The following is a 56,822-nucleotide window of genomic DNA, read 5'->3' as shown; positions in this document are numbered from 1 at the left end:
TCAAGCCCGGGGTGACGGTTAGAGTGGTTCCCTACCGCACCAGCGCGCGTTTCTCCGCCAGGTCGTTGCGCATCGTCGTGGCGGCGACGCCGGCGGCACCCATGGCATGGCTGATCTGGTCGAGGCCGATGACCACGTCGCCCGCGGCATAGAGGCCCGGCACGGTCGTGCGCTGGTGATCGTCGACATGCATGCAGCCGTCGTCGCCGGCGTCCGCGCCGAGATCGACCGCCAGGCGCGAGCGGATGTCCGAGCCGAGTGCAGGGTAGACGCTGTCGAAGGCGAGACCACCCTGCGGGGTGGGGACGATGAGGCTGTCCCCTTCGATCCGCAGCCGGTCGCAGGGGCCGGCCACGCGGACGACGCCGAGTGCGTCGAGCCGTGCGATCTCATCGTCGCCGAGGCAATGTTCGGCGTCGGGGGAGATCAGGGTGACATCGCGCGTGTAGCTGCGCAGGAAGACGGCTTCCTTCATGCCATGCGACCCGGTGCCGATGATGCCGACCTTGCGATCGGTAACCTCATAGCCGTCGCAGACCGGGCAGTAGCGCAGCAGGCCGCGTTCGAGCGCCTCGTAATGAACGGTGTCGTCGATCGGCGGGCGCTTGTTGACGACGCCGGTGGCCAGCAGGACGCTGTGGGCGAACAGCGTTTCGCCACCGTCGAGTTCGACGAAGAACCGGCCGTCGGCGTGGCGGTCGAGCTTCGTCACCGCGCCGGGGGTGACGGGTGCACCATATTCCGCGGCCTGCGTGCGCATGTCGGCGAGCAGATCGGTCCCCCGTACACCCTGCGGATAGCCGGCATGGTTGTGGCTGAGCGGAATCAGCGCCGTGCGACTCTTGCCCGCGTCGACCACCAATGTGTCGAGGTGGAAGCGGGCGAGGTAGATCGCGGCGGTCAACCCGGCCGGGCCGCCACCGATTACCAATGCGTCGTAGGTCCTGTCCGTCATGGTCCAAGCAAATCGTCAGTGTGGGGATCGTTCCCTGCTTGCCAATCCATGTCAGTGAGAAGATGGACCGCGGCATGACATGGGCCGCGACCATCCTGACCTTGTACCCCGAGATGTTTCCGGGGCCGCTGGGCGCGAGCATGGCGGGGCGGGCGCTGGCGGACGGGCGCTGGTCGTGCGAACCCTTGCAGATCCGCGATCACGCGACCGACCGGCACAAGTCGGTGGACGACACGCCGGCCGGCGGCGGAGCGGGGATGGTGATGCGGGCCGACGTGCTGGCCCGCGCGGTGGATGCGGCGGTCGAACGGCGGCCGGACGTGCCGTTGCTGGCCATGACGCCGCGCGGGCGGCCGTTGACGCAGGACCGGGTCCGGGCGCTGGCGGCGGGGCTGGGGGTGACCATATTGTGCGGGCGGTTCGAGGGGATCGACGAGCGGTTGTTCGAGGCGCGCGCGATCGAGCCGGTGTCGATCGGCGACTATATATTGTCGGGGGGCGAGATGGCGGCGCTGACCCTGCTGGATGCTTGCGTCCGGCTGCTTCCCGGCGTAATGGGTGCCGCTTCCAGCGGGGATGACGAGAGCTTCGAAACGGGGCTGCTCGAATATCCGCATTATACCCGCCCGGTGGAATGGGAAGGGCGCATGATCCCGCAGGTGCTGCGATCGGGGGATCATGCGAAGATCGATGCATGGCGCAAGGCGCAGGCGGAGATCGACACACGGTCACGGCGGCCGGATCTTTGGGAGCGTCATGAGGACGCTCGGGTCCAGTCGCCCTCTGGCGCGCGGCAACGACGTAAAGGACCGATGGGATGAACCTCATCCAGACGCTCGAAGCAGAGCAGATCGAAAAGTACACCGCGGCACGCGCCATCCCCCAGTTCCGCCCCGGCGACACCGTCAAGGTCGGCGTGAAGGTGGTCGAAGGCGAGCGGACCCGCGTCCAATATTATGAAGGCGTCTGCATCGCCCGCGCACAGCGTGGCATGGGTTCGTCCTTCACCGTCCGCAAGATCAGCTTCGGCGAAGGCGTGGAGCGCGTGTTCCCGCTCTACTCGCCGAACATCGATTCGATCGATGTCGTGCGTCGCGGCGTCGTGCGGCGTGCGAAGCTCTATTATCTGCGCGGTCGTACCGGCAAGTCGGCGCGTATCGCCGAGCGCCGCGACCCGCGTCCGGCCAAGGGCACGGTCGAGGCCTGAGCCTTTCGGCTTCGGCCTGATGAAGGCGCGGGGGGTGACCTCCGTGCCTTTTTCTTTGTGCGTCGGGGTTGCGAGCAGACCCGCTCGTTCTCGTCACCCCGGACCTCATCCGCGATCTAGAGACGCAGGCGTTATGCACGCGGCCCTGGACCCCGGATCGGGTCCGGGGTGATGGTGTTCGGGAACTGCAATGAGCCATGCCCCAGCCATCTTCCGCTTGGGTTTGGCGGCGCGCCCTACTATCTCAAGCGCAGCAGACCGTACCCCGGAGTTACCATGGCCGCCGTTCATTCCACCCGCATGCTCATCCTGGGATCCGGCCCTGCCGGGCTGTCCGCGGCCATCTATGGCGCACGCGCGGGGCTGGCGCCGATCGTGGTTCAGGGGATCCAGCCGGGCGGGCAGTTGATGACGACGACGGACGTCGAGAATTATCCCGGGTTCAAGGACGTGATCCAGGGGCCGTGGCTGATGGACCAGATGCAGGCGCAGGCCGAGCATGTCGGCGCGACGATGATGTGGGACCAGATCGTGTCGGTCGACCTGTCGCAGCGGCCGTTCCGGCTGGTGGGTGACGACGGCACCATCTACTCCGGCGATACGCTGGTGATCGCGACGGGCGCGCAGGCGCGCTGGCTGGGGCTGGAGAGCGAGACGGCCCTGCGCGGCAAGGGCGTGTCGGCCTGCGCGACGTGCGATGGCTTCTTCTACCGCGGCAAGAAGGTGGCGGTGATCGGTGGCGGCAATACCGCGGTCGAGGAGGCGCTGTACCTGACCAACCACAGCCATCATGTGACGCTGATCCACCGTCGCGACACGTTGCGGGCGGAGAAGATTTTGCAGGAGCGGCTGTTCGCGCACCCCAACGTCAACGTGCTGTGGAACCGGGAGGTCGCGGAGTTCGTGGACGGCGGCGGGACCGAGGGTCTTGTCGCGCTCGACCTGCGCGATACGGTGACGGGCGAGATCGAACGGCTGCCGGTCGATGGCGGGTTCGTGGCAATCGGCCATCATCCGTCGACCGAGCTGTTCAAGGGGCATCTGGATACCGACGACGACGGATATCTGGAGGTACAGCCGGGCACGACGCGGACCAACATCGAGGGCGTGTTTGCCTGCGGCGACGTGATGGACAAGCATTATCGGCAGGCGATCACCGCGGCGGGGACGGGGTGCATGGCGGCGCTGGATGCGGAGCGGTTTCTGGCCGAGGCGGATTTCGTACCGGCACAGGTCGCAGTGGCGGCTGAGTGATCGCTTGTCCGTAACTTTGCGGGAGGGGTCGGGGCCGACCTTTTGCTCATCGCGGCGTTGCGGTTGAAGTGCTGTTGCCCCCACCCCGATCGCTCCCCTGAAGGGCAAGGCTGCCTGTTGCCCGTATGGTGTTGTCTCGACTTACGTAGCCCCGGCTAGCGGACGGGAAAGTTTCTGCTTTCTGGCCGCCATCCCGGATCAAGTCCGGGATGGCGGGAGTGAGGTTCCGCATGGCCCCCTTACGTTGCGACGCGATCGCTTGAACACGCCCGCCGGTTTCACTCAGCCGGTAATTAGCGCGTGCTTCTTCTTGCCGAGCGACAGGCGGCCCGCCGTCAGGCCATGGGTTGGGTCCGTGACGGTAACCCCGTCGAATTTGACTGCGCCCTCGCCGATCTTGCGACGGGCCTCGCCGTTGGACGCGGCGAACCCCAGCGCGACCAGTGCTTCGACCACACCGATCGGGCCGGCGATTGTCGGGAGGGACGCGCCGGCCGAGCCTTCCTCGAACGTGCGGCGGGCCGTCTCTGCTGCTTCGGCTGCGGCATCCGCCCCGCGACACAGCGTCGTCGCGGCATCCGCCAGCACCTTCTTTGCCGCGTTGATCTCTGCACCTTCCAACGCTTCCAGCCGGGCGATCTCGTCGAGCGGCAGATCGGTGAACAGGCGGAGGAAGCGGCCGACGTCGCGGTCGTCGGTGTTGCGCCAGAACTGCCAGTAGTCGTAGTGCGGCAGCTGGTCCTCGTGCAGCCAGACCGCGCCGGAGACCGTCTTGCCCATCTTGCCGCCGTCCGCGGTGGTGAGGAGCGGGGTGGTGATGCCGAACACCTCCGCCCCATCGACGCGGCGGGCGAGTTCGATGCCGTTGACGATGTTGCCCCACTGGTCCGACCCGCCCATCTGCAGGCGGCAACCGGCGCGGCGCGACAGTTCGAGGAAGTCGTAGGCCTGCAGGATCATGTAGTTGAATTCGAGGAAGCTGAGCGACTGTTCGCGGTCGAGCCGGAGCTTCACCGAATCGAAGCTGAGCATCCGGTTGATCGAGAAATGCTGGCCGATGTCGCGCAGGAACGGGATGTACTGGAGCGCGTCGAGCCATTCGGCGTTGTCGAGCATGATCGCGTCGGTCGGCCCGTCACCGAAGGTCAGGAAGCGTTCGAAGATGCGGCGGATCGAGGCGACATTGTGATCGAGCGTATCGCCGGTCAGCAGCTTGCGCGCCTCGTCCTTGAAACTGGGGTCGCCGATCTTGCCGGTGCCGCCGCCCATCAGAACGATCGGCTTGTGCCCCGCCTGTTGCAGGCGACGCAGCAGCATGATCTGCACCAGGCTGCCGACGTGGAGCGAGGGGGCGGTCGGGTCGAACCCGATGTAGCCGGGCACGACGCCGGTGCAGGCCAGCGCATCGAGTGCCGCGGCGTCGGTCGCCTGGTGGATGTAGCCGCGGCTATCGAGTAGGCGCAGCAGCTCGGATTTATGATCGGTCATGACGCGCGGGCGTCTAGCATGGGGAACGGGTCCATGGGTAGCATGCTGGCGATCGGACTGATGTCCGGCACGTCGCTCGACGGAATCGATGCGGCACTGGTGGAGACGGACGGGGTGGGGCATGTCCGCCCGATCGCGTTCCGCAGCGACCCCTATTCGGAGGCCATGCGCGACCAGTTGCGCGATGCCGCCACGCTGGCGTTGCAGTTCGACCGGCCGCGCGCCAGTCCGTCGGTGATGGCGGCGGCCGACATGGTGACGCGCCGCCACGCGCTGGCGGTGCGGCAGTTGCTGGCCGATGCGGGCGTCGCGCCGCAGGACGTCGGAGTCGTCGGGTTCCACGGCCAGACGGTGGCGCACCGGCCGGACCGCGGCTGGACCTGGCAGATCGGCGACGGCGCGGCGCTGGCGGAGATGCTGGGCATTGCGGTGGTGGCGGATTTCCGGAGCGCGGACGTGGCGGCGGGCGGGCAGGGGGCACCGCTGATCCCGGTCTATCATGCGGCGCTGTGCGTGCACCTGCCGCGGCCGGTGGCGGTGCTGAACCTGGGCGGGGTGGGGAACCTGACCTGGATCGGGTCGGATGGTGCGTTGGTGGCGTTCGATACCGGGCCGGCGAACGCGCTGATCGACGACTGGATGCTGGCGGAGGCGGGGTTGCCGCAGGACGCGGACGGTGCGCTGGCGGCGACGGGGCGGGTGGACGACAGCGTGTTGACCAATATGCTCGACACGCCGTGGTTCGACCTGCCGGCGCCAAAATCACTCGACCGTGCCGATTTCTCGATGCAGCCGGCGCGCGGGTTGTCGGCGGCGGACGGGGCGGCGACGCTGACCGCGTTCACGGCGGAGACGGTGGCGCTGGCGTTGCGGCTGGTGCCGGCGCGGCCGGACCGGCTGTTCGTGGCGGGCGGCGGGCGGCACAATGCCACGCTGATGCGCATGATCGGCGCGCGGGCGGCGATCCGGGTCGAGCCGATCGAGGCGATGGGCTGGGACGGCGACGCGACCGAGGCGGAAGGCTTCGCCTATATGGCGGTGCGGACGCTGGCGGGTCTGCCGATCAGCTTTCCGGGGACGACGGGCGTACCGGCGCCGATGGCGGGCGGGGTAGTGCATCGCCCCGGCTGATTCGTGCCGAGGCGCGGCGTACGGCGTGCAGGGCGGGGCGTTCGATGCCATGGGTAACGGCAGTGGCGAGCAGGACCGCGACGCCGATCGCGGCGGCGACGGCGAGGTCGGGCGCGACGCCGCGGGCTTCCAGCGCAGCGATCAGGGCATGGCCGATATTCTGGTGGAGCAGATAGAGGCTGTAGGAGATGCCGCCGAGCCGGACCAGCGGCGGCCAGCGCAGCAGCGCCGTGCCGCGCAGCGCGACGAGCAGCATCGCCAGCGTGACCGGCAGCGCGACGAACAGCGCGAACGACCCTTCGCACCCCGCGATCGTGACGAGTGCGGCGGCGATGACCCAGGTGGCGCGGCCCGCGGCACCGACATGCAGCCGGTAGGCGGCGATGCCGATCGCGAACCAGGGGATCTGCGCCTGGATCAGCAGCAGGCCGAGCAGCCAGGAGGGGGTGTGGCCGGTCAGTGCCGGTGCATAGGCCCATATCCAGGGCAGCAGCAGCCAGCCGAACAGGACGACATCGATCCGGCGGAACAGGTCGCAGCGCCACAGCAGCGCCATGACGGCGTAGAAGGCGAGTTCGATCGACAGCGTCCAATAGGCCGCATCGATGGGCGCGACCCGCACGAAGCCTTGCAGCATCGTGAGGTTCACGGCGATCTCGGTCGGCGAGCGGAGCAGGTCCCCGCGGCCGGCGAGCAGCATGACCGCGGAGGTGAGCAGGATCGCGGTCCAGTAGGCCGGGAACAGGCGCGACGCGCGCGAGACCGCGAAATCGGCCAGCGTGCGGCTGCGTTCCAGCGTGACGAAGATCACGAAGCCGCTGATTGCGAAGAAGAGTTCGACGCCGTGATGGCCCCACGGAACCGACCAGCGGGTCGGCGGGGCGGCAGGGTACAGCTCCGCGTAGCGCGTGGTGAAGTGGAACAGCATGACGGCCAGCGCGGCAAGGCCGCGAAGCGCGTCCAGCTCGACCAGTCGGGACCGGGGGGGAGGGGGCGGAGTGGTCATGGTGCGGTATTTTAGAGGGAATGGGTTAGCGGAGGGTGTTCGGGTGGGTTTTTTGGACGTCACAGGGTCGGTAGCTGATCGCGAAGCCGTCATCCCGACGGACGTCAGGATCCATTGTCGTTACGCCGTCGGTCAGATGCGACCGTCGTGATAATGGATCCCAGCGTCCGCTGGGATGACGGGGGATGGGTTGGTTAGTGACCGCTTCGACCTGCGCTGGCTTCTCGGTTGCCCTGCAGCGCAGCCGTCATCCCGGACTTGCTCCGGGATCCAGAGTTCTGGGAGCTGCGCTTGCGTCCCCGGAGCAAGTCCGGGAGGACGACGGTCTCGGGTAACTCACGCCTTGCGCGTCAGCGTGCGCATCGCGTCGTCCAGGCCTGCAAGCGTCAGCGGGTACATGCGGTCGCTCATCAGGTCGCGCAGGATGCTGGTGGACTGGGAATAATCCCAGTGCTGCCGCGGGGCGGGGTTGAGCCAGACGGCGCTGGGGTAGACGCGGGTCAGCCGTTCGATCCAGACCGCGCCCGGCTCCTCGTTCATATGTTCGACCGAGCCGCCGGGCACCTGGATTTCATACGGGCTCATCGCCGCGTCCCCGACCAGCACGAGCTTATAGTCATGGCCGTAGCGGTGCAGCACGTCCCAGGTGGGCGTGCGTTCGGTGAAGCGGCGGGCATTGTCGCGCCAGACGCCTTCGTAGATGCAGTTGTGGAAATAGAAGAATTCAAGATGCTTGAACTCGGCCGTGGCGGCGGAGAAGAGCTCCTCGCACAGCTTCACATGCGCATCCATCGAGCCGCCGATGTCGAGGAACAGCAGCAGCTTGATCGCATTGCGGCGTTCCGGGCGCATCCGCACGTCGAGCCAGCCCTGCTTGGCGGTGCCATCGATCGTCGCGTCGAGATCGAGTTCGTCCGCCGCACCGGTGCGCGCGAACCGGCGGAGGCGGCGGAGCGCGACCTTGATGTTGCGGGTGCCGAGTTCGCGGCTGTTGTCCAGATTGCGAAACTCGCGGCGGTCCCACACCTTCACCGCGCGGCCGTGCCGCCCCTCTCCACCGATCCGGACGCCTTCCGGGTTGTAGCCGCCATGGCCGAACGGGGAGGTGCCGCCGGTGCCGACCCATTTGGAGCCGCCCTCATGGCGTTCCTGCTGTTCGGCCAGCCGTTCCTGAAGCGTCTTCATCAGCAGGTCCCAGTCGCCCAGCGCCTGGATCTTCGCCATTTCGTCCGGCGACAGATAGCGTTCGGCAACCTGGCGCAGCCAGTCCTCCGGGATGGTGGGTTGCGCCGGATTCGCTTCGCCGACGACACCGCGGAAGACGCGCGCGAACACCTGGTCGAACCGGTCGAACAGGCCCTCGTCCTTCACGAAGATGGCGCGCGACAGATAGTAGAAATCCTCCGGCCGGCGTTCGATCACGTCGGCGTCGAGCGCCTCGAGCAGGAGCAGATGTTCCTTGATGCCGACGGGCAGGCCCGCGGTGCGCAGCGCGTCGAGGAAGTTCAGGAACATGGGGCGTCGTTCAGGCGGGCAGGCCGGCGGTGATGCGCGCGTGGAGATAATCGTAGCAGGCATTGATGCAGCGCCGGCCGAGAATCTCGTACAGCGCGCCCGTGCCACCGCCGAGTGCCAGCGGGACGACCCAGGCGCGACGCAGCACGGCGCGTGCCGCGGCCCCGCCGAACCCGGCGTGGCGCGTGACGCGGCCACCGATCCGCGTGGCAGTGCGTGCCGCAATGCCGCCCGCGGCCTTGCGCGCCAGCGACGACCCGCGCAGCGTGGCCATGACCGTCGCCAGCGAGCCGGCCTGGATCGTGGCGGGCGCATAATGGCTGATCAAATCGCCGAGGCCGTGGAGCAGGTCCGGTTCGATCGCGGCCTTCTGCTCGGGGGTCAGCTGGAAGATATCCTCGATATCGGCGATCAGGTCGGTGACCGTCTCGCCCCAGATCGAGGTCGCGAGGCCGAGTGGTTCGGCGGCCTTCACGCCGGCCTTCAGCGCACGCTTGTGGACTTCGGACCGGGCGGCGTCACGGGCCGCATCGAGTGCGGCGACGGTGACGATGCTCATGCGCCCTGGCGCCGGGCGAGGAAGGCGAGTCGTTCGAAGAGCATGACGTCCTGTTCGTTCTTGAGGAGTGCGCCGTGCAGCGGCGGAATCGCGCTGCGCGTGTCGCGGGATTGGAGGACGTCCAGCGGCATGTCCTCGGCCAGCAGCAATTTCAGCCAGTCGAGCAGTTCGCTGGTCGATGGCTTCTTCTTCAGGCCGGGGACGTCGCGGATCTCGTAGAAGATATCCATCGCGCGGGTGACGAGCATCGTCTGGATGCCGGGGAAATGGACGTCGATGATCGCCTGCATCGTGCCGCGGTCGGGGAATTTTATATAGTGGAAGAAGCAGCGACGCAGGAACGCGTCGGGCAGTTCCTTTTCGTTGTTCGACGTGATGATGACGATCGGCCGTTCGCGTGCCGCGACCGTCTGGCCGGTTTCGTAGACGTCGAATGCCATCCGGTCGAGTTCCTGCAACAGGTCGTTGGGGAATTCGATGTCGGCCTTGTCGATCTCGTCGATCAGCAGGACGGGCAGGACGGGGCTTTCGAACGCATCCCACAGCTTGCCGCGCCGGATATAGTTGGCGATGTCGTGGACACGGGCGTCGCCGAGCTGGCCGTCGCGCAGGCGGGCGACCGCGTCATATTCGTACAGGCCCTGTTGCGCCTTGGTGGTGGATTTGATGTGCCACTGGATCAGCGGCGCGCCGGCCGCCAGTGCGATCTCGTGCGCAAGCACGGTCTTGCCGGTGCCGGGTTCGCCCTTCACCAGCAATGGGCGGCGGAGCGTGACGGCGGCGTTGACCGCGACCTTCAGATCGTCGGTCGCGACATAATCGGCTGTGCCTTCGAAGCGCATCGGTCGCCGGTCCTTTCCGCAAACGTCAATGCGACGGCGATAGGCGCAGGCGGGGCGGGCCGCAAGCGATCAGGCGTCAGGCGTCGGGCCTTGAACTTCAGGCGTCGCGGCGGGCGTGGGCGCGGGCCTCCAGCAGATCCCACAGGCCGCGATGCTGGAGCAGGAGCTGGCGTGCGCCGAAGCCGACCGCGCGTGCGAAGCCCGGCCCTTCGTCCACCGTATCGATCGTGGTGGCAAGGGCGGCGAGGTCGGGCAGGCCGGCGTGGTCGGGCGTAAGGCCGAAGCGGACCGCGGCGGCATCCAGCACCGGCCGCACCGCCGACCAGTCCATCAGCAATGCGGTGACCGCCCCGTCGGCACAGCCGGCACGATCCGACCGGGCCAGCGTTTCGAGCGCGTGGCGTTGCCCGATCAGGGCAGCCTGGCTGAGCGTCTGGCCGGGCGTCGGCGGCAGCGGGCCGACCGCGACGACGAGCCGCGCGAGATAGCGCCGTTCCGCAGAAAAACCGTCGACGACGGCAACGCCGAACGGTTGCAGCAGCCCGCCGCCACCGGTCAGGTCGACCAGCCCCGGACGACGTGCATGCACCGCGGCAATATGATGGACGACGTCGGCCAGGTTGCACGGGGCGTCGGGACCGGTGAGCAGGGCGTCATCCTGCCGCCAGACATGGCCGATGCTGCCGTCCCGCCGGACGAGCGCCAGCAGATCGGCCCCGAGCCCCGGCAATGTTCCGACCATAGTAGGCTGCGAGGCCATTGCTATACTTCCAGTCCCACGGGAAACGCCCGACCCCAACGCCATGTGGGCAGCTCTACGCCGGTGTCCGTAAAGAGAGGGTATACGAGGTGTTGAGGATTTTTCGGCTGAGGTGAGAGTTGCTCTCTCTGCCAATCGACAACCACGGCGTTGCGGTAGCCGGCGCAGGGCGGGGCCAGATGAGGCTGTAGCGTCCAGGTTCCGGCCTCCGCCGGGGGGGCGACGTGTTCGCGGTCGGTGGGATATCTTCGCGGACGCCGGGGGGCAGTTGGCTGACGAGTGCGGCGGGGCTTTGCAAATCTGGTTGGCCGGCGAAGTACGGCATCATAGCATCCCGGCGCAGGCCGGGGACTAGCTTGGGCGGTAGCGTCTGCGCCCCGGCCCTCGCCGGGGCACACATACGGTCGGTCTTACGGTTGGTTTGTCATTCGGGTGGTGCGCGTTCCGAATCCTACTGGTCGAGGAAGCTGCGCATCTTGCGGCTGCGGCTGGGGTGCTTCAGCTTGCGCAGCGCCTTTGCCTCGATCTGACGGATGCGCTCGCGGGTCACGCTGAACTGCTGGCCGACTTCCTCCAGCGTGTGATCGGTGTTCATGCCGATGCCGAAGCGCATGCGGAGTACGCGTTCCTCGCGCGGGGTGAGCGAGGCGAGGACACGGGTGACCGTTTCCTTGAGGTTCGCCTGGATCGCCGCATCGACCGGGATGACCGCGTTCTTGTCCTCGATGAAGTCGCCGAGGTGGCTGTCCTCCTCGTCGCCGATCGGCGTTTCGAGGCTGATCGGCTCTTTGGCGATCTTCATCACCTTGCGGACCTTGTCGAGCGGCATCGACAGCCGCTCGGCAAGCTCCTCGGGCGTCGGTTCGCGGCCGATCTCGTGCAGAATCTGGCGGCTGGTGCGGACCAGCTTGTTGATCGTCTCGATCATGTGAACCGGGATGCGGATCGTGCGCGCCTGATCCGCAATCGAGCGGGTGATTGCCTGACGGATCCACCAGGTCGCGTAGGTGCTGAACTTGTAGCCGCGGCGGTATTCGAATTTATCGACAGCTTTCATCAGGCCGATATTACCCTCCTGGATCAAATCCAGGAACTGCAGCCCGCGGTTAGTGTATTTCTTGGCGATCGAGATCACGAGTCGGAGATTGGCCTCGACCATCTCCTTCTTGGCGATGCGCGCCTCGCGCTCCGCCTTCTGCACCATGTTGACGATGCGGCGGAATTCGGTGAGCGCCATGCCGGTCGCCTGGCTGATCTCGCCGATCTCGGCACGGACGCGCTCGACCGCGTCGCCCTCGGCCGCCGCGAACGCCGCCCACTTCTTGTCGGTCTTGCCGTGCTTCTCGAGCCAGCCGTCCTCAAGCTCATGATCGACATAGGCGTCGAGAAACGCCTTGCGCGGCACCTTGTGGCGCTCGGCCAGACGCAACATCTGGCCGCCGAGCGCGGTGAGCCGCCGGTTGAAGCTGTAAAGCTGGTCGACGAGATATTCGATCTTCGCGCCGTGGAACTGGACGCTTTCGACCTGCTCGGTCAACTCCTCGCGCAGGCGCTGGTAGGTGCGTTCCTGCGACGCGGGAAAATCGTCGCCGATCCCGAACGCGACGAGGCGGGCCTGCTGGATCTTGCCGAACTTCTTGTAAAGCGCGGTGATCGTCGCGAACTTTTCGAGCGCGAGCGGCTTCAGCGTCTCTTCCATCTGGGCAAGGCTGAGGGTGTTGTCTTCCTCCTCGTCGTCGGATGCGCGTGCAGGGCGGCCTTCGCTGCCCTCCTCGTCATCGACGGCAGGCTCCTCCGGCTCGGGCTCGTCCTTGAACGACGGGCCTGCGGTCTTCTCGGAAATCTCGTCGCCTTCTTCGGCCTGCTCGACCTGTTCCGGCGTCGGCCCCTTGGACAGCATGGCGTCCAGGTCGAGAATTTCGCGGAGCTGGATTGTGCCTTCGTTGAGCGCGGTCGACCAGTCGATGATCGCGTTGAACGTGATCGGGCTTTCGCACAGACCCAGAATCATCGTGTCGCGGCCGGCCTCGATCCGCTTGGCGATGGCGATCTCGCCCTCGCGGCTGAGCAGTTCGACGGCACCCATTTCGCGCAGGTACATGCGGACCGGATCGTCGGTGCGATCGACGGTTTCCTTCTTGGCGGTTGCCTGAAGAACCTGCGCGGGGCCGTCGTCCTGAGTCTCCTCGGCGTCGTCCTGCGCGTCCTCCTGCGCCTGCTCCTCCTCGCCGCCTTCTTCGTTCTCGACGACGTTGACGCCCATCTCGTTCAGCGCGGACATGACGTCCTCGATCTGTTCGGAGGACATCTGGTCCTGCGGCAGGGCCGCATTCAATTGGTCATAGGTGATGTAGCCGCGCTTCTTCGCCCGCGCGATCAGCTTCTTCAGCGTCGCGTCGTTCAGGTCGATCAGCGGCGCATCACCGGCGTCCGGTTTGTCCTGCGTGTCCGCCGTGTTCGTTTTCGCCATGCCGTCCGATACCCTATCTCAATTACCGAGGCCGTCCTGGTCCGCCACCAGGGTAGCCAGCGTTTCGGCGGCGGCGTTGCGTGCCGCGCCCAAACGCAACTGTTCGGCAAACGCTGCCTCGTCGTCCGGGTTCGCCTTGAATCGATCGGTTGCCCGGTCGAGCGCGGCTTCCAGCTCCGCTCGTTCCACCACCGCGTCGATCACAGCCCCCAGATCGCGCATCGCACGATCCGGGTCGGCATTGCCGCGGAGAAAGGAAAAGGCAAGACCGTTCGTCCGGATCAGCTCTCCCGATACGGCCTCGTGGCCACCATCCTGTAATATGAGGGCGAGTCCGCCGCTTTCAAGCGCCGCCGGATCGAACGCCGCGTCCACCATCGCATCGCGGATCGCGCGCAGCCGGTGGTCGTGGATGGGAAGCGCGGCCAGCGCTTCGGCGTGGCCGTGCAGCACGGACGGATGACGCAGGATGCCCGTCAGGATGGCGGACACGACCCGCTGCGTCACGCCGTCGCTGCCGATCGAGCGGGCGGTGTCCGTGAGCGGCCGAGACGGGGGGACGAAACCGCGACCGGGTTTCCAGGTGCCGCGCTGGGATGGTCGGCCGGGCGTGAATCCGTTCGTAAACCCGTTCTGGCGCGGGGCGCGCTGGAACAGTGCATCGAACCGCTCGCGAAAGTCCGCCTGATATTGTTCGCGCACGTCGCGGTCGGCGATCGTCGCGGCGTGATCGGCCAGCCGGCGACGCAGGCCGGCGCGCGCCTCCGGCGTATCGAGCGGGGCGGCGGCGACCTCGAGCGCCCACAGCCGGGCGGACAGCGGCTCCGCTGTGTCCAGCACCGCATCCAGCGCACTGCGCCCGCCGCTGGCCAGCAGGTCGTCCGGATCCTGGCCGGCCGGCAGCGTCGCGAACCGCAGCGTGCGGCCGGGCTGGATCAGCGGCAGCGCGCGGACGGCCGCGCGGGCCGCCGCCTTCTGCCCCGCCGAATCGCCGTCGAAACAGAGGATCGGCACGTCCGCCATCTTCCACAGCCGTTCCATCTGGCTTTCGGTCAGCGCGGTGCCGAGCGGGGCGACGCCTTCGCCGATCCCGGCGCGGTCGAGCGCCACGACATCCATATACCCCTCGACCACCACGACGCGGCCGGCCTTGCGCGCGGCGGCGGCGGCGCGGTCGATGTTGAACAGCGTGCGGCCCTTGTCGAACAGCGGCGTTTCGGGCGAGTTCAGATATTTGGGTTCGCCATCGCCCAGAATGCGGCCGCCGAACGCCATCGGTCGGCCGCGCTGGTCGCGGATCGGGATCATCAGCCGGCCGCGGAACCGATCGTACGGATCCTTGTCCTCGACCTGGATCAGCAGCCCGGCCTCGACCAGCATCGGCACGCCGAAGCTGGCGAGCGCGGCCTTCAGCCGGTTGCGACCATCGGGCGCGAAGCCGAAACCGAACGCCTTGCCCTGATGCTCCGTGACGCCGCGCTTGGCGAGATAGGCGCGGGCGTGCGCGGCCTCCGGCGTGGCGAGCTGTTCCGTGAACCAGGCGGCGGCGGCGGCCATGACGTCGTGCAGGCCGACGGCGCGCGCCTGGCGCTCCGCGGCGCGCGGATCATTGGCGGGGACTTCCATGCCCGCGGTGGCGGCCAGTTCCTTGACCGCGTCCATGAACGGCAGGCCCTGCGCCTCGGTCAGATACTTGATCGCATCGCCATGCGCGGAACAGCCGAAGCAGTGGTAGAAGCCCTTCTCGTCGTTGACGTAGAAGCTGGGCGATTTCTCCTGATGGAACGGGCAGCAGGCGCGATATTCGCGGCCGGCCTTCTGCAGCTTCACCGTGCGGCCGATCAGCGTGCTCAGCGTCGTGCGGGCGCGCAGTTCGTCCAGCCATTGCGGGGTCAGACTCATCGCGCGCCCGGGCCTTCCTATCGGCCGCCGATCACCCGGCGAGCCGCGCCTTCACCAGTCCGCTCGCGCGCGCCATGTCCATCTTGCCGGTATGTGCGGTCTTCACCGCGGCCATGACGCGGCCCATGTCCTTTACCGATGTCGCGCCGAGTTCGGTCGCGATCGCGTCGATCGCGGCGGCGGCTTCGTCCTCGGTCATCTGGGTCGGCAGGAAGCGTTCGATCACGACGACCTCGGCCGCCTCGTTCGCGGCGAGTTCCGGGCGGCCGCCCTTCTGGAACATGTCGATCGATTCGCGGCGCTGCTTGATCATCTTGCCCAGCACTTCGGTGACCATCAGGTCGTCGTCGGGCATGGTCGCGGCGGTGCGCAGTTCGATGTCGCGGTTCTTGATGGCGGCCTGGATCAGGCGGGTCGCGTCCACCGTGCCCTTGTCGCGGGCCTTCATCGCGGCAATCTGGGCCGCTGCGATATCGTCTCGAATCATGGAGCCTCGGCTTTTCCGGGAAAGCGGGAGGGTTAGCGCAACCGTCCGAAATTTGATAGGCGTTGACCCCCCGGCCTGCGGTCCGTAGTGCGACGCCGCCTTACCCGCCGTTACCAACAAAGGAGCCCGCCTGTGGCCGAGACCGAACCCGCGCGCCCCGATGGTGCGACCGGCGTCCTCGTCCTTGCCGACGGCAAGACCATCTGGGGCAGGGGTTTCGGCGCCGAGGGTGCCGCCGTCGGCGAAGTCTGCTTCAACACCGCGATGACCGGATATCAGGAGGTGATGACCGATCCCTCCTATGCCGGGCAGATCGTGACGTTCACGTTCCCGCACATTGGCAATGTCGGCGCGAACATGGAGGATGTGGAGGCGATCAACCCGCATGCGCTTGGCTGCATCGTGCGCGAGGACGTGACCGATCCGAGCAATTTCCGATCGACGCAGCGGTTCGACGCCTGGCTGCGCGGGCAGGGGCGGATCGGGCTGTCGGGCATCGACACGCGCGCGCTGACCCGCGCGATCCGCATCCACGGCGCGCCGAACGCGGTGATCGCGCATGCCGCGGACGGGATGTTCGACCTCGATGCGCTGCACGCGCAGGCGCAGGCCTGGCCGGGGCTGGAGGGGATGGACCTCGCGCGCGACGTGTCGGCGACGCAGAGCTACCGCTGGGACGACGGGCTGTGGACGCTCGGGCAGGGCTATGCCGCGCACGCCGCCAATCCGGACGGGCCGCATGTCGTGGCGATCGACTACGGGCTGAAGCGCAACATCCTGCGCAACCTGGTTGCGGCCGGTGCGCGCGTGACGGTGGTGCCGGCGACGGCCAGCTATGACGAGGTCATGGCGCACCGGCCGGACGGGGTGTTCCTGTCCAACGGGCCGGGCGATCCGGCGGCGACGGGCCTCTATGCGGTGCCGGTGATCCGCGAGCTGCTGGCGATTGGCAAGCCGATCTTCGGCATTTGCCTGGGCCATCAGCTGCTCGGGCTGGCGGTGGGCGCCACGACGTCGAAGATGCATCAGGGGCACCGCGGCGCGAACCATCCGGTGCGGCGCACGTCGGACGGCAAGGTGGAGATCACCAGCATGAACCACGGTTTCGCGGTGGATGCCGACACGTTGCCCGCCAATGCCGAGGCGACGCATGTCTCGCTGTTCGACGGTTCGCTCGCCGGACTGCGGCTGACCGACCGGCCGGCTTTCTCGGTGCAGTATCACCCGGAGGCGAGCCCCGGCCCGCAGGACAGTCATTATCTGTTCGAACAGTTCGTGGCGCAGTTGAAGACCGCAGCCTAAGCCCTTCCTCCGACTGGAGAAACATGATGACCGACGAACAACTGGCCGAGCATCACGCCGAGGACGACACGCTGCTGGAGCATCTGGCGGGCGATGGCGACCGGCACGAAATTCCGCGCGACGTGGATGTCGGATTCGTGGGCGATCCGGAGAAGCTGGAGGCGCTGGCCGACGCGCTGGAAGCGCAGGGCTGGGACGCGGACGAGGTGTATGAGGGCGACGACGGCGAGCATGTCCTGGAGGTCGTGCGCGAACAGGCGATCACGCGCGAGCTGATCCACGCGCTGACCGCGGGCATGATCGAGATCGCCGAGAAGTTCGGCGTCACCTACGATGGCTGGGGCTGCCATCTGGAAGCCGGGACGGACCACTAGGATCATGCCCAAGCGCACCGACATTTCCAGCATCCTCATCATCGGCGCCGGCCCGATCGTGATAGGGCAGGCCTGCGAGTTCGATTATTCGGGAACTCAGGCCGTCAAGGCTTTGAAAGAGGAGGGGTATCGGATCGTCCTGGTCAATTCCAACCCCGCCACGATCATGACCGATCCGGACATGGCCGACGCGACCTATGTCGAGCCGATCACGCCCGAGATCGTCGCCAAGATCATCGCCAAGGAGCGGCCCGACGCCGTCCTGCCGACGATGGGCGGGCAGACCGCGCTCAACACCGCGCTGGCCCTGGCGCGCGACGGGACGCTGGAAAAATATGGCTGCGTGATGATCGGCGCGGACGCCGAGGCGATCGACAAGGCCGAGGACCGGCTGAAGTTCCGGCAGGCGATGGACAGGATCGGGCTGGAAAGCCCGCGGTCGGACGTGGCCCACACGATCGACGAGGCGCTGGCGCTGATCGACACGGTGGGCTTGCCCGCGATCATCCGGCCGTCCTTCACGATGGGCGGCACCGGCGGCGGCATCGCCTATAATCGTGAGGAGTTCATCGCGATTGTGACCGGCGGGCTCGACGCATCGCCCACCACCGAAGTGCTGATCGAGGAATCGGTGCTGGGGTGGAAGGAGTATGAGATGGAGGTCGTGCGGGATCGCAACGACAACTGCATCATCATCTGTTCGATCGAAAATCTGGATCCGATGGGCGTCCATACCGGCGATTCGATCACGGTCGCCCCGGCGCTGACGCTGACCGACAAGGAATATCAGATCATGCGCAATGCATCGATCGCGGTATTGCGCGAAATCGGCGTCGAAACAGGTGGTTCCAACGTGCAATTCGCAGTCGATCCGAAGTCGGGCCGGCTGGTGGTGATCGAGATGAACCCGCGCGTGTCGCGGTCCTCGGCGCTTGCATCGAAGGCCACCGGCTTTCCGATCGCGAAGGTCGCGGCCAAGCTGGCGGTCGGCTACACGCTGGACGAGATCGACAACGACATCACCGGCGCGACGCCCGCGGCGTTCGAGCCGACGATCGACTATGTCGTGACGAAGATCCCGCGGTTCGCGTTCGAGAAGTTCAAGGGTGCCGACGACACGCTGTCGACGGCGATGAAGAGCGTCGGCGAAGTCATGGCAATCGGGCGCAATTTTCAGGAAAGCCTGCAAAAGGCGTTGCGCGGGCTGGAGACCGGCCTGTCGGGACTGAACTTCGTCGAGCAACTGCAGGGCGCGCGGCGCGACGTGATCGAGGCGGCGCTGTCGCGGCCGACGCCGGACCGGCTGCTGGTGGCGGCGCAGGCGCTGCGCGAAGGCTTCACGGTGGACGATGTGTGCCGCGTCGCGCGCTACGACCCGTGGTTCATGGAACAGCTGGCGGCGATCATCCGGGCCGAACAGCAGGTCGCGCAGGACGGATTGCCGCGCGATGCGGCGGGTCTGCGCCGGTTGAAGGCGATGGGCTTCTCCGACAAGCGGCTGGCGTTCCTGGCGCTGCAATCCGCCAACCTGCGCGGCATGGACCGGGCGCAGGCGCGCGGATCGGGCCTGATCCACGACGTGATGAAGGCGATGACCGGCGGCGTGACCGAGCAGGAGGTCCGTGCGCTGCGCCACAAGCTGGGCGTGCGGCCGGTGTTCAAGCGGATCGACACCTGCGCGGCCGAATTCGAGGCCAAGACGCCGTACATGTATTCGACCTACGAGGCGCCGACCTACGGCACCGCGGAGGACGAGGCGGTGCCGTCCGACCGGCGCAAGATCGTGATCCTGGGCGGCGGGCCGAACCGGATCGGGCAGGGGATCGAGTTCGACTATTGCTGCTGCCATGCCTGCTTCGCGCTGGGTGATGCCGGCTATGAGACGATCATGGTGAACTGCAACCCGGAGACGGTGTCGACCGACTATGACACGTCGGACCGGCTGTATTTCGAACCGCTGACCGCGGAGGATGTGCTGGAGATCCTGCACGTCGAACAGTCCAACGGGACGCTCGTGGGCGTGATCGTCCAGTTCGGCGGGCAGACCCCGCTGAAGCTGGCCGCCGAGCTGGAGGCTGCCGGCATCCCGATCCTCGGCACCAGCCCGGACGCGATCGACCTGGCGGAGGACCGCGAGCGGTTCGCCGACCTGATCGGCTCGCTCGGCCTGCTGCAACCGGCCAACGGCATCGCCCGCAGCCGGGACGAGGCGGTCGCGGTCGCGGACCGGATCGGCTACCCGGTGCTGATGCGCCCAAGCTATGTGCTGGGCGGGCGGGCGATGGAGATCGTCGACGGGCCGGCGCAGCTGGAAACCTATATCGCGACCGCGGTGCAGGTGTCGGGCGACTCCCCCGTGCTGATCGACCAGTATCTGCGCGACGCGATCGAGGTCGATGTCGACGCGCTGTGCGACGGGACGGACGTCGTGGTGGCGGGCGTGATGCAGCATATCGAGGAGGCGGGCGTCCATTCGGGCGACAGTGCCTGCTCGCTGCCGCCGTACAGCCTGACCGACGCGGTCATCGCCGAGATAGAGCGCCAGACGGTGGTGCTGGCGCATGCGCTGAAGGTCCGCGGGCTGATGAACATCCAGTTCGCGGTGCGCGACGGCGCGGTCTACCTGATCGAGGTGAACCCGCGGGCCAGCCGGACGGTACCGTTCGTGGCGAAGGCGATCGGCGTGCCGGTGGCCAAGATCGCGGCGCGGGTGATGGCCGGCGAGATGCTGGCCGACCTGCCGAAGATCGACCGCCGCATTGCGCATGTCGCGGTGAAGGAGGCGGTGTTCCCGTTCAACCGGTTCGCCGGGGTCGATCCGGTCCTGTCGCCGGAAATGAAGAGCACGGGCGAAGTCATGGGAATCGATCGCGATTTCCCAACGGCGTTCGCAAAGGCACAGCTGGGTGCCGGGGTCATGCTGCCGCTGACCGGCACCGTGTTCGTATCGGTGAAGGACGGTGACAAGCCGATCATCCTGCCGGCGGTCCGAGACCTCGTCTCGCTGGGGTTCCGGCTGGTCGCGACCGACGGCACCGCCGCCTATCTGAAGGCACAGAACGTGCCGGTCGAGGTGGTCAACAAGGTGGCGCAGGGCCGGCCGCATATCGTGGACCGGATCATCGACGGGGGTATCGCGCTGGTGTTCAACACCACCGAAGGATGGCAGTCGTTGCAGGACAGCGCGTCGATCCGCCGTGCCGCGCTGAAGCATCGGGTTCCGTCCTACACGACGGCGGCGGCGGGCGTGGCCACGGTGCGGGCGATCGCGGCGTTGCGGGACCGCAAGCTTGAAGTGCGGCCCTTGCAGGCATATTATCCAACATCGAACGTCTGACCACCACCATATCCGGGCAGGTGCGGGTGTCGTCCAAGGGGACGGCGCCCGCCGGACGATTTGTTACGAAGGGGTTTAGTTCATGGCGACGGTCGACAAGATGCCGATGCTGGCGGAAGGGCAGAAGATGCTCAGCGACCAGCTCGCGCTCCTGAAAGCCGAGCGGCCGGGCGTGATCGATTCGATCGAGGAAGCCCGCGCGCATGGCGACCTTTCCGAAAATGCGGAATATCATGCCGCCAAGGAACGGCAGGGCCAGATCGAGGCGATGATCGGCGATATCGAGGACAAGCTGTCCCGCGCGCAGGTGATCGACCCGACGACGCTGTCCGGCGACAAGGTGGTGTTCGGCGCGACCGTCCACCTGATCGACGAGGACGAGAAGCCGGTGAAGTATCAGCTGGTCGGCCAGACCGAGGCGGACGCCAAGCTGGGTCGGATCTCCTACAACTCGCCGCTGGGGCGTGCGCTGATCGGCCGGACGATTGATGACGAGATCGAGGTGACGGTGCCGTCGGGCGACCGTTATTACGTCGTGTCGAAGATCGAGTTCATTTGATCCCGTTCGACCGCGCGGGCTGACCGGCATGCGATTACCGCCCGCCCGCGCCACCGCCGTCCTGGTCGGCGCGACCTGCCTTGCGTGGGCCGTGGCCTCTCTGGGGCCGTGGAGCGACACGATCGGCGTCGTCGCAGGATTCATTCCGGCGCGGGTCGGTGGGCTCGCGCTGAACGGGGCGGTGCCGGTGTGGCTGACGCCGCTGAGTGCGACGCTGGTACATGCCGGTATCGTGCATCTGGCTTTCAACATGCTGATGCTCGGCTTTTGCGGGCGCTATGTCGAACCGTCGATCGGCTGGATCGGCGTGGTGACGCTGTATGTCGGTGGCGCCTATGCGGCGGCGGCGGCGCAATATGCGGTGGATCCGTCCGGCATGGTTGCGATGGTCGGGGCAAGCGGCGCGGTCTCGGCATTGTTTGCCGCCTATGCGCTGCTTTACGGGGAGCGCCGCGGGCGGTTCCGTGAAGGGCGGTTGGGGGCGGCGTTGCAGATCCTGTGGCTGGCGGCCGCGTGGATCGGGTTGCAGATTCTGGTGGGGTTCGCGACCGTGCAGGGCGGTCGGATCGCAACCGCGGCCCATGTCGGCGGGTTTCTGTTCGGGCTGCTGATGGCCAAGCCGCTGCTCCGGTTGCACTGGCGCAAGGCCTGACCGGGCCGGCGGGCCAGCGTTTCTCATCGCCCGGATTTCTCCTTTATGAGTCGTCATCCCGGACTTGATCCGGGATCCAGGGACGCAGACGCAGCGCCTGGAATTCTGGATCCCGGATCAAGTCCGGCATGACGGTGGGTTTGGGGGGTGGCTCAACCCCCCATCCTGCTGCTGCGACCGCCGGCTTCTCAAGCGATCAAACGGGTGCCTTGTTCGAAAGCGATTGGATCGATCCTCGACCGCCCAACCCCTGCCTCCTCATGGCCGATCGTAGCCCGGACCGGAATTTGTCCAGCGTTGTCAGGGTTGTCCTAGACGGGTCCGGGTCGCCAAGTGCGCGCAGTAAGTCGATTGCTTGAAGGAATGCCCATGGCCTCCGCACCCACCGCCGCCGTACCGCGTTATGTCTACCGCTTTGGCGGCGGAGTTTCCGATGGCGGCAAGGGCGACAAGAATCTGCTGGGCGGCAAGGGCGCGAACCTGGCGGAGATGGCGTCGATCGGGCTGCCGGTGCCGCCGGGGTTCACCATTTCGACCGAGATGTGCGTGCGTTACTATGACGAGGGCGAGCAGTTTCCGCAGTCGTTGCGCGACGAGGTGGCCGCGGGGCTGAAGCATATTGAGGGGATCACCGGCAAGGTGTTCGGCGATGCGGCCGACCCGTTGCTGGTGTCTGTCCGGTCCGGCGCGCGTGCGTCGATGCCGGGGATGATGGACACCGTGCTGAACCTGGGCCTGAACGACGAGACGGTCGCCGGGCTGGCGGCGGTGTCGGAGGATCCGCGTTTCGCCTGGGACAGCTACCGCCGCTTCATCCAGATGTATTCGGACGTCGTGCTGGAACTGGACCATGGCGCGTTCGAGGAAGCGCTGGAAATCGCCAAGGAAGACCGCGGCTATACGCTCGATACGCAGTTGAGCGCGGAGGACTGGCAGGCGCTGGTCACCGAATACAAGGCGATCGTGCTGGACCAGTGGAAGAAGCCGTTCCCGCAGGATGTGCATGAACAGTTGTGGGGTGCGGTCGGCGCGGTGTTCGGATCGTGGCAGTCCGAGCGCGCCAAGGTCTATCGCCGGCTGAACGATATTCCGGCCGCCTGGGGCACCGCGGTCAACGTGCAGGCGATGGTGTTCGGCAATATGGGCGATACGTCGGCGACCGGCGTGGCGTTCACGCGCGATCCGTCGAAGGGCGATCGGGCCTATTATGGCGAGTTCCTGATCAACGCGCAGGGCGAGGACGTCGTCGCCGGCATCCGCACGCCGCAATATCTGACGCTGGCGGCGCGTGAGGCGGCCGGCGCGCGCGCGGCGTCGATGGAAGAGGCCATGCCGGAGGTGTATGGCGAGCTGGCCAAGGTGTTCGACCTGCTGGAGACGCATTACCGCGACATGCAGGATATCGAATTCACCGTGGAACGCGGGCATCTGTGGATGTTGCAGACCCGCGCGGGCAAGCGGACCGCGAAGGCGGCGCTGAAGATCGCGGTAGACATGGCGGCCGAGGGGCTGATTTCGGAGGAGGAGGCGGTCGACCGTGTCGATCCGGCGGCGCTCGACCAGTTGCTGCATCCGACGCTGGACCCCAAGGCACCGCGCGACGTGATCGCCAAGGGGCTGCCCGCATCGCCGGGTGCGGCCTCCGGCACGGTCGTGTTCGATGCCGACACGGCGGAAAAGCGGTCCGAACAGGGCGTGTCGGTGATTCTGGTGCGGGTGGAGACGAGCCCCGAGGATATTCACGGGATGCACGCGGCGAAGGGCATCCTGACCGCGCGGGGCGGGATGACGAGCCACGCGGCGGTGGTGGCGCGGGGCATGGGGCGGCCCTGCGTGTCCGGCGTGGGCACGCTGAGCATCGATGCCAAGGCGAAGGTGATGAAGGTCGACGGGCGCGAGGTGCGCGAGGGCGACGTGCTGACCATCGACGGTTCGACCGGCGAGGTGATGCTGGGCGAGGTGCCAACGGTGCAGCCCGAGCTGTCGGGTGATTTCGCGGCGCTGATGGTGTGGGCCGACAAGGTCCGCCGGCTGAAGGTGCGGACCAATGCCGAGACGCCGAACGACTGCCGCACCGCGCGCGAGTTCGGCGCGGAGGGCATCGGGCTGTGCCGGACGGAGCATATGTTCTTCGACGCCGCGCGGATTACCGCGGTGCGGCAGATGATCCTGGCGGAGAATGAGGCGGGGCGGCGGAAAGCGCTGGCGCTGCTGCTACCCGAGCAGCGGTCCGATTTCGCCGAGATCTTCGAGATTATGGCGGGGCTGCCGGTGACCATCCGTTTGCTCGATCCCCCGCTGCACGAATTCCTGCCGCATGCGGAGGAGGAGTTCGTCGAGGTCGCGCGCGCGACCGGGCTGGGGCTGGAGGCGCTGAAGCGGCGTGCGGCGGAACTGCACGAGTTCAACCCGATGCTGGGCCATCGCGGGTGCCGGCTGGGCGTGACCTATCCCGAAATCTACGAGATGCAGGCCCGCGCGATCTTCGAGGCGGCGGTCGATGTGGCGGAGCGGACGGGTGCTGCGCCGATCCCCGAGGTGATGGTGCCGCTGGTCGGCACCGCGCGCGAGCTGGAGCTGATGAAGGCGGTGATCGACAAGGCGGCGGCGGCGGTGTTCGCCGACAAGGGCCGGACGATCGAATATCTGGTCGGCACGATGATCGAGGTGCCGCGCGCCGCGATCAAGGCAGGCGAGATCGCGGAGTTCGGAGAGTTTTTCAGCTTCGGCACGAACGACCTGACGCAGATGACGCTGGGTGTCAGCCGCGACGATGCCAGCCGGTTCCTGTCAGTCTATGTCGATCAGGGGATCTACGCGAAGGACCCGTTCGTCAGCCTGGACGTGGAGGGTGTCGGCGAGCTGATCGCACTGGCGGCGGAGCGCGGGCGTGCGGCGCGACCGGACATCAAGCTGGGTATCTGCGGCGAGCATGGCGGCGATCCGGCGAGCATCGCATTCTGCGAGAAGACCGGGCTGGATTATGTCTCGGCATCGCCATACCGGGTGCCGATCGCGAGGTTGGCGGCGGCGCAGGCGGCATTGCGGGCGCGGTGAACTCCTGCTTCCTCCCCCCATCGGGAGGGAGGGCTGGGGTAGGCTTTTCTGGGTAAAGCGCTGGTTGGGTAAGGTTCCCCAGACCAAGCTCCCCACCCAATCCTCCTCCGGTGGGGGGAGGGCTTTCAGGTCAAGAGAACAGGTGGCGGTGGTCGTCATGGCGGCCGGCGGCGAGCATGTCGGCCTGTTCGCGCCAGCGTTCGCGGGCGATGTGACCGGGCTGGACGCCCATCCGGCTTTCCAGTGCGGCTTCGTCGGCGGCGCTCATCCGGCTGATGTCGCGGTAGTCGTGGACGCCATGGTCGTTGAGCCGGGCGGCACCGCTCAGCCCGACGCCGCGGATCAGCGACAGGTCGTCGCACTGGCCGGTGCGGCCGTTGCCAAGCCCGCCGCCGATGCCGGCACCGAGACCGCCGGCGACCGGGGCGGCGCGTTCCAGTTCGGCGATGCGTGCGTTCGCGGCCGCAAGGCGCGTGTCATGTTCCGCCCGGAGCGCGGCATGATCCGCCTGTTCGGCCCGATAGGCGCGCCGCCATTTGGACGCGCCCGACCGCGACATGAGGCCGAGCAACCAGCCGAGCACGAGGACGAGCAAGAGCACCGCCCACTGATTGGTATCGAATCCCGGCATCGCGAACCTCCCTATATCTGCCATCCTCAACGGCGGGACGCGGGAAGTCGTTCCGCAGCGGTTATGACCCGACGGTCGGGGACAAATTCAACTGATGATGCTGTCCGAGATGGAGCAGGCCGCCGGGCCGAGGATGACGATGAACAGAACCGGGAGGATGAAAAGGATCAGCGGGACGGTCATGATCGCGGGCAGGCGCGCCGCCTTTTCTTCCGCCCGCATCATGCGTTCGTTGCGGAATTCGGCGGACAGCACGCGCAGCGCGGAGGCGAGTGGCGTGCCGTATTTTTCGGTCTGGATCATGGTGGTGACCACGCCGCGCACGGCATCGAGCGCGACCCGTTGCGCCAGGTTTTCGAATGCGGAACGGCGATCGGTCAGGAAGCCGAGTTCGATCGCCGTCAGCCCGAATTCGTCGCCGAGTTCGGGATAGGCCTTGCCCAGTTCCCTAGCCACGCGCGTGAAGGCGGCGTCCACGGTCAGCCCGGCTTCCGCGCAGATGACGAGCAGGTCGAGCGCGTCGGGCAGCCCTTTCTGGATTTCCTTCGAACGCTTCGAAATCTTGTTCTGCACGATGATGTCGGGCAGCTTGTAGCTGAAGATGAGTGTGCCGGCGGCCAGCCCGAACTGCTTCAGCGGGCTCCAGTCCGGAAACGCATCCATCCCGTAGATGTAGAAGGCCATGCCGCCGCCGAGTATGATCGGCAGAACGAGCCGCCCGAAGATCACCGCGATCGCGGCGTCCTTCGAACGGATGCCGGCCTGGATCAGTTTGTGCTGGGCGGCCTTCAGCTGCGAATCCTGCAACACCTTGAGCGACCCGAGCAGCGTGCGCATCCGGTCGGTCGCCTGGCTGGTGGTGTTCAGCTTCGTTCGGCGGCGGGAGGTGGACGCGGTGATACCGGCCTTCAGCTGTTCGCGCCGTTCGTTGAGCGCCTTCACCCGTTTCGCCATCGGATCGCGCACGCTGAGCGCGGTGTAGATCGCGAAGACGAGACACAGGGTCGCGAAGAAGGCCAGGATCGTCGCGACCCAGAGGACGTCGATGCCCAGCAGGGTGGGACCGGTGGATTCCATGATCGTCTGTCCCCGGTCAGATTTCGAAGCTGATCATCTGGGCCATGATGTAGGCACCGATCGACATCCAGACGATGCCGCCGCCGCCCGCGATCATCAGCCGCGGATCAGAGAAGAATTTGAGCATATATTCCGAGTTCACCATGTAGATCATGACGAACACGATGAACGGCAGCGCACCGAGGATGTAGGCCGAGGCGCGCGATTCCGACGCCATCGCCCTGACCTTGAGCTTCATCTGGCCACGCTTGCGCAGCACGTCCGCCAGATTGCCGAGCGTTTCGGCCAGGTTGCCGCCTGTTTCGCGCTGGATCGACAGGGTGATGACGAAGAACTGGAATTCCGGGGTCTCCAGCCGGTCCGCGGTTTCCTGCAACGCGGCCTCCATGGTGCGGCCGATCTTCATCTTGTCGGCGACGCCGCGAAACTCCACCCCGACCGGGCCGGGCACTTCGGACCCGACGACTCCCAGTGTCTCGGAGATCGGCAGGCCCGAGCGCAGCCCGCGGACCAGCAGTTCGATCGCGTCGGGGAATTTGGCGGTGAACGCCGCGATCCGCCGCGCGGTAACCAGGCCGACGAACTTGTACGGCAGCCCGATGCCCATGAACAACCCGACGAACAGGGCCAGCAGGACCGGCGCGCCCTTGACGAGCAGCAGGATCATCACGCCGAACCCGATCCCGATGGACACCAGCGCATATTTGCCGATCGTCCAGTCCTTGCCCGTCGCCTCCAGCTTGCGCGCGATCGTTTCGGGGTTGGGCAGCAGGCGGGTGAAATAGCTGTCGAGCCGCGTTTCGCGCTGTTGCAGGACGCGGCGCATCTGCGCTTCGACGACATTGGTGGTGCCGTGGCGCAGCTTGACCGCATCGATCCGCCGGTTCTGCGCCTTCGCCGCGGACGGCCCGGCGAAGGCCGCGACCAGCATGACGCCGGCCGAGAGCATCGCCGCGACCAGGATCAGGATGGGCATCATCGTCATCGACGGCATCCGCTGGATGGACGGGAGGGCAGGCGGCCGGCGATCGCCATCAGGCCTTCGCTTCCTTCGGCTTGCGCGCCGGCAGCATGGCCTTCAGGTCGCCGAACTTGCCCATCAGCGAACGCCCCCCCGCTCCGCCGGTCAGGACGGCGAGCGGCATGTCGGACGACGTGGTCAGCATGGCGGCCATGTCGAGCAATTGCTGGCCGAGTTTCGTGCCCTTGGCGACTTCGGCCAGCGGCTTGCCCAGCTTGGCGGCCTGCGCCGCCAGTTTCGGATCGAACGGCAGCAGTACATCGACCTTGCGTTCGATCGAGGATTCGAAATCCTTGCGGCTCACCTCGCTCTGGCCGGTGGGGGGCACGCGGTTGGCGACCACCACAATGCGTGATTGCGGCGCGGTCGTCTTCAGCCAAGACAGGATGCGGATCGTATCGCGGGTGGAGGCCAGCGTCAGATCCGCCACGACCAGCGTGACATGCGCATCCTGCATCAGCAGCGGATGCTGGACGAGCAGGTGGCGCGGCAGATCGATGACGGTGCATTCGAAAGCACCCTTCATCTCGTTCTGCAACTGGAAGAAGGCGGCGCCGTCGTTGGCGAGCGGCGCGGTGATCGGCGCCTCCGCCGACAGCACGGACAACCGCTGATTGGCCTTCACCATGGCGCGTTCGAGGAAAAGCCCGTCGATCCGGCCGGGATTTTCGATCGCGTCGGTCAGCCCGCGCCCGGGTTCCAGATCGAGCGCCAGCGCGCCGGTGCCGAAATGCACATCCAGATCGAGCAGCGCGGTGGTGCGGCCATGCTTCTCGCCGAACAGCCAGGCGCAGGAGGTGGCCAGCGTCGATGCGCCCACGCCGCCGCGCACGCCGACGACGGCACACATCAGATGCGGGCGGTCCACCGACGGTTCGGCGATGCGCGGCCCGGACAGCACCATCTGCGCATGGCCGAACGTATCGCGGACCTGATCGACCGAAAAGGGTTTCACGAGATAGTCGTGGATGCCCGACGCGACGAGATCACGGTACAGCCGCACGTCGTTGACCATGCCGGCCGCGATCACGATCGTGCCCGGCTCGCACACCTCTGCCAGGCCGTTGATGTCGTTCAGCGGATCGCCGCTTTCGGACATGTCGACGAACAGGATATTGGGGCTGGCCGCGACGGACAGCGACTGCACCGCGGCGCGCAGCCCGCCGAGATGGATCTTGCCCGCCGGCCAGCCGAGTTCGGTCACGACCGGGGCGAGGACATCGGCGGTCGCGCTGTCGCAGACATAGGCCGCGAACGGTTCCTTCAGCGCGCTGCTGCGGATCTGGAAGGGCGCGTTCATCACTTCCCTCCCGTGGCTTCGGATTTCACGGCGCCGGCGACGCCGGTGGGGATCAGTTCGTTGTACGCCTTGAGCGCGCGGGTCGCGGCCCGCGTGCTGAGGCTGGCCGACCCGTGTCGTCCGGTGATGAGGTCCTGCGGATCGGCGATCATCGCCGCCAGATTGCTGTTGGTGGCGCAGCCGTAGTTCCGGTCGGTCGACCCGTCGTTATAGGGTTGCGACGCGCTGGACCAGTTCGGGCAATTCGGCACGGAGGCGGTGCTGCGGCTGACGATGACACGCACCGTGCCGTCGGCGATCTGGCCCTCGGTCACGGGCGGCGTTTCGCCGATGAGCAGGCCGTAGCGCGCGGCCACGCGGGCGATGGCGTCCTGCATCGACCGGCTGCCATTGGCGCCGTCGTCCACGGTGACGCGGTCGCCATAGCCGACCTTCAGCGAGTCGAACCAGCCGGTCAGGCGGCGATCCTCGCCATCGGCCAGGCCGTCATAGGCGGCGCGCACGTCGAGCGCATAATCCTGTCGAGACACGAGCGGCTGGTTGATCGATTCCAGCCCGCGGTTGTCGGAATGGGTGGCGGAACTGCAGCCGGTGACCGCAAGGGCGGTGCCAGCGAGGGCGGAGAGGACGAGGGCACGCATCGGGCGACTTCCTTTTCGTCGGCAGTCAGAAGGAGAAGCCGGGGGCGGCGACGGGGGCGGCCGGCGATGAACCCGGCAGCGGCGGACGCCCCCGGCCGGACGGCACCCCCGCCATCGGCCGCACCGGCGCCGATTGCACCGCGCGGGGCACGGGCCGGCGCGCGTTGGTTCCCTCCGCCAACTGTCCGCCCAGAATCCGGGCGGCGTCGTTCGGCGAACGATAGCCGTCCGTCGGCAGCACGATCCGGTTCGCATCGACCGGCTTGACCAGATAGGGGGTCACCACGATCACCAGTTCGGTTTCCTTGCGCTGGAAACTGTTCGACCGGAACAGCGCGCCGATGACCGGCAGGTCGCCCAGGAACGGCGCCTTGGTGATGGCATTGTTCTGGTTGTTCGACAGCAGGCCGCCGATCACCATCGATTCGCCGGAACCCAGTTCCAGCGTCGTTTCCGTCCGGCTTGTGGTGATGCCCGGAATGGTGAAGCCGCTGAGCGTCACCGATCCCGCACTGGTCAGCTGCGACACTTCGGGGCGGACGCGCATGGAAATGCGGCCATCGGACAGCACGAACGGAGTGAAGGACAGGCTGACGCCATATTGCTTATATTCGACCGACACCGCGCCGAGCCCCTGGCTGACGGGGATCGGAATTTCACCACCGGCCAGGAAACTGGCGGTTTCACCCGACAGCGCGGTCAGATTCGGATTGGCCAGCGTGGTGACGAAGCCATTCTGTTCGGCAAGGTCGAGCGCCGAGATGATGTCTAGGCCGAACAGCTTGCCGCTGAAGCGCAAAGTCGATCCGATATCACCGCGCAGGACCTTCAACGTGTCGACATCGATGCTGCTGCCCTGTGCGATGCCGAAGCCGAAGCCGCCCGTGCTGTCGCTGGTAAGCAGGTTGACGCCGACATTTTTCAGGAACGAGCGGCTGACTTCCGCGATGCGGACCTGGAGGTTGACCTGGAGCGGGGTGGCGGTCTTCAGCCGGCTGACGACCTGCGTCGCCTCCCCCGAGAACGCCTGGACCAAGCGGGTGGCCTCCCCCACGTCGTCCGGCGTCGCCACGGTGCCGGTCAGCAGGACCATGCCGTTGATCGGGGTCGCGGTGATCGCCGCATCGGGCATCGCCAGATCGAGCATCTGATCGAGATTGGTGATGTTCTGACCGACGCGGACGGTAGCGGACCAGACGACCGCGCCCGATTTGTCGGTGGCCGACATCGTGGTTTCGCCCGCGGCCTTGCCGAAGACGTAGAGCTGGGTGCCGGACCGGACCTGGACGTCGGCGACTTTTTCATCGGCGACGAACAGGTCGGACATGGCGCGCGGCAGGCGGACCATTTCGCCGCGCCCGACGGAAATCTGCATCACGTGGCCACCGGCATCGGCCGAACGCGGGGCCATGCGCGGCGCGGCGAGGGCAGGGCCGGGCACGCCGACTGCGAGTCCGGCCGCGATGCCCGCCGTGATCAGCGCGCCGATCGCGCCGGCATGGGGCGCGGCGATCTTCAAGCGCATCTCACTTCCCTCCAGTGGGGACGACGGTGACGGCGTTGCCGCGCGCGATGCGCACGACCGGGCCGGTTACGACCGCGGGGGCGCCGGACGCTGTCGCCACGGCGGCCGGCACGGCCATGGACATGCCCGACCCGCCGGATGGCGCGGACGGGGCGGGGCGGGGCACGGTGGAACGCTGGAACCGTGACACGTCGGCACCGGTCGAATAGCTCGAGTCGCCTTCCTGGGGCCGGCTCGCGACCTCCAGCAGCATGCGGCGTTCGGCGCGCGGATCGGCCGAGTCCGGGACCGAAACCTCACCCGCGGCGATGGCGCGTTCCAGTTCGGCGGTGTTGTCCGCGATCGATCGCAGCGATAGCGACATCGACCCGACGGTCTGCGCCACGGCCAGCTTCTCGGCGATCTTGGGCGTCGCTTCGACCGTGACGCTGGAGAAGGTGGAGACCACCGACTTGCCTTCCTCGTTCACGGTATTGTCGGTGCGCTGGTCGGTGGCGAGCACGCGGACGTTGCGCAGGATGGTCTCGGCGGCCTTCAACGGTTCCCCCTCGCCGCCGCCGACCGACTGGGTCAGCACCACATCGACACGATCCCCGGGGAAGACGAAGCCGGCAACGCCCGCCTGGCTGCTGACCGCCAGCGTGACGGCGCGCATGCCGGGGCCGAGCGCGGCGGCCAGGAAGCCGCGGTCGCCGGGCTTCACCAGCGACCCTTGCGTCACGGGCTGGCCGGCGGTGATCTCCTGCCGGACGACGGTGCCCTGCAGGGCGGCGACATCGCTTTCGCCCTTCAGATAATAGGCTTTCTCGATCAGGTCCTTGGGCCAGGCGGTGTAGCGGAAGCTTTCCGGCCCGATGATCGTGCCGACCGGCAGTGCGCGGGTGGCGACCAGCACTTCCGGCCCGACCGGAACGGCCTCCGGGGTCGTGGCCAGCGCGCTCGGCGCGCCGCTGCCGGATACCATCGACCGCACGGCGAAGGCGGATATGCCTGCCATCAGCAATGCTCCGGCGAGCAGGCCAAGCTTCTTACCATCCATGTCGTCGACAGCCTCCAGATCGGTTCTGCGAACCCTGCCCTGCTATGGTAGCGGCACGGTTAAGATATCGTTCGCGATGATCCACAGGGTGGCCGCGACGATGGCGACCCCATAGGGGATCTCGGGCTGTCCGGGCTTGCGGGCGATGCGGTGCGCGAGCAGCACGACCAGCGTCAGGACGCCGCCCACCAGCGCCATCGCGGTCAGCATCGGCAGGACCGTGACGGGCGGCAGCCAGAGCGCCACGGCGGCGATCAGCTTTACATCGCCGCCGCCCATCGCACCCAGCGCGAAGAAGCCGGCGAAGACGACGAACAGCGCGACCGCGATGCCCAGGTGCAGCGCCATGCCCGGCCACGGATCGACACCGGACGCCCACCACCAGAGCGGCGCCGCCAGCGCGATGCCGGCGTTGAGTGCGTTCGGGATCTCCCTGGTCCGGATATCGCCCCAGGCGGCCATGAGAAGTGCCGCGCAGAACAGCGCCAGCAGCAGGATCGGGGGCCATAACATGGCGTTCGGCACTAGACGGACTTGCTTAGCAAACCGTAACGGGGGGTATGCCGCCCATGCCCTTCGATCGCCGCGCCATACCGCGCGGGCTGCTGTTCGACTGCTGGACCGCGCCGGACGGCCGGGCGATGCGCCGGTTCCACTGGGCGCAGCCGGACGGGCGGCCGCCCCGGGGGCGTTTGCTGTTCCAGACGGGCCGCGCGGATTTCGCCGAGAAATATCTGGAGACCATCGCGCACTGGCATGCCGCGGGGTGGGACGTGACGGGGTTCGACTGGCGCGGGCAGGGCGGGTCGCGGGGCGACGGTGACGGGGACGGAACCGGCACGTCGGCCCGCGGGATCGAGGCGATGCTGGACGACCTGCGCGGCTTCGTCCGCGACTGGCGGCGAACGGACGGGGTGCGCCATGTCGCGGTGGGTCATTCGATGGGCGGGCACCTGCTGCTGCGCCTGCTGGCCGAGCGGGACGTGGGTATCGACCGCGCCGTGCTGGTCGCGCCGATGCTGGGACTGAACAGCCGGCCGTTGCCGCCCATGCTGGCCGCCGGGATCGCGCGGGCGGCGCAGCGGATGGGGCAGGGCGACCGCCCGCTGGCGCACCGTAGGACGGCGGCGATCGGGCGACAGGGCCGGCTGACCGGCGATGCGGATCGCTATGCCGACGAAACGCATTGGGTGGGGCTGCACCCGGCCTACCGCGTGGTGCCACCGCGCTGGGGCTGGGTAGCGGGCGCCTATCGATCGATCGCGCGGTTGCAGGCGCCGGGCGTGCTGGAGGGGATCGCAGTGCCGACGCTGCTGGTGGGGACGGAGCGCGACCGGCTGATCGATCCGCGCGCCATTCGGGCGGCGGCGGCGCGGATGCCGGCCGCGACGCTGGTAATGCGGACGGACGGCGCGCACGAACTGCTGCGCGAGGTGGACGCCGTCCGCGATGCCGTGCTGGCGCGGATCGATGCGTTCCTGACCGAGGAGGACGGCGGGTGATCCACGACATCGCCATCATCGGCGCGGGCATGGCGGGGGCGAGCCTGGCGAGCGGGCTGGGCGGCGCGGGGCGCGTGCTGCTGATCGAGGCCGAGTCGCAGCCCGGATATCATGCGACGGGCCGGTCGGCGGCGTTCTGGACCGAAAGCTATGGCGGGCCGGCGGTGCAGCCGCTGACGACGGCGTCGCACGGCTGGCTGGCCGACGGCGGGTTCCTGGCGCCGCGCGGGGCCGTCCATCTGGCGGGGCCGGGGGATGCGGGGCTGCTGGATGCGATGCTGGCGACGTTCGGGGACCGGATCCGGCTGGAACGGCTGGACCGGGCGGCGCTGGAGGCGATGATCCCCGGTCTGCGGCCGGGCCATGCGCATGCGCTGCTGGAGCCGAGTTGTCGCGATATCGACGTCGCGGCGCTGCACGCCGACTATCTGGCGCGCGGCCGGCGGGCGGGGGTTGATCTGTTGCGCGATGCGCGGGTGGCCGGGATGGCACGGCGGGACGGGGTCTGGGACCTGGCGCTGGCGGACGGGCGACGGGTGGCGGCTCGTATTGTCGTCAACGCCGCGGGGGCGTGGGCCGGGGCGGTGGCGGCGATGGCGGGCGCGAGGCCGATCCCGATCGCGCCGCTGCGCCGGACCATGGTGCAGCTGGCGGTGTCGCCCGCGCCGTCGCCCGCGCTGCCGCTCGTCATCGATATTGCCGGGACCTATTATATGAAACCCGATGCCGGGGGGCGGCTATGGCTGTCGCCGCATGACGAGACACCCGCGCCGCCGGGCGACGCGGCGCCGGACGAGCTGGACGTCGCGGTGGCGATCGACCGGCTGCAACGCACGGTGGACTGGACGGTGCTGGCGCGCGAACGGGCGTGGGCGGGGCTGCGCAGCTTCGCGCCGGACAGGGCGCCGATCTATGGGTTCGACACGCAGGCGGCCGGTTTCTTCTGGTTCGCGGGGCAGGGCGGGTTCGGTATCCAGACCGCGCCCGCCGCCGCGATGATCGGCGCGGCGCTGCTGACCGGGGGTGATCTGCCGGACGTGGTGGCGGCGGTGGATGTGGAGCGTTACGGGCCGGGGCGGTTCGGGCAGGCGGCTAAGCTAACGGCGCTCAGGACGTGATGATCATAAGGTAATCTGCGCCAGACCCCGTTTGGCCCGAGCCCGGAGTTCTCGACAAGCTCGAATTAAACGGGGGCCGCAGGAACGGATAAGCCCGAGGACGGCCTGCGTCGGTCAGAGCCCCAGCGCGGCGTAGGCGCTGGCCAGCGTGGGGGCGGCGAGCGTGCGGGCGCGGGCGGCACCGTCGGCAAGCAGCCGGTCGAGTTCGGCGGGATCGGCACGGAAGGTTTCGAGCCGCGCGCGGATCGGCGACAGCGTTTCGACCGCGAGCTCGGCGAGTGCAGGCTTGAACGCGCCGAAGCCCTTGCCCGCGTGGGTTGCCAGCACCTGATCGGGCGTCACGCCCGCCAGCGCGGCATAGATGCCGACGAGGTTGCGCGCCTCCGGCCGGTCGGCGAGTTCGGCCACGGTGGCGGGAAGCGCGTCGGCGTCCGACTTGGCCTTGCGGATCTTCGCAGCGATCGTGTCCGCATCGTCGGTCAGCGCGATGCGGCTGGCGTCCGACGGATCGGACTTCGACATCTTGGCGGTGCCGTCGCGCAACGACATGATGCGCGCGGCGGCGGGCGGGATGATCGGTTCGGGCAGGGTGAACAGGTCGCTGCCGGTGTCGGCGTTGAACTTCGTCGCGATGTCGCGCGCCAGTTCGAGATGCTGCTTCTGGTCCTCGCCCACCGGCACATGCGTGGCCTGATACAGCAGGACGTCCGCGGCCTGCAGCACCGGGTAGGCGAACAGGCCGACCGAGGCACCCTCGCGGTTCTTGCCGGACTTCTCCTTGAACTGCGTCATGCGGTTCAGCCAGCCGATGCGGGCGGTGCCGTTCAGCAGCCAGCACAGCTCGGTATGGGCGGGGACATGGGCCTGACGGAACAGGATGGCGCGCGTGGGATCGATACCGCAGGCGATGATCGTCGCCGCCATCTCGCGGATGTTCGCGGCGAGAAGCACGGGGTCGTTATGGACGGTGATCGCGTGGAGATCGGCGAGGAAGAACAGGCATTCGCCGTCCGCCGGCATCTCGTCCTGCATCCGCACCCAGTTGCGGATCGCGCCCAGATAATTGCCGAGGTGGAGGTTTCCGGTGGGCTGGATGCCCGAGACGATACGCATGGCCATAGCGGGGCCTGTCGCCGAGGGCGGGGGCGGCGTCAAGCGCGGGGTTGGGGAGGGGAGGCCTGTTTGGAGCCGCGACGGTGGAGGAGGGACCATTGTCCGCTACCGCCCAATTGCGGACATTCGCACCTCGAAACGCTTCCCGCTTGCGAATGAGGCCAAATGCCGAGAATGTCACCGCATGAGCGGAGCAGACCTATACGCCTTGTTGGGCGGTATTCTTCAGATTGGTTGGGCAGGGTATCAACTTGTTCGCCTCTACCGCACGGGTGAAATAGCCGCCCTCCACTACCTGCCGTTGTCGGCAAACCGGAACGATCCGGCTTTGTGGCGAGGGTTTATCACCGCTGTTGATTTCGTATTTCTCTGCCTTGGTTTGGCGCTGGTAGCTAACCCGGTGATGGCCTTTCTGCGATAGTTGCCAAACGCGGAACGTCCGCTTTCCACCACATTCAGACATTGCTGGGGCGATCTAAGAGCCTTCGGGCAACGATAACATCGGCTCGATATGTCTCCGGTTCCATTTGGTTCGAGCCTGTCGAGAACCCTGCGCGTGGTTCTCGACAGGCTCGAACCAAACGAGGTCAGAGGATCGTGAACGCGTTGTATGGCATTACGCTCACCCCCGCTTCCGCAGTCCCTTGAGCTCCGCAATCGAGAAAGCTCGGAAGAGGAAGGCGGCGGCGGCGTAAGTGAGGGCGCCGGCGGCGATAAGCGCGGTGAGGGCGGCGGCGCGGATCGGGATGGGGCCGGCGGTGTAGGGGTCGACCAGCGGGTTCAGGAGCAGCAGGACGGCGCCCATGGCGACGCTGGCGGCGCCGAGCCGCACGGTGCGGCGGGCGAGTTGCACGTCGACCGCGAAATGGCCACGGCGGCGGAGCGTGATGTAGAGCATCGCGACGTTGAGCCACGCCGCGGCGGCGGTCGAGAAGGCGAGGCCGACATAGCCGAGCGGCGTCAGGAACACGAAGCCGAGGTTGAGGGCGAGGTTGGCGACCATCGCGATCATCGCGATCCGCACGGGGGTGCGCGTGTCCGACCGGGCGTAGAAGCCGGGGGTGAGGACCTTGATGAGGATGTAGGCGGGCAGACCGAACGAAAAGGCGGTGAGGGCGGCGGCACAGCCCTCGGTCGCCTCCGCGGTGAAGCGCAGCCCCTGGAACAGCCCGCGGACGAGCGGGGTGGCGGACAGCATCAGCGCGATGGTGGCGGGGAGCGTCAGGAGCAGCGACAGCTCGATCGCGCGGTTCTGGGTGTGGACCGCGGCGGCGGCGTTGCCCGACCCGATCTGGCGGGAGAGCGCGGGCAGGATGGCGGTGCCGACGCCGATGCCGATCAGGCCGAGCGGGAGCTGGTTCAGCCGATCCGCATAATAGAGGTAGGATACCGCCCCTTCGCCGAGGAAGCCGGAGGCGAGCATGGTCGAGATCAGCAGGTTGAACTGCACCGCGCCCGCGCCGATCGCGGCGGGCCAGATGATGGCCAGGAGCTTGCGAACCTGCGGGGTGAGCCGTGGACGCTTGAGTTTCAGGACGATGCCCGCGCGGCGGCAGGACCAGATGAGCCAGGCGAGCTGCGCCACGCCCGAGACGGTGACGGCGATCGCCTGCGTCCGCGCGGTGTCGATGCCGGTATGGCCGCGGAAGAAGACAAGGCCCGCGATCATGCAGAGGTTGAGCAGGACGGGGGCGGCGGCGTTGACCCAGAAGCGGCCGAGCGAGTTCAGAATACCGCCGAGAAGCGACACCAGCGAGATGAGCATGAGATAGGGAAAGGTGATGCGGGTGAGTTCGGTGGCGAGCGCCAGCTTGTCCGCGCCGCCGCTTTCGCGGAAGCCGAAGGTGATCGCCCAGACGACGGGTCCGGGGACGAGCATGACGAGCGTGGTGAAGACCGCGAGAAACGGGAACAGGACCGACAGCACGTCCTCGGCAAAGCGGCGGCCGGCGGGGAGGCCGTCCTTGCCGTCCTGCTCGCCCTCGGCAATCGTGCGGTTGAACATGGGGACGAAGGCGGAGGCGAACGCGCCCTCCGCGAACAGCGCGCGGAACAGGTTGGGGAGCCGCCACGCGACGAGGAACGCATCCGATGCGAAGCCCGCGCCGACGAACCGCGCCATCAGGATGTCGCGAACGAGCCCCAGAATACGGCTGATGAGGGTGAACCCGCCGATGGTCGCGGTGTTGCGGACGAGGCTCATGCGGGGTTCCTCATTTCCGGGCGGTGTGGTGGTGGTGGCGCGGCTGGGCGGTCCGGGGGGGGGCGTGGTTTTGACTGGTTGCCGGGCGGGGTCTGCGGCTTCGGATGGCCGTGCATGCTCTGGTTATAGGCTGGGGTTGGATAAGAAGCGGGATCCCGGATCACGTCCGGGATGACGTAGTGTTTGGGGTTGGGCTTCTTCTTAGCCCCTCTCCTTCAGGGGAGGGGTTGGGGTAGGGCTGAGCGTTTCAAGCCGACGAGGTTTCAGGGGAGGAGCTGGGGCCCCCACCCCCCTACCCCTNCCCCCCCCCCCCCCCCCCCCCCCCCGGGGGGGGGGGGGTTTGGTTTGGGTTGGGGGTTCTCCCCGGGGGGGGGGGGGGGGGGGGAAGCCCGCAAACCCTCAGGCGTGGCCGATGGGCTGGCCCTGGCCGTCGGTGGCGCCCTGCTGCTGCGACAGGTACAGCGCGGCGAAGTCGATCGGTTCCAGCATCAGCGGGGGGAAGTTGCCGTCGCGGGTGGCGTCGGCGACGATGCGGCGCGCGAAGGGGAACAGGAGCCGCGGCGCTTCGGCGAGCAGGAAGGGCTGCATCTGGTCGTCGGGGACGTTGCGGATGCCGAACAGGCCGGCATAGCTCAGCTCGATCGCGAACGCGGTCTGGTCCTCGACCGACGCCTTGGCCTCGATCTTGAGGATCACCTCGTAAATGTCCTCGCCCACCGCGTTGGAGCCGATGTTGAACTGCACGTCGATCCGCGGCTGTGCCTGCTGCTGGTAGATCATCGGCGCGTTGGGGTTCTCGAACGAGAAATCCTTCACATATTGCGCGATCACGCCGACCTGCGGCGCGGTGTCGTCACCGGCGAACATCGCGTTGTCGACGTCGGTCATGCCTTCGTTCTCGGCCATGTCATGTTCCTGATCGGTGGATGGAAAGCGCGGGCGATAGCGGGCCGGCACGAGGGGGGCAAGCCTCACCCCCCGCATGCCGTCGCGTCCCGGGGTCAGCGGGGCTTGACGAACTTCAACGTCATGCGGTCGCTTTCGCCGATCGCGGCATATTTGGCGCGGTCTGTATCGCCTTCCGCATAGTTGGGCGGCAGCGTCCAGACGCCCTTGGGATAGTCGGCCTTGTCCTTCGGGTTGGCGTTCACCTGGCTTTCGCCCGCCAGTCGGAAGCCGGCGGCCTGCGCCAGCGCAACGACGGTGGTGCGCTTGAGATAGCCGCTGGTCTTCTCGTCGCTGTCCGGGCGGGCGGCGGGCAGGCGATGTTCGACGATGCCGAGCGTGCCACCGGGCTTGAGCATCGCATACCACGCCTTGAAGGCGCCGGCGGCGGTGGTGCCGCCGCCCATGGTCAGGTTGTGAATGTTGCGGAAGGTAAGGACGACGTCGGCACTGGCGGCCGGCACGGTGGAGGTGGCAGCCGCGGCATCCATGGTCGCGACAGTAGCAGCCGGGCCGACCGCGGCGCGCTTGGCCGCGAGCATCTTGGTGGCGGAGTCGGCACCCTTGGCCGAACCGACGAGCGCGACATAGCGGCCCTTGCCGTTGGTAAGCGGCCCCAGGATTTCGGTGTACCAGCCGCCGGCGGGGGAGAATTCGACGATCGTGTCGGTCGGCTTCACGCCGAAGAAGGCCAGCGTCTGGGCCGGGTGGCGATAGGCGTCGCGTAGCTGGTTCGCGGGCGTGCGGGTCGGCGCGGCGACCGCGGCGCGGATCGCGGCGGAGGGGGTTTGCGCCAGCGTCGCGCCGGGGACGGCCAGCGTGGCGACAGCGGCGGCGGCAAGGAAATGGTGGCGCAAGGCGGCTCTCCGGTTCTAGTTCTCCGCGCCGAGTATCGCGGTGGGGGGACGGCGTTGCAAGACTTGCTTCTATGGGCCGCGGGCGCGGCCGTGCTGGTCGCGATCGCGGCGGGACTGGCCGAACGGCTGCGCCAGCGGCGGCGGCATGTCGCGGGGGTGGGGTGGGTGCCGTGGAGCGAGGTGACGGTGTTCGCGCTGTTCGTGGCGGTGATGTGTCTGGGGCTGGGGTTGCGGGGGTGACTTGTGCGGATGCCTTTCCGAGCCCCTCCCCTGAAGGGGAGGGGCTTTCCCTGCTCCCGGTCCCGGCCGGTCGCTCTACCTTCTGACGTTACAGGCAACTCTCCAGATAGGGCTGGTCGAAGCCGAACTGCTTGGCCTTGTCGAGCGTGTAGGGGCGCAGGCCCATGGCGCGATATTCGCCGTGGATCATGCCGTCATTGCCCTCGTCCATATATTCGAACTTGAACAGTTCCTGCGTCACGATCACCGGGCCTTCCATGCCGATCACCTCGGTGATGTTGGTGATGCGGCGCGAACCGTCGCGCAGGCGTTTCACCTGGATGATCAGATCGACCGAGTCGGCGATCTGGCGGCTGATCGCTTCCTTGGGCACCTTGATGTCGGACATCAGCACCATGTTTTCCATGCGGGCCAGCGCCTCGCGCGGGCTGTTGCTGTGGAGCGTGCACATCGAGCCGTCATGACCGGTGTTCATCGCAGCCAGCATATCGAAACATTCCGGTCCGCGGATTTCGCCCAGGATGATGCGGTCGGGCCGCATGCGCAGCGCGTTGACGACGAGGTCGCGGATCGTGATCGCGCCCTTGCCCTCCAGGTTCGGCGGTCGGGTTTCGAGCGGCAGCCAGTGCGGCTGTTGCAACCGAAGCTCGGCGGCGTCCTCGATGGTGATGACGCGTTCGCCGGGGTCGATCATCTTGGACAGCGCGTTCAGCATCGTCGTCTTGCCCGAGCCGGTGCCGCCCGAGATGATGATGTTGAAGCGGCAGGCGCCGGCGATCTTGAGCGCGGTGGCCATCTTGACCGACATCGACCCGCCGCTGGCCATCATGTCGAGCGTGATCGGCTTGGCGGAGAATTTACGGATCGAGATGGCGGTGCCGCGCAGCGAGAGCGGCGGCACGATGACGTTGACGCGTGAGCCGTCAGCGAGGCGGGCGTCGGCCAGCGGCGTGGTCTGGTCGACGCGGCGGCCGACCTTCGACACGATGCGCTGCGCGATCTGGAACAGATGCTCCTCGTCGCGGAACACGACGGGGGCGATGGTGAGTTTGCCCTTCTTTTCAATATAGACCTGGTCCGGACCGTTCACCATGATGTCGGTGATGAGCGGATCGGCGAGCAGTTCCTCGAGCGGACCCAGGCCGAGCAGTTCGTCGACCAGTACTTTTTCCAGCGCGAACTGTTCGCGGCGGTTGAGCGTGATCTTGAGGTCGGCCAGCACCTCGCCGATGATCGGGCGGAATTCCTCGGCCAGTTCGTCCTTGGTCAGGGTGGCGGCGGCTTCCGGATCGACCCGTTCGAGCAGGCGGGGGAGAACCTGTTCCTTGATCTTGTGGACCGACGCCTCGAACCCTTCGGGGCGGTTGCTGCCGGCCTCGCCAGACGCGGCCTGGCGGTCGGCGAGCCGGGTCATCGCATCGGTCAGCGGCATCTCGCTACCGGGTTCCGCACCGGGCAGTGAGTCGAGCGACGGGAATTGCGTGCCCAGGTCGACCGCGACGGTGCCGCCCTGCATCGGGCGCGCGACCCCGAAGGCGGGCCGCGTGCCTGCACCGCTTCCCGAGCCGCTCCGCCGTCCGAATGCACTCATGCCGATCCGTCCTTGTCGGGCACGACGTTTCGCCTGTGCCTGCCTTGCGCGAAGCGTTAACGGGCGATGCTTGAGAATTTGCTAACCCTGGTGGAAGGGCCGGACATGCAGCTTGTGATACGCGCGGGCGAGGCCGGCGATGCCGCGGCGCTCAGCCTGGTCGGGGGCGCGACGTTCCTCGAAAGCTATGCCCATATGATTCCGGCGGCGGACCTGCTGGCGCATGTCGCGGCCCGGCATGGCGCGGACGTCTACGCGACGTGGCTGGCGGATGCGGGCACGCGGATCCGGGTGGCGACCGCGCCGCTGGGCGCGCTGGTGGGCTATGCGGTGTTGACCACGCCCGACCTGCCGGCGGACTGCGTGCGCGATGGCGACCGCGAGTTGCGGCGGATCTACCTCATGGGCATCGCGCAGCGACGCGGGGCGGGGGCGGCGCTGATGGCCGGCGTGCTGGACGACGCGGCGGCGATGGGTGCTGCGCGGGTGACAGTGGGGGTGCACGGCGGCAACGACCGCGCGATCACTTTCTATACGCGGATGGGGTTCGCGGCGATCGGCCGGCGGACGTTCAGCGTCGGCGCGCAGGTGTATGACGACCTGGTGATGGGCCGGCGGGTTTGAGCTTTTGGGGTTGGAAGGCAGGAAGGCCCTTCACCCCGGCCCCGTCGCGCAACGGCGGGAGGGGGGGGTGGAAGGTCAGCCGCCGTTATGCGACTTCGGTGGCGGCCTCGGCGAGGATGGTGAGGCCTTTCTCGTTCACTTCGGCGAAACCGCCCTCGATCGCGATTCGGCCGGTGATCGTGGTGGCCGAGCTGTAGATCGCGATCTCGCCGGGGCGGATGACGGTCATGAAGGGGGCGTGTCCTTCAAGGACCGCGAAGTGGCCTTCGACGCCGGGTACGACGACCATGTGGACGTCCTCCGAACGGAGCAGCTTTTCCGGGGTGACGAGCTCGAAGTGGAGGTTGGGCATCGGGTTTTCCTAAGACGGGTTGCTTGACGTGCCGGCGAACCAATCGGCACCAAGGGAGCGACCATAAGCCAAGGTCAGGATCGCACCCCCGATGACGTCATCGAGCGTCTCAATCAGGTCTTCCGCCGCGGTTGCGTAATTCGCAGGTCCAAACCAGAATAGCGATAGCAGCAGGGCGGCCCCCCAGCTGGCCAGATACAAAGTCCTCGCCCACGGCTTGAAACTGAGTAGCCCGATCAGGGCGACCACCAATGAGACCAGAATAGGCGCGGAAAGGACCAACTCGGAGTCGGACATCGCAGTTCGCCCGCCCATCCCGACGATCAGGGCTTCAAATTCGGCGTCGAACTTGATCCATTCGGGCTGGAGTTGCTGCCATACGAGCAGCGGAACGGCGACAACCGTGATGAGAAGCTCGAGCATGACAAGGCGGCGGAACATCGCCTTGGTCAGCTCGAGCACCATGGCAGCTTACGCTTCCTGAGCCATCTTTTCGGCCTTGGCGACGGCTTCTTCGATGCCGCCGACCATGTAGAAGGCCGCTTCGGGCAGGTGGTCATATTCGCCGGCGACGATCGCCTTGAAGCTGCGGACCGTGTCTTCGACCTGGACGAATTTGCCGCTGATGCCGGTGAAGACTTCTGCGACGTGGAACGGCTGGGACAGGAAGCGCTGGATCTTGCGGGCGCGCTGGACGGTCAGCTTATCCTCTTCGGACAGCTCGTCCATGCCGAGGATGGCGATGATGTCCTGGAGCGACTTGTAACGCTGGAGCAGCGACTGGACCGCGCGGGCTGTGTCGTAATGCTCCTGACCGACGATGCGGGGCGACAGCATGCGCGACGTGGAGTCGAGCGGATCAACCGCGGGGTAGATGCCGAGTTCGGAGATCGCGCGGTTGAGGTTGGTCGTGGCATCGAGATGCGCGAACGACGTGGCGGGCGCGGGATCGGTAAGATCGTCGGCAGGCACGTAGATCGCCTGGACCGAGGTGATCGACCCCTTGTTGGTCGAAGTGATGCGTTCCTGCAGCTGACCCATGTCGGTCGACAGCGTCGGCTGGTAGCCCACGGCCGACGGGATGCGGCCGAGCAGCGCGGAAACTTCGGACCCGGCTTGCGTGAAGCGGAAGATGTTGTCGACGAAGAACAGCACGTCCTGGCCCTCGACGTCGCGGAAATATTCCGCGTTGGTGAGGCCCGATAGTGCGACGCGAGCGCGGGCGCCCGGCGGCTCGTTCATCTGGCCGAACACGAGTGCGACCTTGGAGCCTTCCGACTGCGGATTGCCGTCGGCGTCCTTGGCGATGACGCCGGCGTCGAGGAATTCGTGGTAGAGATCGTTGCCCTCGCGGGTGCGCTCGCCCACGCCCGCGAACACCGAAGTGCCGCCATGGCCCTTGGCGATGTTGTTGATCAGTTCCTGGATCAGCACGGTCTTGCCGACGCCGGCGCCGCCGAACAGGCCGATCTTGCCGCCCTTTGCATAGGGTGCGAGCAGATCGATGACCTTGATGCCGGTGACGAGGATCGCGGACTCGGTCGACTGATCGATGAATTCCGGGGCCTTGGCATGGATCGGCATGCGCGTCGCGGCATTGACCGGGCCGCGCTCGTCGATCGGATCGCCGACGACGTTCAGGATGCGGCCGAGCGTGGCGGGGCCGACGGGAACGAGGATCTGCGTGCCGGTGTCGGTCACGGGCTGACCACGGGTCAGGCCCTCGGTCGAGTCCATCGCGATGGTGCGGACGGTGTTCTCGCCAAGATGCTGCGCGACTTCGAGCACGAGGCGGTTGCCCTGGTTCGTCGTCTCCAGCGCGGAGAGGATCGCGGGCAGCTTGTCCTCGAACGTCACGTCGACGACGGCGCCGATGATCTGCGACACGCGGCCGACATTGTTCGTCGCCAGTGTGGGCGTGGTGAGTGCTGGTGCGGTTGCCATCGGGTTCGTCCCTTGCCTTCCAAAAGTCTACCGTCGCGGCGGTCCCCCACCGGGGCGGGGGTGCGATACGGCAGATGTATAGTGTTTAGAGCGCTTCCGCGCCTGCGATGATTTCGATGAGTTCGGTGGTGATCGCGGCCTGGCGGCTGCGGTTATACTGGATGGTGAGGCGGTTGATCATGTCGCCCGCGTTGCGGGTGGCGTTGTCCATCGCGTTCATGCGGCTGCCCTGTTCGGACGCCGCATTTTCCAGCATCGCGCGGAACAACTGGATCGCAACGTTACGCGGCAGCAGCTCGGCCAGGATCGTTTCCTCGTCGGGCTCATACTCGGTGGCGGCGGCGACCGGCGCGACGGTGCCCTCGACCTGCGGGATGGAGACAGGGATGATCTGCTGTTCGGTCGGCACCTGGACCAGCGCGGACTGGAAACGGGCGTAGAACAGCAGCGCGACGTCATACTCGCCACCTTCGAACCGGGCGGTCAGGTCGCGGGCGACCTCGAGCGCGTCGGTGAACGCGACGTTCTTGATATGCGTCTGATCGACCTGATGGACGATCCGGCCGGGGAACAGGCGGTTGAGGACCGCGCGGCCCTTCTTGCCGATCAGGTAGAACTTCACGTCCTTGCCCTCGGCGATCAGCGCGTCGGCCTTCTTGCGTGCGGCGCGGACGATGTTGCTGTTGAACGCGCCTGCAAGACCGCGTTCGGACGTGGCGACGACGATCATGTAACGCTGGTCCGAACCGGTGCCCGCGAGCAGTTTCGGGCTGTTCGGCCCGACCTGCACCTTGCCGGCGAGGCTGGACATGACCGCGGTCAGCCGTTCGGCGTAGGGACGGCCGGCCTCGGCCGCCATCTGCGCCCGGCGCAGCTTTGCCGCGGCCACCATCTTCATGGCCTTGGTGATCTTCTGGGTCGACTTCACCGAGGTGATGCGGACCTTGAGGCTCTTGAGGCTGGCCATTGCCCTTGGGTCTTTCTTGCGATTTCGAGGCGGCGTCCAGTGACGCCCCTCTTCCAACCCTCTCCCCGGAGGGGAGAGGGCCTAGTCTATGTCAGGCGAACGTCTTGGCGAAGTGGCCGATAGCTTCCTTGAGCGCTTCGGTCGTCTCCTTAGAGAGATCCTTGCTGTCGCGGATCGTGGTCAGGATCGCGGTGTCGTGCGAGCGGATGTGGGTCAGCAGCGCGGCCTCGTAACGCGTCACGTCGGCGACAGGGACGGTGTCGAGGAAACCGTTAACCCCGGCGAAGATCGACACGACCTGTTCCTCAAACGGCAGCGGCTGATACTGGCCCTGCTTGAGCAGTTCCGTGAGCCGCGCGCCGCGGTTGAGCAGGCGCTGCGTCGAGGCGTCGAGATCGGAACCGAACTGCGCGAAGGCCGCCATTTCGCGGTACTGCGCCAGTTCCAGCTTGATCGAGCCGGCGACCTTCTTCATCGCCTTGGTCTGCGCGGCGGAACCGACGCGGCTGACCGAGAGACCGACGTTGATCGCCGGGCGGACGCCCTGGTAGAACAGTTCGGTTTCGAGGAAGATCTGGCCGTCGGTGATCGAGATCACGTTGGTCGGGATGTAGGCGGACACGTCGCCGGCCTGCGTTTCGATGATCGGCAGTGCCGTCAGCGAACCGTTGCCATTGTCGTCGTTCATCTTGGCCGCACGCTCGAGCAGACGGCTGTGCAGGTAGAACACGTCGCCCGGATAGGCTTCGCGGCCCGGCGGACGGCGCAGCAGCAGCGACATCTGGCGGTAGGCGACGGCCTGCTTCGACAGATCGTCATAGACGATGACGGCGTGCATGCCGTTGTCGCGGAAATATTCGCCCATCGCGCAGCCGGTATAGGGTGCCAGAAACTGCAACGGAGCTGGTTCCGACGCGGTGGCGGCGACGACGATGGAATATTCCATCGCGCCGTTCTCCTCCAAAGCGCGGACGATCTGCGCCACGGTGGAGCGCTTCTGGCCGACGGCGACGTAGATGCAGTAGAGCTTCTTGCTCTCGTCGTCGCCCTGATGGCCCTGCTTCTGGTTGATGAACGTGTCGATCGCGACGGCGGTCTTGCCGGTCTGGCGATCGCCGATGATCAGTTCGCGCTGACCGCGGCCGACCGGCACGAGCGCGTCGAGCGCCTTGAGGCCGGTCTGGACGGGCTCATGCACCGACTTGCGCGGGATGATGCCGGGCGCCTTCACCTCGACGCGCATCCGCTTTTCGGCGACGATAGGCCCCTTGCCGTCGATCGGGTTGCCGAGGCCGTCGACCACGCGGCCGAGCAGGCCCTTGCCGACGGGGACGTCGACGATGGTGCCGGTGCGGCGGACGATGTCGCCCTCACCGATCTCGGCGTCGGAGCCGAAGATCACGGCGCCGACATTGTCGGCCTCGAGGTTCAGCGCCATGCCCTGCACGCCGTTCGAGAATTCGATCATCTCGCCGGCCTGGACATTGTCGAGGCCGTGGATGCGGGCGATGCCGTCACCCACCGACAGGACGGTGCCGACTTCGGACACCTGAGCCTCGGTGCCGAAGCTGGCGATCTGGTCCCGGATGACCTTCGAGATTTCTGCGGCGCGGATATCCATGTTCAGCCTTTCATCGCGTGCGCGAGCATGTTCAATTTGGTGCGGATCGACCCATCGACCTGGCGCGAGCCGAGCTTGACGATGAGGCCGCCGAGAATGGACTGGTCGACGGTTGCCTCGATCGAGACGTCCTTGCCGGTCTGCGCCTTCAGCTTCGCCTTGAGCGCATCGAGCTGGTCCGCGTCGAGCGGATGGGCCGAGACGACCTCCGCCGTGGTTTCGCCGCGATGCGCGGCAGCCAGCATGCGGAACGACCGCATGATGGCGGGCAGATCGCGCAAGCGGCGGTTTGTGGCGAGCACGCCGAGGAACTTCGTGGTCAGCGGATCGAGACCCAGCTGTGGGGCGACCGCCGCAACGGCGCGCGCGGCATCGACCCGACCCACGAGCGGGCTGGTGACGAGCCGGCGGAAGTCGTCGGACCCGGCCACCGCCTGGTTCAGCGTCGACAGCGACGCCGACACGACATCGATCTGCCGCTCATCGCGCGCAAGTTCGAACAGCGCCATCGCGTAGCGCCCGCCAAGACTTGCCTGAATGCCGCCGGAAGTCTCCACGCGTGTCCCCGCCCCATCATGCTGTTCATGCCATGCGAAAAAAGGGGGCGCGTTCGCGTCCCTCTGCATGGTGGTGGGCGGTTAGCATCGGACCCCCGCGGATGCAAGGTTGGTGGCGGGCTGGGTTCGGGTTGGCGAAGTTCGGCCGTCATCACGGCGCAGACCGGGATCTTGCTCGGGCTGTGAGGTGGGCGCTTTACCGAAGGAAGTTCCCGACTTTCGCCGGGATAACGGTTTGGGGCTGGGCGGGCGGGGACCAGCGTGATGACCGCGGCCCTTCATTCAGTTCGAATCGTCCTGATCGTCCGGCGATCCTTCGTCGGCGGCGGCGCGGAGGGTGGCGGCATCGGCGGTGTCGATGCGGGCGATGAGCCTTGCAGCCGGGTTATCCGGCCCACTGTGCGGATCATAGGCGAGCGGAGCCAGGACGAGTTTCGCTTCCGCACGTTTATTGTCGCGAAGATATTCGCGGGCCAGGCGAAAGCGCAGGCCACCGTCCTGCGGCGCGAGCACGAACGCCTTTTCCAGCCCCAGCACCGCATTGTCGCTGGGCCGGACCCGGGCGGCGCGGAAACTGTCGTAGAACAGCATCAACGGTTCGGCCGCTTCGGGATCGAGCCGGTTGGCCTTGATGAACCAGCTGCGCGCTTCCTTCCAGACGGCGGGGTCGGTGGCGTGCGCCAGGACGGCGCGGCGGACATGCGCCCGGCCCTTGTACAGCATGGCATCGCGCGCCTTGGGATCGGCGGCGAGCGCGCGGTCCGCCGCCGCTTCGGCGAGATCGTCGCGCCGCGCGTCATATTCCGCCTCGGCAAGCCAGGTCTGGACCATTACGTCGTTCGGGTAGGGGGCGGCGAGCAGGCGCGCCTGCGCCGCGACGTCCCGCCCCGCGACCGCATCGACACCGCGTTCGGAACGCATCCGGACGGGCAGCATCGCGGTTTCGCCGGGGGTGAGCGGCCGGACCGCGATGTCGCCGATCGGCAGCCGGTCCTTACCGATCACGAGATATTTCATGCGGGACGCCATGAGATACCGGTCGAGGTCGCGATCGAGCTGCTTCAGGTCGCCGAACGCGGCGGTCGCGGCGTCGAGGCTGGACCGGCCGTCGTTGAGCGCCGTCAGATACCGGCCGAGCTGTCCGTCGCGTTCCTTGTCGAACGTCAGATAATGGGTGAGCAACCAGCCGCGTCCGTAGAGGACGCTGCGCTGTTCGGGTTTGAGTTTCCGATTGTCGACGGTGAGCAGTTCGGCCACCGGCATCGGCTGGCCGCGCAACAGCGAATAGCCGCGGTAGAGCGCCGGAATGCCGAAGCCGAGCCCGCCATCGCGTTCGAACCGCGCGGTGCCGTTGAATTCGGCGAACCCCTCGGTGAACCAGGACGGGTAGGCGGCGGTGTAGTTGGCGAACATGAAATGGTGGGCATATTCGTGGAACAGCACGGTCTGCGCGTCCAGGTCGAACTTGCCGCCGTCGCCCGAACGGCGGGGCGTGAACGCGACCGAACCACTGGCGCGCGGCTGGTAGAAGCCGGCGACATTGCGGCACGTGGCAGGCTTGCGCTTGCCGTTCGCGCCGCACAGCCGTTCGACCGCGGCGGGGTTGTCGAGCACGTAGATGAAGAGCGGGTTCGACCGATCCGACGGACGGTCGGGCCTCTTGCGGATGACGCGCAGCCCCTTGTCGAATCGTTCGAGGCGGGTGGCGTAGTCGCGTGCCGTGTCCGCACTGCCGGGGGCGTAGATGACGAAATGATCGCTGCGCGCTTCGAACCATTGTGCGGCGGCCACGGGCGTCGCGAGAATGGTCAGCGCCGCGACGATCCCCGTGCGCCAATATCGTCCCGTCATGTCGCGCGTCCCCCCGACCTTTCTTGTCGGACTGTTATGACCGATCGAAGTGACGGCGGAAGCGGGATTTTACGGTGTCACGGGTGCGTTGGGCCCCAGTGTGACCTAACCGTGCTTTACCGAACGGGGACCGCGGCTTTTGTCGGGATGACGATCTAGGACGTCAGTCCTTCGCGTAGCCGGGCTTTGCGGGTATGAGTGTTTCGAGGAAGGTGGCGGCGCTGGTGCGGTATTCGGCGCGGCGGTCGTCGGTCATGCGGTTCCAACTGGCGTAGACGGTGCGGAGGCGCATGTTGGTTTTGAGCGTGTCTTCGTGGCGGGCGAGGAAATCCCAGTAGAGCGCGTTGAACGGGCAGGCGTCGGGGCCGGTCTTCTGCTTCACGTCGTAGCGGCAGCGGCCGCAATAATCGGACATGCGGTCGATATAGGCACCGCCGCCGGCATAGGGTTTCGACGCGATCATGCCGCCGTCGGCGAACTGGCTCATCCCGATGACGTTGGGCATTTCGACCCATTCATAGGCGTCGAAATAGACGACGAGGAACCAGTCGCTGATCTCGCCCGGCTCGACGCCGGCAAGCATCGCGAAGTTGCCGAGCACCATGAGGCGCTGGATATGGTGGGCGTAGGCCTCGCGCTTCGTCTGGTCGACGCTTTGCGCCAGGCACCGCATGTCGGTGTCGCCGGTCCAGTAGAAGTCCGGGAGCGGGCGGTGTGCGTTCAGCGCGTTGCGCGTCGCGAACTCGGGCATGTCCCACCAGTACATGCCGCGCATATATTCGCGCCAGCCGGCGATCTGGCGGATGAAGCCCTCGGTCGCCGGCAGCGGGGCGAGACCGGCGTCGTAGGCAGCGGCGGCGGCCTCGCAGACCTCCAGCGGTTCGAGCAGGCCGGTGTTGAGGCAGAGCGACAGCACGCTGTGGTAGAGATAGTCCTGCCCCGCGATCATCGCGTCCTGGTAGCGCCCGAAATCGGGGAGCGCGGTGTCGATGAAATGCTTGAGCGCCTGTTTGGCGTGAGCGCGGGTGACGGGGAGCGCGAAGGGTGTGAGGTCGCCGAAATGGTCCGCGAACTCTTCGGCGACGAGGGTGAGGACGTCCTGCGTGATCTCGTCCGGTTCGAAGCGGAGCGGGGCGGGGTAGTTGAGTCCGCGCGGCGGGGTCTGACGGTTCTCCTTGTCGTAGTTCCAGTCGCCGCCGGTCGGCTTGCCGTTCGGGTCCATGAGGAGCCCGGTCTTGCGCCGCATGTCGCGGTAGAAGAACTCCATCCGGTGTTCCTTGCGGCCCTGCGCCCAGGTCATGAATTCGGGGATCGAGCAGATGAAGCGATCGTCGTGGAGGATGTCGACGGGGAGGCCGGTGGCCTTCGACCAGTCGTCCTGCATCTGGCGCACGCGATACTCCGCGCCTTCGACCGTGCGGATTGCGGTGGCGGCGTGGCGCGCCGCGGCGCGGGTGACTTCGCCGGTGAAGCTGTGCGTGTTGGCGGGGTCGGTGAGGCGGACATAGTCGACGGTCCAGCCGGACTTTTCGAGCGCGGCGGCGAAGTGGCGCATTGCGGAGAAGATGAGCGCGATCTTCTTCTTGTGATGTTTGACGTACTGGGTCTCGGCTCTGACTTCGACCAGCAGGATCACGCTGGTGGCGCGGTCCTGGTCGCGGAGCGAGGCGAGGGTGCCGGAGAGCTGGTCGCCGAGGACTGGGATGAGGGTGGTCATCGTTGGGTTGTAGGGGGAGTGCGGGCGGATGCGAGGGGACTTTTTGTCTTATTGGGTGAGTGTTCTTGCCCCCCTCCCTTGAAGGGGAGGGGGCTTTTTTGCTTCTGCTCCCTCCCCCCACCGGGGGGAGGGTTGGGTGGGGGGGGTTAGGTTAAAGGAAGCTGTAGGGATCGACATCCACGTTGACGCGGACCGTCTTCGGCCATTCCAGTGCGCCCAGCCATTTGCGGATCGCGTCCTGCATGTCGAAGGTGCGGGCGGCGTGGACGAGGAGGCGGTGGCGGTGGCGGCCGCGGAGCATGGACAAGGGGGCGGGGGCGGGGCCGTAGACTTCCATGCCGGGGACGCGGGGGGCGGTGCGGCCGATGAGGCGGGCGGTGTCGAGCGCGGCGGACTGGAGTTCGGACGACACGACGATCCCGGCGAAGCGGCCGAAGGGGGGGGCGCCCGCCGCGCGGCGGCTGTCGGTTTCGGCGGCGTAGAAGCTGTCGGCATCGCCCGAGACGAGCGCCTGGATGACGGGGGCCTGCGGTTCGTGGGTCTGGACGAAGACGCGGCCGGGCTTGGTCCCGCGGCCGGCGCGGCCCGACACCTGCGCGATCTGCTGGAAACTACGTTCTGCGGCGCGCAGGTCGCCGCCTTGCAGGCCGAGATCCGCGTCGATCACGCCGACGAGCGTGAGGTTGGGGAAGTGATAGCCCTTGGTGACGAGCTGCGTGCCGACGACGATGTCGATGTCGCCCGCCTCCATCCGGTTGACGAATTCCGCGGCGCGGGCGGGGGACCAGATGGTGTCCGACGTGACGACCGCGGTGCGTGCGGTGGGGAACAGGACCGCGACCTCGTCCGCGATGCGTTCGACGCCGGGGCCGCAGGCGACGAGGCTGTCCTCCGCCTTGCATTCGGGGCAGGCGGCGGGTGGCGGCATGGTGTGGCCGCAGTGATGGCACGCCAGCCGCGCGGAGAGCCGGTGTTCGACCATCCAGGCGGTGCAGTTGGGACACTGGAACCGGTGGCCGCAGGTGCGGCACAGCGTGAGCGGGGCGTAACCGCGGCGGTTGAGGAAGAGCAGGACCTGCTCCTTCTTCGCGAGCGTCTCCTCCATCGCGGCGACCAGCACGGGGGCGAGCCAGCGGCCGCGGGCGGGCGGATCGGCGGTGAGGTCAAGCGCGGCGATCGTCGGCATCTGTGCCGCGCCGTAGCGGCCGGGAAGTTTGAGTTCGGCGTAGTGGCCGAGTGCGACCTGTTGCCGCGTCTCGATCGCGGGGGTGGCGGACGCGAGGATGACGGGGAAATCCTCGAACCGGCCGCGCATCACGGCGACGTCGCGGGCGTGGTACATCACGCCTTCTTCCTGCTTGAAGCTGGTCTCGTGCGCCTCGTCCACGACGATCAGGCCAAGGTTCGGGTAGGGCAGGAACAGCGCGGAGCGCGCGCCGACCACGACGCGCGCCTCGCCGCTGGCTATCGCGCGCCAGGCGCGGCGGCGTTGCGACTGGCGCAGGTCGGAATGCCAGGCGACGGGGAGGCAGCCGAACCGCGCCTCGAACCGTTTCAGGAAGGGTTCGGTCAGCGCGATTTCGGGGAGCAGGACGAGCGTCTGGCGCCCTTCCGCGATGGCGCGCGCGACGGCCTCGAAATAGACCTCCGTCTTGCCGGAACCGGTGACGCCGTCGAGCAGGAAGGGTTGCGCCATGTGGGCGGTGACCGCCTCCGAAAGCTGGGTGGCGGCGGCGCGCTGGTCGTCCGAGAGCGTGGGCGGGCCGTGGGCGGGGTCGGGGACCGGGTAGGGATCGTCGGCCTGGACGGTGACGGCTTCCAGCGCGCCGGCCTTGACGAGGCCACGGACGACGGCGTCGGTGACGTCGGCGCGCGCGGCGAGTTCGCGGATCAGGCCTTGTCGCGTCCCGATCCTTTCGAGCGCCTGGGTGCGCTGCGGCGTCATGCGGTCGGGCACATGGCCGGTGGCGCGGTACTCGACGATCACCGGACTGCCGTCGAGCGCGCTGGCCGAGGCGAGCGTCATGCGCAGGACGGCGGCGGGCGAGGCCATGTAATAGGCCGCGGTCCATTCGATCAGCCGGCGGAGCGAGGCCTTGAGCGGCGGCAGGTCGTACACCGCGGCGAGCGGGCGGAGGCGGTTGTCGCCGACGTCCATGTCGGACGGCATGTGATCGGGTTCCCAAACCACACCGGTCAGCTGGCGCGGCCCAAGCGGCGCGAGCACGATCGAGCCGGGTTCGACCGGGTTGTCGGGATCGACCCGGTAATCGAGCGGGCCGATTGCGGCATTGAGGAGCAGGACGCGCGCACGGGGGTTCATGCTGCATCAAGTAGGGATGGCGGACGGGTGCGTCGAGTTTGAAGGAGTGGGTGATGGAAGCGATGAACAGGCGCGCGTTGCTGGGCATGGCGGCGATGGTGCCGCTGGTGGGGTTGATCGGCTGTGCGACCGGGCCGGGGGCGAGCACGGTCGAGGAGGGCGTGCGGCGCCTGCTGACGCTGTCGACCGAGCGGGCGTTCGATCGGCTGATGGCGCCGAACGGGTTCTACGACAGCCAGGTCGCGCGGATCGCGGTGCCGCAGGCGCTGGCCGGGAATGGCGGCGTGCTGGCGTCGTTGCTGAACAGCAGCCTGGTGCGGAACCAGATGGCGATCGTCCTGAACCAGGTGGCGCAGGATGCGGCGGCGCGCGCGACGCCGGTGGTACTGGACCGGGTGCGGCGGATGAGCCTGCGCGACGCGGTGGCAGTGCTTCGCGGCGGGCCGACCGCGGCGACGACGCTGTTGCAGCAGGAGGCGGGCGGCGCGGTGCTGGACGCGATGCTGCCCGAGGTGTCGCGCGGCCTGCGATCGGACCTGATCCGCACGGTGAGTGCCGCGATCGCGGAGAAGACCGGCATCGACTATGCCGAGCTTGGCCAGACGGTAGCAGGGCAGGCGTCAGACGGCATCTTCCGCGCGATCGGGCGCGAGGAAGCGGCGATCCGGGCGGATCCGCGTGCGACGCGGGATCCGGTGTTGATCGCTTTGCTGGGTGTCGCGCGGTTGTGATCCTGCTTTGTACCCCACCCTTGAAAGGGATGGGGCTTGATTGTGTCGGGCAATACACGCGCACTCACCCCGGTGGGGGCTGATGTCGACTCGAGCCGTCGGTGAGGCTTGCGACGAAGATGCGACGAACGGGGTCGCGCGGCATTATTCGGTTCTGGTAGCTCTTGTCCTGCCGCCATCGTGGCCAGGGCGTGGGTTGATGCTGCACTGGGCGGTGCAGTTGGGGCTTGCGGCGGCGATGCCGCTGGCCGGTCTTGCGGGGGCGATCGCGCAGTGGCCGGAGCCGGCGGTGCTGCCGGCGGATGCGGCGTTGCTGACGGTGGTCGATGGGCTCGCGAAGGCGCGGCTTGTAATCTTCGGTCGGCTCATGCTGGCTTATCGATTGCGGTTCGAGCAATGACCGGCAGGATTGAGGGAAGGCAGTGGCTCGGGTGAATTCTCCCAAGGTTGCGTCCGATGACGCCCCTCTCCCTAGGGGGGAGGGCGGGGCGGTTGCGCCTGGCGAGGTGCTGTCGCCGCCAACGACGGAAAGCGCTGGACTGGTCGCGTATCTGGAGGAGCATCCGGCGCGGCTGCTGGCCGCGGATTGGGGGGGGCATCTGGTGGCGGGCCGGCGGATGTCGGAACATACGGCGCGCGCCTATGTGGCGGGGGCGCACCGGCTGATCTCGTTCCTGGGCCGGCATCTGGGCGGTGCGGTGGATGCGGCCGCGCTGGGCGGGCTGTCGTCGGGCGATCTGCGCGCGTTTCTGGCGCAGCGGCGGGCCGACGGGCTTGGCAATGCCGGCGCGGCGCGCGAATTGTCGGCAGTGCGCGGGTTTCTGGGCTTTGCCGGCGTAGACGTGCCGCGGATGCAGGGCGCGCGGGTAAAGCGCGGCGTGCCGCGGCCGGTGTCGCCTGCCGATATCGACGCGATGGTCGAGGATGTCGGCGTCGCCGATGCGGAATGGGTGGGGCTGCGCGATGCGGCGGTGCTGCTGCTGCTGTATGGATCGGGACTGCGCGTGGGGGAGGCGCTGGCGCTGACGCCTGCGATCCTGCCGATCGGCGAGGCGATGCTGGTGACCGGCAAGCGTGCAAAGACAAGGCTGGTGCCGGTGCTGGCACCGGTGCGCGATGCGATCATGGCGTATGTGGCGGCCTGCCCCTGGCCGCTGGCGCGCGACGAACCGTTGTTCCGCGGCGCAAAGGGCGGGCCGCTGTCGGCCGATATCGTGCGGCGCGCGGTCCGCGGTGCGCGCGGGCGGCTGGGATTGTCGGAACGGACGACGCCGCATGCGTTGCGGCACAGCTTCGCGACGCATCTGCTGGGGCGGGGGGCGGACTTGCGCTCGCTGCAGGAATTGCTCGGGCATGCGAGCCTGTCGTCGACGCAGGTCTATACCGCCGTGGACGCGGCGCATCTGCTCGACGTGTACCGGAACGCGCATCCGCGGGCTTGAGGGTTGGGGGCGTAACCCCATGGGAATTGGGCTTGCTTGTCGGACCGCTCGTGGCTGGCCCGACCCGAGTGATAATGGATCCTGACGTCCGTCAGGATGACGGGGAAGGGGGCTGGTCTCTTCCTCGATCGTCATCCCGGCGTCGGCCGGGATCTCTTTCTGGCTTGGGGTTGGTGCTTTGCCGGAGGGAGATCCCGGCTTTCGCCGGGATGACGGGCGGCTCCCTTATCTGCCCCGCGGTTTCCAGGTGATGACGCGGAAGACGTACCACAGCAGCAGGATGCCGATGACGCCGGTGGAGACGGGGCCGAGGTAGCGGTCGACGTCGGTATAGTTCTGACCGAGCACATAGCCGGCGATGGCGAGTGCGCTGGTCCAGCCGGCGGTGCCGATGGTGGACCAGACGAGGAAGGGCAGGAACGGCATGCCGAACAGGCCGGCCGGGATCGACACGAGCGAGCGGATGGTAGGCACCATGCGGCCGATGCAGACGAACCAGCGGTCCCAGTTGTCGAAGAAATGATCCGCGCGCTCCACCTCGCGCCAGTCGAGCGTCAGGAAGCGGCCGAACCGGTCGACCAGCGGCTTGAACCGGTCGATGCCCAGCCAGCGCGCGACATAGTACCAGACGATGTTGCCGGCCATCGCCCCGGCCGTGCCGCAGACGATGGCGCCCCACAGCGTCATGGTGCCGCGCTGGGCCTGCAGCCCGGCCAGCGACATGATGATTTCGGACGGGATCGGCGGGAACACGGTTTCGAGGAACATGAGAAACGCGACGCCGGCATAGCCGCCCGCCTCGATCAGCTGGCGGACCCAATCAGCCACGCGCGGCGATCCTCTTCTCGATGGCGTCCCAGATCAGGCCGGGCGTATCGGTGCCGTTGAACCTGTCGATCGCGACGATGCCGGTGGGGCTGGTCACGTTGATTTCCGTCAGATGGCCGGCGATCACGTCGATCCCGACGAAGATCAGCCCGCGGGCGGCCAGTTCGGGGCCGAGGACGTCGCAGATCTCGCGTTCCTTCGGCGT

52 protein-coding genes (1 of these 52 only partly in view) are annotated in these 56,822 nt (G+C 67.4%); 18 read left to right on the top strand and 34 right to left on the bottom strand.

Features of this window, described 5'->3' with window-relative positions; genetic code table 11:
• Positions 1-31: 31 nt before the first annotated feature.
• On the bottom strand, positions 32-955 hold the full coding sequence (locus BKY59_RS03185) for an NAD(P)/FAD-dependent oxidoreductase (RefSeq protein ID WP_076068647.1): 924 nt from the start codon (positions 953-955) through the stop codon (positions 32-34).
• 74 nt (positions 956-1,029) lie between these two features.
• Between BKY59_RS03185 and trmD the strand changes: the two genes are divergently transcribed.
• The 3 genes from trmD (at position 1,030) to trxB (ending at position 3,416) form a co-directional block, all read left to right on the top strand.
• Positions 1,030-1,776 carry a tRNA (guanosine(37)-N1)-methyltransferase TrmD gene (trmD, locus tag BKY59_RS03180; protein ID WP_076068713.1) on the top strand — a complete coding sequence of 249 codons (747 nt, stop codon included), beginning with the start codon at positions 1,030-1,032 and terminating at the stop codon, positions 1,774-1,776.
• Complete coding sequence (gene rplS, locus BKY59_RS03175; protein WP_076068646.1) at positions 1,773-2,162, top strand: 50S ribosomal protein L19; 390 nt, start codon at positions 1,773-1,775, stop codon at positions 2,160-2,162. Before trmD ends, rplS begins: the two co-directional genes overlap by 4 nt.
• Positions 2,163-2,438: 276 nt before the next feature.
• Positions 2,439-3,416: a thioredoxin-disulfide reductase gene (trxB, locus tag BKY59_RS03170; RefSeq protein ID WP_076068645.1), complete on the top strand. Its 978-nt coding sequence runs from the start codon at positions 2,439-2,441 to the stop codon at positions 3,414-3,416.
• A gap of 282 nt (positions 3,417-3,698) precedes the next feature.
• Here the strand turns inward: trxB and tyrS are convergent, their stop codons facing one another.
• Entirely contained in the window at positions 3,699-4,904 is a 1,206-nt protein-coding gene (tyrS, locus tag BKY59_RS03165; RefSeq protein ID WP_076068644.1) for a tyrosine--tRNA ligase, read from the bottom strand.
• A 42-nt stretch (positions 4,905-4,946) separates the two neighbouring features.
• On the opposite strand from tyrS, the gene BKY59_RS03160 reads away from it, so the two are divergent.
• Positions 4,947-6,035 (top strand): anhydro-N-acetylmuramic acid kinase, encoded by a 1,089-nt coding sequence (locus BKY59_RS03160; protein WP_206362005.1) that lies wholly within the window; start codon positions 4,947-4,949, stop codon positions 6,033-6,035.
• Here BKY59_RS03160 and BKY59_RS03155 read toward each other — a convergent pair.
• From BKY59_RS03155 to BKY59_RS03120, 8 genes are all read right to left on the bottom strand, one after another.
• Positions 5,968-7,041: an acyltransferase family protein gene (locus BKY59_RS03155; RefSeq protein WP_076068643.1), complete on the bottom strand. Its 1,074-nt coding sequence runs from the start codon at positions 7,039-7,041 to the stop codon at positions 5,968-5,970. The genes BKY59_RS03160 and BKY59_RS03155 overlap by 68 nt on opposite strands.
• Before the next feature lie 336 nt (positions 7,042-7,377).
• Positions 7,378-8,556 (bottom strand): vWA domain-containing protein, encoded by a 1,179-nt coding sequence (locus BKY59_RS03150; RefSeq protein WP_076068642.1) that lies wholly within the window; start codon positions 8,554-8,556, stop codon positions 7,378-7,380.
• A gap of 10 nt (positions 8,557-8,566) precedes the next feature.
• Positions 8,567-9,115, bottom strand: coding sequence for a hypothetical protein (locus tag BKY59_RS03145; RefSeq protein ID WP_076068641.1), 549 nt, complete (start codon positions 9,113-9,115; stop codon positions 8,567-8,569).
• The gene (locus BKY59_RS03140; protein ID WP_076068640.1) at positions 9,112-9,957 is read right to left on the bottom strand and encodes an AAA family ATPase; all 846 of its coding nucleotides are present in this window, start codon (positions 9,955-9,957) and stop codon (positions 9,112-9,114) included. The genes BKY59_RS03145 and BKY59_RS03140 overlap by 4 nt, the downstream gene beginning before the upstream one ends.
• Positions 9,958-10,054: 97 nt before the next feature.
• Positions 10,055-10,687, bottom strand: a complete 633-nt coding sequence (locus BKY59_RS03135; RefSeq protein ID WP_240499933.1) for a DUF6975 family protein — start codon at positions 10,685-10,687, stop codon at positions 10,055-10,057.
• 481 nt (positions 10,688-11,168) lie between these two features.
• Entirely contained in the window at positions 11,169-13,187 is a 2,019-nt protein-coding gene (rpoD, locus tag BKY59_RS03130; protein ID WP_076068638.1) for an RNA polymerase sigma factor RpoD, read from the bottom strand.
• A gap of 18 nt (positions 13,188-13,205) precedes the next feature.
• Entirely contained in the window at positions 13,206-15,089 is a 1,884-nt protein-coding gene (dnaG, locus tag BKY59_RS03125; protein ID WP_076068637.1) for a DNA primase, read from the bottom strand.
• A gap of 31 nt (positions 15,090-15,120) precedes the next feature.
• Complete coding sequence (locus tag BKY59_RS03120; protein ID WP_076068636.1) at positions 15,121-15,576, bottom strand: GatB/YqeY domain-containing protein; 456 nt, start codon at positions 15,574-15,576, stop codon at positions 15,121-15,123.
• Positions 15,577-15,708: 132 nt separating this feature from the next.
• Between BKY59_RS03120 and carA the strand changes: the two genes are divergently transcribed.
• The 6 genes from carA to ppdK all read left to right on the top strand — a co-directional run bounded on the left by carA (position 15,709) and on the right by ppdK (position 24,857).
• Entirely contained in the window at positions 15,709-16,878 is a 1,170-nt protein-coding gene (gene carA, locus BKY59_RS03115) for a glutamine-hydrolyzing carbamoyl-phosphate synthase small subunit (RefSeq protein WP_076068635.1), read from the top strand.
• 23 nt (positions 16,879-16,901) lie between these two features.
• Positions 16,902-17,252 carry a ribonuclease E inhibitor RraB gene (locus tag BKY59_RS03110; RefSeq protein WP_083671841.1) on the top strand — a complete coding sequence of 117 codons (351 nt, stop codon included), beginning with the start codon at positions 16,902-16,904 and terminating at the stop codon, positions 17,250-17,252.
• A gap of 4 nt (positions 17,253-17,256) precedes the next feature.
• The gene (gene carB, locus BKY59_RS03105; protein ID WP_076068634.1) at positions 17,257-20,589 is read left to right on the top strand and encodes a carbamoyl-phosphate synthase large subunit; all 3,333 of its coding nucleotides are present in this window, start codon (positions 17,257-17,259) and stop codon (positions 20,587-20,589) included.
• A gap of 82 nt (positions 20,590-20,671) precedes the next feature.
• Positions 20,672-21,148, top strand: coding sequence for a transcription elongation factor GreA (greA, locus tag BKY59_RS03100; protein ID WP_076068633.1), 477 nt, complete (start codon positions 20,672-20,674; stop codon positions 21,146-21,148).
• A gap of 28 nt (positions 21,149-21,176) precedes the next feature.
• On the top strand, positions 21,177-21,800 hold the full coding sequence (locus BKY59_RS03095; RefSeq protein WP_076068632.1) for a rhomboid family intramembrane serine protease: 624 nt from the start codon (positions 21,177-21,179) through the stop codon (positions 21,798-21,800).
• A 369-nt stretch (positions 21,801-22,169) separates the two neighbouring features.
• Positions 22,170-24,857 (top strand): pyruvate, phosphate dikinase, encoded by a 2,688-nt coding sequence (ppdK, locus tag BKY59_RS03090; protein WP_076068631.1) that lies wholly within the window; start codon positions 22,170-22,172, stop codon positions 24,855-24,857.
• A gap of 130 nt (positions 24,858-24,987) precedes the next feature.
• Here ppdK and BKY59_RS03085 read toward each other — a convergent pair whose 3' ends face one another.
• The 8 genes from BKY59_RS03085 to BKY59_RS03050 form a co-directional block, all read right to left on the bottom strand.
• On the bottom strand, positions 24,988-25,488 hold the full coding sequence (locus BKY59_RS03085) for a hypothetical protein (RefSeq protein WP_076068630.1): 501 nt from the start codon (positions 25,486-25,488) through the stop codon (positions 24,988-24,990).
• A gap of 87 nt (positions 25,489-25,575) precedes the next feature.
• Positions 25,576-26,565, bottom strand: coding sequence for a type II secretion system F family protein (locus tag BKY59_RS03080; RefSeq protein ID WP_076068629.1), 990 nt, complete (start codon positions 26,563-26,565; stop codon positions 25,576-25,578).
• 16 nt (positions 26,566-26,581) lie between these two features.
• Entirely contained in the window at positions 26,582-27,550 is a 969-nt protein-coding gene (locus tag BKY59_RS03075; protein WP_076068710.1) for a type II secretion system F family protein, read from the bottom strand.
• Between the two features lie 49 nt (positions 27,551-27,599).
• Complete coding sequence (locus tag BKY59_RS03070) at positions 27,600-28,886, bottom strand: P-loop NTPase family protein (RefSeq protein WP_076068628.1); 1,287 nt, start codon at positions 28,884-28,886, stop codon at positions 27,600-27,602.
• On the bottom strand, positions 28,886-29,527 hold the full coding sequence (locus BKY59_RS03065) for a CpaD family pilus assembly lipoprotein (protein ID WP_076068627.1): 642 nt from the start codon (positions 29,525-29,527) through the stop codon (positions 28,886-28,888). Before BKY59_RS03065 ends, BKY59_RS03070 begins: the two co-directional genes overlap by 1 nt.
• 25 nt (positions 29,528-29,552) lie before the next feature.
• Positions 29,553-31,052, bottom strand: a complete 1,500-nt coding sequence (locus BKY59_RS03060; RefSeq protein WP_083671840.1) for a type II and III secretion system protein family protein — start codon at positions 31,050-31,052, stop codon at positions 29,553-29,555.
• A gap of 1 nt (position 31,053) precedes the next feature.
• Positions 31,054-32,091 (bottom strand): Flp pilus assembly protein CpaB, encoded by a 1,038-nt coding sequence (gene cpaB / locus BKY59_RS03055; RefSeq protein ID WP_076068626.1) that lies wholly within the window; start codon positions 32,089-32,091, stop codon positions 31,054-31,056.
• A gap of 42 nt (positions 32,092-32,133) precedes the next feature.
• Positions 32,134-32,604 carry an A24 family peptidase gene (locus BKY59_RS03050; RefSeq protein ID WP_076068625.1) on the bottom strand — a complete coding sequence of 157 codons (471 nt, stop codon included), beginning with the start codon at positions 32,602-32,604 and terminating at the stop codon, positions 32,134-32,136.
• A gap of 56 nt (positions 32,605-32,660) precedes the next feature.
• Here BKY59_RS03050 and BKY59_RS03045 point away from each other — a divergent pair, with 56 nt between their 5' ends.
• A complete protein-coding gene (locus BKY59_RS03045) occupies positions 32,661-33,593 on the top strand; it encodes an alpha/beta hydrolase (RefSeq protein WP_240499932.1) in 933 nt (310 codons plus the stop codon).
• Positions 33,590-34,711, top strand: coding sequence for an NAD(P)/FAD-dependent oxidoreductase (locus BKY59_RS03040; protein WP_076068623.1), 1,122 nt, complete (start codon positions 33,590-33,592; stop codon positions 34,709-34,711). Before BKY59_RS03045 ends, BKY59_RS03040 begins: the two co-directional genes overlap by 4 nt.
• A 114-nt stretch (positions 34,712-34,825) precedes the next feature.
• Here BKY59_RS03040 and trpS read toward each other — a convergent pair whose 3' ends face one another.
• Positions 34,826-35,824: a tryptophan--tRNA ligase gene (trpS, locus tag BKY59_RS03035; RefSeq protein ID WP_076068708.1), complete on the bottom strand. Its 999-nt coding sequence runs from the start codon at positions 35,822-35,824 to the stop codon at positions 34,826-34,828.
• A 184-nt stretch (positions 35,825-36,008) separates the two neighbouring features.
• Here trpS and BKY59_RS17220 point away from each other — a divergent pair, with 184 nt between their 5' ends.
• Entirely contained in the window at positions 36,009-36,245 is a 237-nt protein-coding gene (locus BKY59_RS17220) for a hypothetical protein (RefSeq protein WP_129586171.1), read from the top strand.
• 201 nt (positions 36,246-36,446) lie between these two features.
• Here the strand turns inward: BKY59_RS17220 and murJ are convergent, their stop codons facing one another.
• The 3 genes from murJ to BKY59_RS03020 form a co-directional block, all read right to left on the bottom strand.
• Entirely contained in the window at positions 36,447-38,027 is a 1,581-nt protein-coding gene (gene murJ / locus BKY59_RS03030; protein WP_076068622.1) for a murein biosynthesis integral membrane protein MurJ, read from the bottom strand.
• Positions 38,028-38,426: 399 nt separating this feature from the next.
• Complete coding sequence (secB, locus tag BKY59_RS03025) at positions 38,427-38,933, bottom strand: protein-export chaperone SecB (RefSeq protein WP_076068621.1); 507 nt, start codon at positions 38,931-38,933, stop codon at positions 38,427-38,429.
• A gap of 95 nt (positions 38,934-39,028) precedes the next feature.
• Positions 39,029-39,829: a class I SAM-dependent methyltransferase gene (locus BKY59_RS03020; RefSeq protein WP_076068620.1), complete on the bottom strand. Its 801-nt coding sequence runs from the start codon at positions 39,827-39,829 to the stop codon at positions 39,029-39,031.
• Between the two features lie 63 nt (positions 39,830-39,892).
• Between BKY59_RS03020 and BKY59_RS17015 the strand changes: the two genes are divergently transcribed.
• On the top strand, positions 39,893-40,069 hold the full coding sequence (locus BKY59_RS17015; RefSeq protein WP_206362003.1) for a hypothetical protein: 177 nt from the start codon (positions 39,893-39,895) through the stop codon (positions 40,067-40,069).
• 88 nt (positions 40,070-40,157) lie between these two features.
• On the opposite strand, the gene BKY59_RS03015 is transcribed toward BKY59_RS17015, so the two are convergent.
• Positions 40,158-41,660, bottom strand: coding sequence for a TadA family conjugal transfer-associated ATPase (locus tag BKY59_RS03015; RefSeq protein ID WP_076068619.1), 1,503 nt, complete (start codon positions 41,658-41,660; stop codon positions 40,158-40,160).
• 105 nt (positions 41,661-41,765) lie between these two features.
• Here BKY59_RS03015 and BKY59_RS03010 point away from each other — a divergent pair, with 105 nt between their 5' ends.
• Positions 41,766-42,284 carry a GNAT family N-acetyltransferase gene (locus BKY59_RS03010; protein WP_076068707.1) on the top strand — a complete coding sequence of 173 codons (519 nt, stop codon included), beginning with the start codon at positions 41,766-41,768 and terminating at the stop codon, positions 42,282-42,284.
• 85 nt (positions 42,285-42,369) lie between these two features.
• Here BKY59_RS03010 and BKY59_RS03005 read toward each other — a convergent pair whose 3' ends face one another.
• From BKY59_RS03005 to BKY59_RS02965, 9 genes are all read right to left on the bottom strand, one after another.
• Positions 42,370-42,636 (bottom strand): ATP synthase F1 subunit epsilon, encoded by a 267-nt coding sequence (locus tag BKY59_RS03005; RefSeq protein WP_076068618.1) that lies wholly within the window; start codon positions 42,634-42,636, stop codon positions 42,370-42,372.
• Between the two features lie 9 nt (positions 42,637-42,645).
• Complete coding sequence (locus BKY59_RS03000; RefSeq protein ID WP_076068617.1) at positions 42,646-43,101, bottom strand: hypothetical protein; 456 nt, start codon at positions 43,099-43,101, stop codon at positions 42,646-42,648.
• Between the two features lie 6 nt (positions 43,102-43,107).
• Positions 43,108-44,580: a F0F1 ATP synthase subunit beta gene (gene atpD / locus BKY59_RS02995; RefSeq protein ID WP_076068616.1), complete on the bottom strand. Its 1,473-nt coding sequence runs from the start codon at positions 44,578-44,580 to the stop codon at positions 43,108-43,110.
• A gap of 85 nt (positions 44,581-44,665) precedes the next feature.
• Complete coding sequence (locus BKY59_RS02990; protein ID WP_076068615.1) at positions 44,666-45,547, bottom strand: F0F1 ATP synthase subunit gamma; 882 nt, start codon at positions 45,545-45,547, stop codon at positions 44,666-44,668.
• A 91-nt stretch (positions 45,548-45,638) separates the two neighbouring features.
• Positions 45,639-47,168, bottom strand: coding sequence for a F0F1 ATP synthase subunit alpha (gene atpA / locus BKY59_RS02985; protein WP_076068614.1), 1,530 nt, complete (start codon positions 47,166-47,168; stop codon positions 45,639-45,641).
• Between the two features lie 2 nt (positions 47,169-47,170).
• Complete coding sequence (locus tag BKY59_RS02980; RefSeq protein WP_076068613.1) at positions 47,171-47,725, bottom strand: F0F1 ATP synthase subunit delta; 555 nt, start codon at positions 47,723-47,725, stop codon at positions 47,171-47,173.
• A 282-nt stretch (positions 47,726-48,007) separates the two neighbouring features.
• The gene (locus tag BKY59_RS02975) at positions 48,008-49,576 is read right to left on the bottom strand and encodes a hypothetical protein (protein ID WP_076068612.1); all 1,569 of its coding nucleotides are present in this window, start codon (positions 49,574-49,576) and stop codon (positions 48,008-48,010) included.
• A 163-nt stretch (positions 49,577-49,739) separates the two neighbouring features.
• Positions 49,740-51,293 (bottom strand): cryptochrome/photolyase family protein, encoded by a 1,554-nt coding sequence (locus BKY59_RS02970; protein WP_076068611.1) that lies wholly within the window; start codon positions 51,291-51,293, stop codon positions 49,740-49,742.
• A gap of 151 nt (positions 51,294-51,444) precedes the next feature.
• Positions 51,445-53,616: a primosomal protein N' gene (locus BKY59_RS02965; RefSeq protein WP_076068610.1), complete on the bottom strand. Its 2,172-nt coding sequence runs from the start codon at positions 53,614-53,616 to the stop codon at positions 51,445-51,447.
• A gap of 53 nt (positions 53,617-53,669) precedes the next feature.
• Between BKY59_RS02965 and BKY59_RS02960 the strand changes: the two genes are divergently transcribed.
• The 3 genes from BKY59_RS02960 (at position 53,670) to BKY59_RS02950 (ending at position 55,789) form a co-directional block, all read left to right on the top strand.
• Positions 53,670-54,347, top strand: a complete 678-nt coding sequence (locus tag BKY59_RS02960; protein WP_076068609.1) for a DUF4197 domain-containing protein — start codon at positions 53,670-53,672, stop codon at positions 54,345-54,347.
• A 199-nt stretch (positions 54,348-54,546) separates the two neighbouring features.
• Positions 54,547-54,747: a hypothetical protein gene (locus BKY59_RS02955; protein ID WP_076068608.1), complete on the top strand. Its 201-nt coding sequence runs from the start codon at positions 54,547-54,549 to the stop codon at positions 54,745-54,747.
• A 175-nt stretch (positions 54,748-54,922) separates the two neighbouring features.
• Positions 54,923-55,789 (top strand): tyrosine-type recombinase/integrase, encoded by an 867-nt coding sequence (locus BKY59_RS02950; protein ID WP_076068706.1) that lies wholly within the window; start codon positions 54,923-54,925, stop codon positions 55,787-55,789.
• A 225-nt stretch (positions 55,790-56,014) separates the two neighbouring features.
• Here BKY59_RS02950 and BKY59_RS02945 read toward each other — a convergent pair whose 3' ends face one another.
• Together BKY59_RS02945 and gshB are read right to left on the bottom strand one after the other, a co-directional pair.
• Entirely contained in the window at positions 56,015-56,617 is a 603-nt protein-coding gene (locus BKY59_RS02945) for a DedA family protein (protein ID WP_076068607.1), read from the bottom strand.
• Positions 56,610-56,822 carry the 3' end of a glutathione synthase gene (gshB, locus tag BKY59_RS02940; RefSeq protein WP_076068606.1) on the bottom strand. The gene runs 741 nt beyond the window's last position, so the window shows 213 of its 954 coding nt (coding positions 742-954); its start codon lies beyond the right edge, outside the window; it ends in the stop codon at positions 56,610-56,612. Before gshB ends, BKY59_RS02945 begins: the two co-directional genes overlap by 8 nt.

This window comes from Sphingomonas montana (assembly GCF_001956315.1).
Classification (GTDB): Bacteria; Pseudomonadota; Alphaproteobacteria; order Sphingomonadales; family Sphingomonadaceae; genus Sphingomonas_R; species Sphingomonas_R montana.
Note: the sequence above shows the minus strand (reverse complement) of the source record. Positions and strands in the feature narration are given on the sequence as shown.

Bases quoted from the DNA above. Each gene is read 5' to 3' on its own strand.
- BKY59_RS03045 (WP_240499932.1), top strand. From the start codon at position 32,661: ATGCCCTTCGATCGCCGCGCCATACCGCGCGGGCTGCTGTTCGACTGC.
- atpD (WP_076068616.1), bottom strand. From the start codon at position 44,580: ATGGCAACCGCACCAGCACTCACCACGCCCACACTGGCGACGAACAAT.
- BKY59_RS02955 (WP_076068608.1), top strand. From the start codon at position 54,547: ATGCTGCACTGGGCGGTGCAGTTGGGGCTTGCGGCGGCGATGCCGCTG.
- BKY59_RS03060 (WP_083671840.1), bottom strand. From the start codon at position 31,052: ATGCGCTTGAAGATCGCCGCGCCCCATGCCGGCGCGATCGGCGCGCTG.
- trxB (WP_076068645.1), top strand. From the start codon at position 2,439: ATGGCCGCCGTTCATTCCACCCGCATGCTCATCCTGGGATCCGGCCCT.
- BKY59_RS02975 (WP_076068612.1), bottom strand. From the start codon at position 49,576: ATGACGGGACGATATTGGCGCACGGGGATCGTCGCGGCGCTGACCATT.
- BKY59_RS03120 (WP_076068636.1), bottom strand. From the start codon at position 15,576: ATGATTCGAGACGATATCGCAGCGGCCCAGATTGCCGCGATGAAGGCC.
- trpS (WP_076068708.1), bottom strand. From the start codon at position 35,824: ATGCGTATCGTCTCGGGCATCCAGCCCACCGGAAACCTCCACCTCGGC.
- BKY59_RS03085 (WP_076068630.1), bottom strand. From the start codon at position 25,488: ATGCCGGGATTCGATACCAATCAGTGGGCGGTGCTCTTGCTCGTCCTC.
- BKY59_RS02990 (WP_076068615.1), bottom strand. From the start codon at position 45,547: ATGGCCAGCCTCAAGAGCCTCAAGGTCCGCATCACCTCGGTGAAGTCG.
- BKY59_RS03075 (WP_076068710.1), bottom strand. From the start codon at position 27,550: ATGACGATGATGCCCATCCTGATCCTGGTCGCGGCGATGCTCTCGGCC.
- ppdK (WP_076068631.1), top strand. From the start codon at position 22,170: ATGGCCTCCGCACCCACCGCCGCCGTACCGCGTTATGTCTACCGCTTT.
- trmD (WP_076068713.1), top strand. From the start codon at position 1,030: ATGACATGGGCCGCGACCATCCTGACCTTGTACCCCGAGATGTTTCCG.
- BKY59_RS03080 (WP_076068629.1), bottom strand. From the start codon at position 26,565: ATGGAATCCACCGGTCCCACCCTGCTGGGCATCGACGTCCTCTGGGTC.
- BKY59_RS03155 (WP_076068643.1), bottom strand. From the start codon at position 7,041: ATGACCACTCCGCCCCCTCCCCCCCGGTCCCGACTGGTCGAGCTGGAC.
- secB (WP_076068621.1), bottom strand. From the start codon at position 38,933: ATGGCCGAGAACGAAGGCATGACCGACGTCGACAACGCGATGTTCGCC.
- BKY59_RS03145 (WP_076068641.1), bottom strand. From the start codon at position 9,115: ATGAGCATCGTCACCGTCGCCGCACTCGATGCGGCCCGTGACGCCGCC.
- BKY59_RS17220 (WP_129586171.1), top strand. From the start codon at position 36,009: ATGAGCGGAGCAGACCTATACGCCTTGTTGGGCGGTATTCTTCAGATT.
- greA (WP_076068633.1), top strand. From the start codon at position 20,672: ATGGCGACGGTCGACAAGATGCCGATGCTGGCGGAAGGGCAGAAGATG.
- BKY59_RS03005 (WP_076068618.1), bottom strand. From the start codon at position 42,636: ATGCCCAACCTCCACTTCGAGCTCGTCACCCCGGAAAAGCTGCTCCGT.
- rpoD (WP_076068638.1), bottom strand. From the start codon at position 13,187: ATGGCGAAAACGAACACGGCGGACACGCAGGACAAACCGGACGCCGGT.
- BKY59_RS03000 (WP_076068617.1), bottom strand. From the start codon at position 43,101: ATGGTGCTCGAGCTGACCAAGGCGATGTTCCGCCGCCTTGTCATGCTC.
- BKY59_RS03150 (WP_076068642.1), bottom strand. From the start codon at position 8,556: ATGTTCCTGAACTTCCTCGACGCGCTGCGCACCGCGGGCCTGCCCGTC.
- BKY59_RS02970 (WP_076068611.1), bottom strand. From the start codon at position 51,293: ATGACCACCCTCATCCCAGTCCTCGGCGACCAGCTCTCCGGCACCCTC.
- BKY59_RS03140 (WP_076068640.1), bottom strand. From the start codon at position 9,957: ATGCGCTTCGAAGGCACAGCCGATTATGTCGCGACCGACGATCTGAAG.
- murJ (WP_076068622.1), bottom strand. From the start codon at position 38,027: ATGAGCCTCGTCCGCAACACCGCGACCATCGGCGGGTTCACCCTCATC.
- dnaG (WP_076068637.1), bottom strand. From the start codon at position 15,089: ATGAGTCTGACCCCGCAATGGCTGGACGAACTGCGCGCCCGCACGACG.
- rplS (WP_076068646.1), top strand. From the start codon at position 1,773: ATGAACCTCATCCAGACGCTCGAAGCAGAGCAGATCGAAAAGTACACC.
- tyrS (WP_076068644.1), bottom strand. From the start codon at position 4,904: ATGACCGATCATAAATCCGAGCTGCTGCGCCTACTCGATAGCCGCGGC.
- BKY59_RS03095 (WP_076068632.1), top strand. From the start codon at position 21,177: ATGCGATTACCGCCCGCCCGCGCCACCGCCGTCCTGGTCGGCGCGACC.
- BKY59_RS03065 (WP_076068627.1), bottom strand. From the start codon at position 29,527: ATGCGTGCCCTCGTCCTCTCCGCCCTCGCTGGCACCGCCCTTGCGGTC.
- BKY59_RS03015 (WP_076068619.1), bottom strand. From the start codon at position 41,660: ATGAGTGCATTCGGACGGCGGAGCGGCTCGGGAAGCGGTGCAGGCACG.
- carB (WP_076068634.1), top strand. From the start codon at position 17,257: ATGCCCAAGCGCACCGACATTTCCAGCATCCTCATCATCGGCGCCGGC.
- BKY59_RS02965 (WP_076068610.1), bottom strand. From the start codon at position 53,616: ATGAACCCCCGTGCGCGCGTCCTGCTCCTCAATGCCGCAATCGGCCCG.
- BKY59_RS03050 (WP_076068625.1), bottom strand. From the start codon at position 32,604: ATGTTATGGCCCCCGATCCTGCTGCTGGCGCTGTTCTGCGCGGCACTT.
- BKY59_RS03070 (WP_076068628.1), bottom strand. From the start codon at position 28,886: ATGAACGCGCCCTTCCAGATCCGCAGCAGCGCGCTGAAGGAACCGTTC.
- cpaB (WP_076068626.1), bottom strand. From the start codon at position 32,091: ATGGATGGTAAGAAGCTTGGCCTGCTCGCCGGAGCATTGCTGATGGCA.
- BKY59_RS03110 (WP_083671841.1), top strand. From the start codon at position 16,902: ATGATGACCGACGAACAACTGGCCGAGCATCACGCCGAGGACGACACG.
- atpA (WP_076068614.1), bottom strand. From the start codon at position 47,168: ATGGATATCCGCGCCGCAGAAATCTCGAAGGTCATCCGGGACCAGATC.
- BKY59_RS03010 (WP_076068707.1), top strand. From the start codon at position 41,766: ATGCAGCTTGTGATACGCGCGGGCGAGGCCGGCGATGCCGCGGCGCTC.
- BKY59_RS03160 (WP_206362005.1), top strand. From the start codon at position 4,947: ATGCTGGCGATCGGACTGATGTCCGGCACGTCGCTCGACGGAATCGAT.
- BKY59_RS02960 (WP_076068609.1), top strand. From the start codon at position 53,670: ATGGAAGCGATGAACAGGCGCGCGTTGCTGGGCATGGCGGCGATGGTG.
- BKY59_RS03185 (WP_076068647.1), bottom strand. From the start codon at position 955: ATGACGGACAGGACCTACGACGCATTGGTAATCGGTGGCGGCCCGGCC.